This window comes from Stenotrophomonas terrae (assembly GCF_039674165.1).
In the GTDB taxonomy this organism is placed as follows: Bacteria; Pseudomonadota; Gammaproteobacteria; order Xanthomonadales; family Xanthomonadaceae; genus Stenotrophomonas; species Stenotrophomonas terrae_A.
This window is the reverse complement of the sequence record NZ_JBDJMY010000031.1, coordinates 1-50,531: the sequence shown is the minus strand read 5'-3', so window position 1 is coordinate 50,531 and position 50,531 is coordinate 1. Positions and strand designations below refer to the sequence as shown.

Sequence of the window (50,531 nt, the reverse complement as noted above, 5' to 3'; positions counted from 1 at the left end):
ACGTAGCGTTTGGATCGCTGGTAAAGCTCCTGCCGAGCATGGCTCGGCACTACAGATGCTTTGCACGTAGCGTTTGGAACGCCGGTAAAGCTTTTGCCGAGCATGGCTCGGCACTACAGAGGCGTTCCACATAGCGTTTGGAACGCTGGTAAAGCTTCTGCCGAGCATGGCTCGGCACTACCTTGTGCAGTTACATTGTCTACTACGCGGCGCAGGCCGCCCCCACAACAACAGGGCCTTGCCTTGAACGATCTGTTTGCCAGCACCGCGCATGCACCCGGCGTCCACATCGGCATCGGCGGCTGGACCTATGTGCCCTGGCGCGGCGGCACCTTCTACCCGGTCGGGCTGGTGCAGCGCCGTGAGCTGGAGTTCGCCAGCCAGCAGCTGACCAGCATCGAGATCAACGGCACCTATTACGGTGCGCAGAAACCGCATATCTACACCGCTTGGCGCGATGCCACGCCCGAAGGCTTCGTGTTTTCGGCCAAGGCGCCCAAGCGCATTGTCACTGCGCGCAAGCTGGCTGGTACCGGCGGGCAGATCGACGACTTCATCGATGGCATCGGCCATCTCGGCGACCGGCTGGGGCCGCTGGTCTGGCAGTTCGAAACCGGGCGCACGCTGGACCGCGACGATCTCGCCGAGTTCCTGCAGTTGCTGCCGCAGCAGGTCAACGGCCGCCGCCAACGGCATGCGCTGGAAGTCCGCGACCCCAACTGCTTTGATGCCGAACTGATTGCGCTGATCCGCCAGCATGGCATCGCGCTGGTCTATACGGATTCCACCGACCATCCCAATGCCGCCGACCTGTCCGCTGACTTCGTCTATGCGCGGCTGATGGGCAGCCGCGATGAACATGCCAGCGGCTACCCGGCCACTGAACTGCGGCAGTGGGCCAAGCATGTGCACAGCTGGCGGGCGGGCAAGGACGTGGCCGAGCTACCGCACCTGACCGCACCGCTGGCGCCGGCCAAGCCGCGCGAGGTCTTCCTCTACTTCATCAGCGCCGCCAAGCACCGCAACCCGGCGGCGGCACGCGCACTGCAGGCCTTGGTCGACAAAAACTGAAGCCCGCGCTGCAGCGATTGCCCCCGGCATCAGCGACAATAGCGCGATGCCGACCAACGACAACCGCAAAGCCTTGTTGCAGATCCATTTCTGCGTCCTGTTATGGGGTGTCACTGCCATCCTCGGCAAGCTGATCACCCTGCCGGCACTGCCGCTGGTGTGGTGGCGCATGCTGCTGGTGGTGGCGATGCTGGCGCTGCTGCCGCGCGTGTGGCGCGGCCTGTCCAGCCTCAACCTGCGGCTGGCGCTGGGCTACGCCGGCATCGGTGCGCTGGTCGCGCTGCACTGGCTGACCTTCTATGGCGCGGTGAAGCTGGCCAACGCCTCGGTGGCGGCAACCTGCATCGCGCTGGCACCGGTATTCACCGCCATCATCGAACCATGGATCGCGCGACGCCCGTTCCAGATGCGTGAGTTGGCGCTGGGCGTGGTGGTCTTGCCCGGCGTGGCCCTGGTGGTGGGTGGTGTACCCGATGGCATGCGTCTGGGCGTGGCGGTAGGTGCCGCATCTGCATTGCTGGTTGCCCTCTTCGGTTCGCTCAACAAGCGCATGGTCGGGCATGCCGATCCGCTGACCGTCACTGCCGTGGAATTGGGCGCAGGCACCTTGACGCTGACCCTGTTGGCTCCGGTACTGCCGTTCCTGCTGCCAGCCTTGGCCAGCGACCTGTGGGTGCTGCCCAACCTGCACGACGGCCTGCTACTGCTGGCCCTGTCCGGGTTGTGCACGCTGCTGCCGTTTGCGTTGGCGCTGGTGGCGCTCAAGCACCTGAGTGCTTACACGGTGCAGTTGGTCACCAACCTGGAACCGGTCTACGCGATCCTGCTGGCGATGCTGTTCCTCAGCGAGCAGCACGAGCTGACGCCGCAGTTCTATCTGGGCGTGGCGATCATCCTTGGCGGCGTGTTCCTGCACCCCCTGCTCAATCGCCTGCGCCCGGCAGCGGCAAGTACCGGCTCGATCTGATCGGTTGGTCGGCCGTGGTAGCCCGGGTAAGCGCAGCGCACCCGGCGGTTGCTTCAGGCATGAGCCAAGGTGATTCGGCCAGGTAGTCTCACGCGCACAACGTGATGTCTGCGCCACCGTGTGTTCCCGGGTGCGCTGCGCCTACCCGGGCTACGAAGACCGGTTACGCAATGCTACTCAGCTCGCCACGACCACCCGGTCGCGGCCTTGGGCCTTGGCCTGATACAGCGCGGCATCGGCACGGCGCAGGGTTTCACCCGGGGCTTCGCCAGCGCGGTGCACGGCCAGGCCGATGCTGACCGTGATCGGCAGGCCAATCGGCAGCAGGCTGACTGATTCGCGCAGGTATTCGCATTGCAGCTCGGCCTGTTGCAGCGGCGTATCCGGCATCAGGATCACGAACTCCTCGCCGCCATAGCGGGCAGCCATGCCGCGCGCGGAGAATTGCGACTTGAGCACGGCGGCCAGTTCGGTCAGTACCTGGTCGCCTTCGCCGTGCCCGTGAATATCGTTGACCATCTTGAAGTGATCGATATCGACGATTGCCACCGCCGGTGCAGCCTCGCCGGTACGCCCGATGGCTTCAGTGAGCGCGGCGGCCAAGGCTCGCCGGTTGGGCAAGCCGGTCAGCGGGTCGGTCCGGGTCTGCTCGGACAGCTCCATGTTGGCCTGTTCAAGCTGCTGGTAGTACTCGATCAAGCGTGCCTCGTACCAGTCGTGCTCGTCCTGGTGATGGTCGATTTCCAGCCGTAAAAGGCGCATTTCCATCATCCGGCTGACCTGCCGCGACAGCGCGCGCAGGGCATCGGCCTGCGGGGCGCCGAGATCGGACGGCACCGAGTCGAACACGCACAGCGAACCCAGCGCATAGCCATCACTGCTCAGCAGCGGCGCGCCGGCGTAGAAACGGATATGCGGGTCACCCAGGACCGACGGATTGCCGCTGAAACGATGGTCCTGGCGGGCGTCGGCCACCACCATCAGCTCTTCCGGCTTGAGAATGGTGTGGGCGCAGAACGCATCTTCGCGCGGGGTCTGTTCCGCATCCAGGCCCTGCAGTGCCTTGAACCATTGGCGGTCACGGTCGATCAAGGTCACCGCGCCCATCGGCGTGCCGCAGATGGTGCGGGCGATGGTCACCAGATCATCGAATTCCTGTTCGCGTGCGGTGTCCAGCACGCGATAGCGTTGCAGCGCGGCAAGACGTTCAGCTTCATTGGCAGGCAATGCGGGCTTGATCATGCACGAGTCCAAAGCGGCAGGATGGTGAGCGCTGCAGAGTCTAGCGGCTCACCACGCAAGGCGCGGTGAGCGCGTCACACTTCACCACTGCTGCTGTTGCGGCAGCAGGCCGTGCAGTTCCTGTTCGCTCAGGTTGCGCCACTGGCCCGGCTTCAAGGCACCGATCTTCACGTTGTCGATGCGCACGCGGCGCAGCTGATTGACGCGGTAGCCGAACTCGGACGCCATCAAGCGGATCTGCCGGTTCAAGCCCTGCTCCAGGATGATGCGGAAGCCGTACTTGCCGATGCGGCTGGTACGGCAAGGCAGCGTGGTCTCGTTGCGGATGCGTACGCCACGGGCCATGCCACGCAGGAACTCATCGGTGACCGGCTTGTTGACCGCGACCAGGTATTCCTTCTGGTGGCCGTTCTCGGCGCGCAGGATCTGGTTGACGATATCGCCATTGCTGGTCAACAGGATCAGCCCTTCGGAATCCTTGTCCAGGCGGCCGATCGGGAAGATGCGCTGCTCATGGCCGACGAACTCGACGATGTTGTCCTTGACCGCGCTCTCGGTGGTGCAGGTGATGCCCACCGGCTTGTTCAGCACGATATAGACGTGGCGGCGGCCGGTGCTCTTCTGCACCGCACGGGCGCGCAACGGCTGGCCGTCAACCTTGACCTCGTCGCCCTCGCCCACCACGGCGCCAGTGCCGGCGACGATGCCGTTGACGGTGACGCGACGGGCGGCGAGCAGGCGGTCGGCCTCGCGGCGCGAACAGAAGCCGGTTTCGGCAATGTGCTTGTTGATTCGGATTGTCATCGGCGAATTATCCGCCATCGCCCGCAGCGGGAACAGCGGGCACAGACGCTGCGTTCAGGCCACTTCCTGGATATCGCGTGCGTCCACCACCTGGTCACGGCCGCTGCGCTTGGCCCGGTACATGGCGTTGTCGGCACGCCGCAGCAGCCCGGCCACGTCGCTGTCGCGGTATTGCAGCTCGGCCAGGCCGATGCTGGCCGTGACTACCAGGCCTTCGTGCTTGAGCCCACGCGCCTGGGCGGTCACTTTTTCGCGCAACTGCTCCAGCCGCGGCCGCGCAGCATCAGCGCCAATGCCCGGCAACAGAATCAGGAACTCCTCGCCGCCCATGCGGATCACGTCGCTGCGGCTGCGCACGCCGGTCAACAAGGTTCCCGCCACCGACACCAGCACCTCGTCGCCGCCATCGTGGCCGTAGTGGTCATTGATCTGCTTGAACAGATCGATATCCAGGAAGCCGATCGACAGCGGCTGCCCGGCGGCCTTGGCCTGGGCCATATAGTGTTCCAGTTGGCGCAGGCCGGCGCGGCGGTTGGGCAGGCCGGTCAGGGTGTCGGTATCGGCCAGCTCACGCATTTCATCGCGCTGCCGGCGCAACTGGCTGAGGCTGCGGTTGAGCGAGTACGCCGACATCATCAGGAACCAGGTGACCGAGACCTGGATGGCCTCCACCCTGAACTCCACCAGCAGGCGGCTGTCCATCAGGTCGGCCAGCGCCATCACCAGCAGCGGAATCACCGCCACCAGGCCATCCAGCGCCTGGAAGTAGCCTCGCCGCAACGCGACGATGGCGATACCCACGGACACCATGCAGATCAGCGTGAACAGGTCGTCCAGCGCCACCCCCATCCACGCCAGCACCGGCCATGTCATCAGCGGTGCCGCCAACGCCACCAGCCCCAACACGATCATCAGCCCCTGCATCCAGCGACGCGAACCGCGCAGCACCCAGCGCCCGCCACACATGCGCCACAGCACCCAGCCCATCACCGCATAGCTGAGCGCGGACACCGCGACCATCCATACCGGCGCATGCCGGCCCACCGGCAGCCATGGCTCGGGATAGCCGCTGAGCCCGCTCAACACGGCCTGCCAGACCACCAGCAGCGCACAAACCAGGGTGTAGGTCAGAAAATCGCGCCCGCGCGTGGTGGCAAACCCCATCAACGCCGACAACGCCAATGCCAATGCGATGGCCACGCAGGCGGTGCGGACCACCAGCCGCAAGGTGTCCTGCTGTTGCAGCGGACTGGGCGCACCCAGATGCACGGTAGGGATCCAGCGCGGCTTCAGCGGTGACTCCCAGGCCACCCGGATAGGTTCCACCGTGCCGCGCTTGGGCACCACCACCAGGCCGACGCCGGCGCGGAAACGGGAGTCGCGGGTACGCGCATCCTGCATGTCGCCGCAGACCTGGCGGTCACCATGGAAAATCATCACCTCGCCGGCAAAGACGTTGAAAACGCCCACGCCCTGTGGCGCACCCGACCAGCCCCCAGGGGGCGCGGCGATTTCAATCGCCGGCCGCATCCGCGCCAAGGCTTCGGCACTGCAGGCACGCAGCGGCGCCTGTTCGGAGGTTGCGGCACCGGCTATCAGGTAATCACGGTCAACCTGCAGCGGTTGCGCTGCGCCCAGCACTGGCCAGACCGTGAGGCACAGCGCCAGCAGAACGAGCACGGTCCATCCACGCCTGAGCCTGCCAGCAACCGCCCCTCCCGCTTCTTCCATGACCTTCCCTTTCGCGTTCCCCGACGCGGATACGCCGCATTATCGCAATAACCCGGCGCAAGCAGTACGTGAAGGCGGTCGCGGCTTGAACTTGTTGCCCCGGCCTGTCCTGGCAGCCCGGCAAACGGCCAAAACAGACAACCCCGGCAGCGCCGGGGTTGTCTGTTGATGCATTGGACTGACTGGATCAGTAGTTGCGCGGGCCACGCGGCTTGAAGCCACCCGGACGCGAACCACCCGGGCCACCTGGGCCGCCCGGACGCGGGCCGCGCGGGCCACCCGGACGCGGGCCACCCGGCTTGCCGTCACCCTTGTCGAAGCGCGGCTTGAACGGCGTCGCGGCGCCGCCCTGGTCTTCGCCCGCCTCAAGCTTGCGCATCTGCAGCTGCTGGCCGGAGACCCACACCTTCTTCAGGTGCTGCAGGACGTCGGTCGGCATGTCTGCCGGCAGATCCAGCACCGAGTGACCGTCATGGATGTCGATGCGGCCGATGAAACGGCTTTCCAGGCCGGCTTCGTTGGCAATCGCGCCAACGATGTTGGCCGGCTTCACGCCATGGGTGTGACCCACTTCAATGCGGTAGCTCTCCATGCCGAACTCCGGCGCGCTGCGCGGCGGCATTTCGCGGCGCGGACGCGACTCGAAGTCACCTTCGCCACGCGGCGGACGCGGTGCGCGCTCGCCGTCATCCTGGCGCGGGGCACGTTCGAAACGCGGCTCGAAACGGGCCGGGCGCTCGCCACGGTCAGCGTTGCGGTCATCACGGCGGTGGAAGCCACCGTCACGCGACGGACGCTCATTGCGCTCGTTGCGCTCATTACGCTCGAACGACGGTGCGCTGCGCTCACGCGACGGCGGGGTCAGCAGGAACGGCGAATCACCCTGCAGCAGCTTGGCCAGTGCAGCGGCGATATCGATGGCCGGCACGTTCTGCTCGGCCTCGAAGCGCTGCAGCAGGTCACGGTAGAACTCAATGCCACCGGCAGCCACGGTCTGGCTGATGCGGTCCATGAACTTGGTCACACGGTGGTCGTTGACCGCATCCACGCTCGGCAGCTGCATTTCTTCGATCGGCTGACGGGTAGCGCGCTCGATCTGGCGCAGCATGCCCTTCTCGCGCGGGGTCACGAACAGGATCGCGTCGCCGCTGCGGCCGGCACGGCCGGTACGGCCAATACGGTGCACGTAGCTTTCGGTGTCGTACGGGATGTCGTAGTTCAACACGTGGCTGATGCGCTCCACGTCCAGACCACGGGCAGCCACGTCGGTGGCAACCAAGATGTCGAGCTTGCCTTCCTTCAGCATGGCGATGGTGCGCTCACGCTGCGCCTGCTGCATGTCGCCATTGATGGCGGCTGCCGCCAGGCCACGCGCCTGCAGCTTGCTGGCAAGCTCCTCGGTACCGGCCTTGGTGCGCGCGAAGATGATCATCGCGTCGAAGGTTTCCACTTCCAGGATGCGGGTCAGCGCGTCGAGCTTGTGCATGCCGGCAACCCACCAGTAACGCTGGCGGATATTGGCCGACGTGGTGGTCTTGGACTGGATGGTCACTTCCACCGGATCACGCAGGTAGGTCTGCGCGATGCGACGGATCTGCTGCGGCATGGTGGCCGAGAACAGCGCGACCTGACGGGTTTCCGGCAGCTTCTTCAGCACGGCTTCGACGTCGTCGATGAAGCCCATGCGCAGCATTTCGTCGGCTTCGTCCAGCACCAGCGTCTTCAGCTCGGACAGGTCCAGGGTGCCGCGATCGAGGTGATCGATCACGCGGCCCGGGGTACCGACCACGACGTGCACGCCGCGGCGCAGGGCCGACAGCTGCTGGCCGTAAGGCTGGCCGCCGTACACCGGCAGCACGCGGAAGCCCGGCATCGATGCCGAATAGGTCTGGAACGCCTCGGCGACCTGAATGGCCAGCTCGCGGGTCGGCGCCAGCACCAGCACCTGCGGCTTGGTGGCGGAAAGATTGATGTTGGACAGCACTGGCAGCGCGAAGGCGCCGGTCTTGCCGGTGCCGGTCTGCGCCTGGCCGAGCACGTCACGGCCTTCCAGCATGGCTGGAATGGTGGCAGCCTGGATCGGTGACGGGGTCTCGTAACCGACTTCGGCCACTGCCTTCATCACAGGCTCGGACAGGCCGAGATCTGCAAACAGCAGCGGCGCGGGGGTATCTTGGGACATGGGTAACTCCGGGGGCACCGCCGCGAACGGGCGGGCGAAAAGACGTGTATTGTGCGCTCTAAAGCGCCCTGCTGTCGCGGGGGGCGTGATTTCCGTTCAGCTGGCGAACACAGCAACGGCTGCGCCCAGCGGCCATACGCCCCCGGGCGGCCACTGTTTAGCGCACAATAGTGCCCGTTTTTACCGGCAATCACCATGCAAACCATCGATTTCGAACTTGACCGCGACTATGTGGAACTGAAGCAGTTGCTGAAGCTGACCGATCTGGTCACCAGCGGCGGCGAGGCCAAAATGATCATCAGCGAGGGCCAGGTCACGGTCGATGGCGTGGTCGAACTGCGCAAGGCCTGCAAAGTCCGTGGCGGCCAGCAGGTCGTACTGGGCGATATCCGCATCAACGTGCTTGCCGACCCGGACCCGGATGGCCACCACGATGATGAGGAAGACGAAGACGAGTAATGCCGGCGCGGCGCGGAGTGGCCCCAGGCCATGAATCGCGAAGCTGGTTTTACTTCAAAAGCCTCAAAAGCTACCCCTCCCCAACCCTCCCCTTCGCTGCGCGAAAGGGAGGGAGCGTAGTGCCCAGCCATGCGGAGCGTAGTGCCGAGCCATGCTCGGCAGGGGACCTCCCTCGCCCCATCAGCAGGCAGGACCGGCAGGAATAGGGATTGTGGGAGCGGCGTCAGCCGCGAAGCCGACATCTCCCAAAGCCTCAGAAGCTACCCCTCCCCAACCCTCCCCTTCGCTGCGCGAAAGGGAGGGAGCTTAGATTCGCTACGCCCGGGCCTGGGTCAGGTGCCCGGCAATCAACTTTCTGAACGGGACCACGCCATGCGCGGCCCGCAGCGCCGCCCCGCGCAGCAGTCGCGCCGGCAGACGGCTGTCGTTGTAGAGGCCGGCAATGGCGTTGGTCGCCTCATACAGGGGCCGCGTCGCCAAGCGGTGACCGCGCTGGTAACTGGCCAGCAGGCTGTCCGCGCCGATATCGCCACCGCCGCGGGCCGCGTCCAGCAGCAGCCGCGCCAACCGTTGCTGGCTTTGCAGGCCGAAATTGAAACCGTGCGCGGTGACCGGATGCATGCCCACCGCCGCATCGCCGATCAGCGCATAGCGCTTGCCGACAAAGCGGTGCGCATACACCCCCACCAGCGGATAGGCATGGCGCGTACCGACCGGCGTCATCGCTCCCAGCCTCCGTTCGAAATAGCCACTGACGGTGCGGCCGAAGTCAGCATCATCCAGTGCCAGCAGATGCTGCAGCTGCTGCTGCGGCATGGTGATCACCGCCGAGGCCTGGTTATCCGGCAGCGGCAACATCGCCAGCGTGCGCTCGTAACCGAACCATTCCCAGGCGGCGTGTTCATGCGGCCGCTCGCATTGCATCCGGCAGACCAGCATCGATTTGCCGAAGTCGCGCATCTGCGCCCCGATCCCCATCATCCGCCGGGTCGCCGAGAAGCGGCTGTCGGCCGCCACCACCAACCGCGCCCCCAACGAACTGCCGTCGCTCAGGGTCACCGTGCTGTACGCATCCCCGGCGTCGATCGCAGTTACCGAACGGCCGTCGATCAGTTCCAGCCCGGCCTGCTCCTGCACCGCCTCCCAGGCCGCGCGCCGGATCAGGTGATTGGGAATCAACCAGCCCAGCTCATCGACGCCCTCGCCCTGCGCGGCAAACCCCAGCGCAAACGGCGAACTGCCGTTCATGACCTTGGCGCTGCGCAATGGCGATATCTGCGCCGGATCAATGCGCTGCCACAGGCCCATGCTGCGCATGATCTGCCGCGAGGCATGGGTCAAGGCGATCTCACGGCCGTCGAAGGCCGGCTCGGCCAACGCCGCCAGCGGCTGCGGCTCGACCAGGGCCAGCGACAGACCGCTGCCGGCCAGACTGCGGGCCAGACTCAAACCCGCCGGGCCAGCCCCCACCACCACTACATCCAGCTTGCGCATGTCCTGCTCCGTTATGCCTACCACCGGCAGCGTAAGCAGACTGAAGTAAGGATTCATTGATCCAGATCAGGTACACGGCAACAACCCATCACTACGGCCACAACACGACGGGCGCCTCGCGGCGCCCGTGTGCACTACCTCTACATGTATTCAGTTGGCCAAGACCGCCCGCAATTACGCTCGGTTGACCGAAGTCGCCCGCAGTCGCGCTCAGTTGGCCGAGGCCGCGCGCACGCTATAGCCCGACGCCCGCCACACCTTGTCCTCATCCAGACGGAACGACACCAGCTCGCGAACCGGCTGCGCGTTGTTGGCGAAACGGGTGGGGAAACTGACATTCAAATAGATGCCTTCCGGCACCGAGGCACCGGCCGGATACTGCACGCGGGTGATCGAGGGCTTGCCGCGCGATACCAGCGCGCCAAGCTTGCCGCGGTCGGCATTGACGTTGTTGGCGAACACATCGCGGGTCACCGCCTTGCGCGCGACAGCAGACGCCCCGTCCCACACCGAAGCGGCCTGCTGGTTGTCCACCAGCTGCGCCACGCGCTGTGCGGCAGCGGTCATCTCCGCGTCCTGCTTGGCCACCTGCGCCTGCTGCGCCGCGTTCAGCGCCGGTGCCGGCCGTGCTGCAGCCGAGACCGCCGCCGGTGCTGCTGGCCGCGTCGGTGCGGCGGCGGGGGCAGGCGCCGCTGCCGGGGCCTGCGCGAAAGCGCCTGCTGCAGGCAGGGCCAAGGACAACGCCATCAACAAACAACTGGATCGCATAGCTCTCTCCATGACGCTTTCAGTTGAACGGAATGCCAATCCAATCACGGTTTACTGCCGCCCGCATCAACCCATTCATTCATTTTCGTGCGCCGGGGCCGCCCAAAGGCGCGGCCGTTGCCGTCGGGACTGCGGCAGCCGGCACCGATACCGCCGCAGCGCCGGTCGGGATGGTGGTCGGCATCGGCTCCAGCATCGCCGTATCGATTTCCGACAACGGGCTCTCCTCCGGGCAGATCTCATCAGGGAAGCCGAACTGCTCCTTCAAGGCCTGGCCACAGCGGTTGACGGTTTCCAGGTCCGCGCCTTCCGCCTTGCATTCACGGTCGAAGGCAATCAGGAAGGAGTCCTTGCGGCGGACGAAATCATCGCCGCACTTGCGCATCTGCTTGATCCGCTCCAGGTCGTCCTGCACCGCATTGGTGCCGTCCAGCCCGTACTGCTTGAGCTCGTCGCTGGTCAGCACGCGCAGGCTGCGGTTGGGCACGGTCATCATCAGATCGGCCACGCCCACCGCCACGCCGTTGCGCTGCAGGTAATCCTTCACGTTGTCGTAGACCTCGTGCAGCTCCTTGTTCAACTCCGCGCGCGAGGTTGCGGTGGAGCTGATCCGCATCATGCGGTGGATGCCGACCTTGCCGGAGATCAGCCGGTTGTCGCCAGCGGCCAGCACGAACACGCAGGCACTGTGGCAGACCGAGCCTTCGCGCACCCAGATGGTCCAACCCGACTCGCCGATGCTGTCACCGGCGACGATGGCCGCTTCCACCTGGCCGCCGCTGGAATCCAGGTCAAGGATCCGCTTGCTGATCTCCATCGCGTCGGCCACCACCGCCAGGCGGGTCACCAGCGCGGCAAAGGAAGGATTGATCTTCCCCGCGTAGCGCACCCGCAGCAGGCCGCGCTCCTTGCAGGGCGCCAGCGCCGCATCCAGGCCGGCACGGTCCAGACCGGTCAGCTCGGTGCCATCACCGTTCTCGCCGGCGTAATCGGTGCCGCAACTGACCCAGGCCTTGCCGTTCTCCAGCACCAGCTCCGGCCACGGCCTGTCCTTGGCCGGCAACACCGGCGCCGGCGGATTGGGTGCATCGGCCGCGTTGATCGACACCATGTGGTCGCCATCGGCAGCCAACGCGGCGACTTGATCGGCAACGGGCTTCTTATCGCCGGCCTGCGGATTGCAGGCCAACAGCCCGATGCACAACAACGGCGACCACCAGAACTTGGGCAACATGGAGAGCAATCAGGTCCGTACTGCGGCGCTGCGGCGCCAGGAAGGTGAACAGTCTAGTGCGCAACGCCCACCCTGCTGCAACGCCCGGTGAATCAACACAGTGTCGCGCGCATTGATGTCCGAAAATGGCCAGTCCCGGTCCGCGTCCGGGCCTAGACTGGGTCCATGCAAACTTTCCTGATGCCCGCACACGTTCAATGCGAACAGGCCCGCCTGGCCCGCGATGCGCGCTTTGACGGCCTGTTCTATACCGCCGTGCGCAGTACCGGCATCTATTGCCGCCCGGTGTGCCCGGCACCACCACCGAAGCCCGAGAACGTCAGCTATTACCCGACCGCCGCTGCAGCCAGTGCCGCCGGTTACCGCCCCTGCCTGCGCTGCCGCCCCGAGCTGTCCCCGGACGACGCCAATCTGCTGCAGGACCAGACCCTGCATCAGGCATTGGTCCTGCTCAACGAAGGCATTCTGCAGGAACAGCCGGCCGCCGCCCTGGCCCAGGCCATGGGTGTCAGCGCGCGTCAGTTGCAGCGTCTGTTCGTCGCCAAGCTGGGCGCCACACCGGCCCAGCTGCACACCACCCGGCGCCTGTTGCTGGCCAAGCAGTTGCTGACCGAAACCGCCCTGCCGGTGACCCAGATCGCCTTGGCGGCCGGCTTCAACAGCCTGCGCCGCTTCAACAGCGCCTTCCTGGACGGCTGCGGCATGCCGCCAAGCGCGCTGCGCAAGCAGCACGGCGCGGTCGCCGGCGGCGAACCGGTGCTGCGCCTGGCTTACCGCCCGCCACTGGATTTCAGCGCGATGCTGGGCTTCCTGCGGCGGCGCTCGTTGCCCGGCATCGAATGCATCGATGACAGCAGCTACCAGCGCGTGGTGGTCGCCAATGGCGTTGCCAGCCTGATCCGGGTCACCGCCGATCCCAAACGCCCGGAACTGCGCCTGCAGCTGGGCACCACCGATCCGCGCGCCATTCCGGCCATCGTCGCCAAAGTGCGGCGGGTATTCGACCTGGATGCCGACCTGCATACGGTGCATGCCTGCCTGCAACAGGAGCCGCTGCTGGCACGCGGCATCGCCGAACGGCCTGGGCTGCGCATCCCCGGCGGCTGGGATGGATTCGAAGTTGCCGCGCGCGCCGTGCTCGGCCAACAGGTCAGCGTTGCTGCCGCCACCACGCTGGCGCGGCGCCTGGTCGACCGTTTCGGCGAGCACCTGCCCGGCATGCCGGAAGGCCTGGACCGGCAGTTCCCTGCCCCCGCCGCACTGGTCGAGGCCCCGCTGGAAAGCATCGGCCTGCCACGCACCCGTGCCGCCACCCTGCGCGCCATCGCCCGCGCCTGCGCCGACCAGCGGTTGGATTTCAGCCGCGCGCAGACCCTGGAAAGTTTCGTGCACAAGGCCACCGCCCTGCCCGGCATCGGCCCATGGACCGCGCACTACATGGCGCTGCGCGCTATGGGCATGCCCGACGCATTTCCCGCTGGCGATCTTGTCCTGCAGCAGGTACTGGGCGAAGGCCAGCGCCTGAGCGAGCGCGAGACCGAGCGCCGCTCACAACTCTGGCGGCCATGGCGTGCCTACGCCGTGCTGCACCTCTGGCACCTGGCAGTGCCGGCGCAAAAGAAGAATCCCAAGACCGCAACGGAGGCCAGCGCATGAACACTCTGTACTACGACCGCTTTGACAGCCCCATCGGCGCGCTGACCGTCGCCGTCGACGATGTCGGTGTGCGCCATATTCTTTTTGCCGAAAACCGCCACGACGCCAAGGGCCGCGAGCACTGGCAGCGTGACCCCGATGCGGTGGCCGAGCCACGCCGGCAGCTGCTGGAATACCTGCGCGGCGAACGCCAGGATTTCCAGCTGGAGCTGGCACCCGTCGGCACCGAATTCCAGCTGCAGGTCTGGCACATGCTGGCGAAGATTCCGTTTGGCGCCACCTGGAGCTACCGGCAGCTTGCCGAACACATCGGCCGCCCTACCGCGACGCGTGCCGTAGGTGCCGCCAATGGCCGCAATCCGCTGCCCATCGTGCTGCCTTGCCATCGCGTGATCGGCAACAACGGCACGCTCACCGGCTTCGGCGGCGGGCTGCCGACCAAGGCGGCGCTGTTGAAACTGGAAGGCGTGCCCTGCGAGCACGAGCGGCTGGCGGATCTGTTTGGCTGAGCGTGCGGGCTCCCCGGTTGCGCTTTGCTTGCGCGGGCTACAGGGTCGATCAGCCGGAGACAACATGCCGAAGGTTGTATTTGTACGGTCACCGGTGCGGCCTATCATGGCGGCATGACTTTTCTACGTATTTCGACCAGCGTGCTGGCCTGCGCGTTGCTTGCCGCCTGCGCCAGCACGCCTTCCCCGGTCGCCGCACCGGCGGTTCCGCCCACTGTATTGATGATCTCCATCGACGGCCTGCGCGCGGACAAACTCAGCGAAGCGGACAGCCCCAACCTGATGCGTTTGGCGCGCGAAGGCGTGCGCAGCGTCGGCATGCGTCCTTCCTACCCCTCGCTCACCTTCCCCAATCACTACACCCTGGTCACCGGCCTGCGTCCGGACCACCACGGCCTGGTACACAACGCGATGAGCGCCGATGCACTTGGCGAGTTCAAGGTCAGCGACCGCGCCGCCGTGCAGAATGCCGCCTGGTGGGATGGCGGCGAGCCTATCTGGGTCAGCGTGCGCAAGGCCGGCCTGAAGAGCGCCACCTGGTCGTGGCCGGGCAGCGAAGCACCGGTGCGCGGCCTGCACGCCAACCAGTGGCGCATGTATGACGAAAGCGTGCCGCTGCCCGAGCGCATGAACCAGGTACTGGCGTGGCTGCACGGCGAACCGGATGCGATCAAGCCGCGCTTTGTCGCCACCTACATGGAACAGGTGGACAAGGCCGGGCACGCGCACGGCCCGGATTCAATCGAGTACAAGACCGCATTGCAGCAGGTCGATGCCGCCATCGGTCAACTGATGGATGGCATGCGCCGCGATGGGCTGCTCGATGCCACCAATGTGATCGTGGTTTCCGATCACGGCATGGCAACAGTCAAGTTCGGCAATGCTGTTGCAATCGAAGACATGGTGTCGCCGGCTGTCGCCAAGGTGGTATCGGTGGGGCAATCGGTGGGTTTCGCGCCGCTACCAGGCAAGCAGGCTGATGCGAAAAAAGCATTGCTCGGCGAACACCCGCACTACCAATGCTGGAACAAAGCGCAGTTGCCGGCGCGCTGGCATTACGGCAGCAACCCGCGCATCCCGGCCATCGTCTGCCAGATGCAGGAAGGCTGGGACGCCATCACCCGCGACAGCATTGCCAAGCGCCAGCCGGGGGATCGCGGGTCGCACGGCTATGACCCGGCGCTGCCGTCGATGCAGGCGGTATTCGTCGCGCGCGGCCCGGCATTTGCACAAGGCAAGCAGCTCAGCGCCTTCGACAACGTCGACGTCTATCCGCTGCTGACCCAGCTGATCGGTATCCCGGCCCAGCCCAACGATGGCGACCCGCAGGCCCTGCAGCAGGCATTACGCCAATCGAAGTGAGCTAGCCCGGGTAAGCGAAGCCCACCCGGGGAAACCCACCAAGGCGATCCGCGATCCGGATCAGGCACAAAAAAAGCGGCGCAATGCGCCGCTTTTCTGTAACCACTGCCTGGCTGGATCAGCCGGCCTTGGCGACGGTCTTCTTGGCAACAGCCTTCTTGGCAGCAGCCTTGGCGACAGTCTTCTTGGCAACCGGCGCAGCTGCGCCCACGGCCACCTTGCTCACGTGCGAACGCGAAATGCCATAGCTGGCGTTGAAGCGCTTGCCCTTGGCGGTCTTACGGTCACCCTTACCCATGTCGTCAACTCCTTAGTGTGTAATCAGTTACCCCGTGCGTGCACGGGTTTGGCGAGGCCACAACAAGCGCCCTCGCGCATGGACGAGAAGCCTACCATGCGCCCCTCAATGTGCGCAGCTGGCGTCATGTATATGAACGTGATTCAAGCGCAGGTTGACCACATGCGCCAAGCCCACCAGCACCCCGCCCAGCGTCATCACCACGGCGTGCGGAACCTGCGAATGATGTAGCTCCGGGTGCAGCAGGCCAGCCCACAGCAATAGCAATCCCGGCACCAGCAACAGCAGCGCCATCAGCGCGCGATGCCGCAGATAGCCCCAGATCAGGCTGAACAGACCCAGCACGGTCACGAAGATGACGATGCTGGCTTCGACGCCATCGCTGAGCCAGAACGACAAGCCCAGTGCCGGCGCCGCCGCCAGCAAGGCCGGCAACAGCGCGCAATGCACCGCACAGATCAAGGATCCGGTCGCACCAAAGCGATCGAGGAATTTGCGTAATCCGGTAGGTGCAGTCGGCATGACTTCCAGCAGGGGCGACGGAACGTTATGGAATAATATAACATAATCGTCCTCCCCGCCCTAACCGCCTGCGCCAAGCCCTTGCCGCTCGCGGTTCAGCCTGCAACCCAAGTGATACAAAGTAACAGAGAGATCATCATGCCCTTCCCACGCCGCACCCAGCACCACCTGCTGTTCCTCGCCCTGGCCGCCGCCCTTCCCGCCGTTGCCAGTGCCGCCGATGACGATGCCGGGCAGAGCCATCATCTGACCGAGCTGAGCGCAGTGAAGGTCACCGCGTCGCCGTTGCAGGGCTCGGCCGAGTCTTTGGCGCGGCCCGTTGATGTTCTGGCCGGTGCCGACCTGGATGAGCACAAGTCCGGCACCTTGGGCGATACCGTGTCCAAACTGCCCGGCGTGCAGAGCACCTTCTTCGGCCCCGGCGTCGGTCGCCCGATCATCCGTGGTCAGGAAGGCCCGCGCGTAGCGGTCGTGTCCAATGGCGTCGGCAACATGGACGCCTCCACCGTCAGCGCCGACCACGCGTCCAGCATCGAGCCGTTCCTGGCCGACCAGATCGAAGTGCTGAAAGGCCCGGCCACCTTGCTGTTTGGCAGCGGCGCGATCGGCGGCGCGGTCAACGTTGTCGATGGCCGCATCGCCAGCGAAGTACCGGACCGCCCGCTCAGCGGCCGTGCCGAACTGCGCGGCAACTCGGTCAATGAGGAACGCAGCGGCATGTTCCGATTGGACGGGGTCAGCGGCGACAACCTGGTCCTGCATGTCGATGGCCTGATCCGCAACGGCGATGACTACCGCATCCCGGGTTATGCGATCGACCCGCATGCACTGGACGCCGATGGCCATGGCGACCATGCCGCCGACAGCGACGAGCTCGGCCCCCGTGGCCGCCTGGAGAACAGTTCGGTGCGTACCCGCGCCGGTGGCGTCGGTGCGACCTGGTTCGGTGAAAACGGCTACCTTGGCGCCTCGCTGGGAACCTACCGCAGCAACTACGGCATCCCCAATGGCGCGCATGTGCATGCCGACGATGATCACGGCCATGACCACGATGACCACGACCATGACCACGGCGATGCCGAGGAAGGCGACGAGCACGATGTACGTATCGACATGGTGCAGAACCGCTTCGACCTGAAGGGCGGCCTGTACAACCCGACCTCGTTCCTGAAGAGCGTGACCCTGCGCGGCGGCTACACCGACTACGAGCACACCGAGCTGGAAGCCGGCACGCCTTCCACCCGCTTCACCAACAAGGGTTTTGAAGGCCGCCTGGAAGCCGTGCAGCAGCCGCTGGCCGGCTGGGATGGTGCTTTCGGCCTGCAGTTCGGCAGCAGCGACTTTGGCGCCATCGGCGAAGAAGCCTTCGTGCCGGGCACCACCACCGACACGCTGGGCGCATTCGTGCTGCAGGAAAAACAGTTCGGCCCGTTCAAGCTGGAACTGGGCGCCCGCCACGACCGGGTCAAGCTGGAGACCGACGACGCCCAGCGCAACCGCAGCTTCGGCGCGACCAACCTGTCGGCGTCCGGCATCTGGGCCTTGAACGACACCTTCGACCTGCGCTTCGGCGTGGATGCCTCCGAGCGTGCACCGACCAATGAAGAGCTGTACGCGGCCGGCGCGCATATCGCCACGCGCTCGCTGGAAATCGGCAACGCCAACATGGACACCGAACGCGGCCAGCGCGTCGAACTGGGCCTGCATGCGCACAGCGAGCGCATCGACGTGCAGGCGGCGATCTACCAGACCAAGTTCAAGGACTTCATCTACCTGGCCGATACCGGCGTGGCGGAAGGCGGCCTGCCGGTACGCGCCTGGACGCAGAACGACGCCACCTTCAAGGGCGCCGAAGCCGAGGCAACCTGGCACATGATCGAAGGCCTGTCCGGTGACTGGGACCTGCGCGTATTTGGCGACTACGTGAAGGCCGAACTGGATGGCAGCGGCACCCGCAACGCCGATATCGCCGTACCGCACGGTGATCACGCACATCATTACAACGTCGAGCTGGCCAATGGCGGCTACCTGCCGCGCATCGCCCCCGCCCGCGTGGGTGCCGACCTGCATTGGTCATTGGGCGGCTGGCGCGCCTCGCTGGGTGCAGTGCGTTATGGCAGCCAGAAGGATGTGGCCGTGAACGAAGAAGCCAGTACCGGTTACACGCTGGTGGATGCCCACGTGGCCTATCGCTGGGACCGCAATGGCAGCAACAGCTACGAAGTATTCCTTGATGGCAGCAACCTGACTGATCGTGAGGCACGCCCGCACACCTCGTTGCTGCGGGATTACTCGCCGCTGCCGGGACGTGGTGTGGCATTTGGTATCCGCGCCTGGTTCTAAACGTTTGGCGCGCATTGGATTGAGCTGTTGCTTTGAGCTGTTGCTTTGAGCTGTTGCTTTGAGCTTCAGCTCTAGCTTTGGCCCCTGCTTTCCCCTCTCCCGCCTGCGGGAGAGGGGTAGGGGTGAGGGCAAGCTTCTGCTCTTGCTTCTGCTCTTGCTTCTGCTCTTGCTTCTGCTCTTGCTTCTGCTCTTGCTTCTGCTCTTGCTTCTGCTCTTGCTTCTGCTCTTGCTCGTGATTCTGCTCTTGCCCTCTGCTTTTGCTTCGGCCGCCCTCTCACAGCTCAAGCTCACTTGAAACCACCGCAAGGTGGTTTCTTTCTTCGCGCTGACCAATTTGTGTAGAACCATTTTCAAGAACCGCCAAAGCCAGATCAAAAGCCCCCCCATCTGCCCTCCGGGCACCTTCCCCCGCAGGCGGGAGAAGGGAAAGCAGCGGCCCTTGCTCCTGCGGCCTGCCCAAGCCTCAAGCGCAGAGCCAGAACCACAGCCACAGCCACAGCCACAGCCACAGCCAGAGCCAGAGCCAGAGCCAGAGCCAGAGCCACAGCCACAGCCACAGCCAGAGCCAGAGCCAGAGCCAGAGCAATAGCCAAAGCCCGAGCCAGAACCAGAACCAGGGCCCAAGCCAAAACCCAAACCCAAACCCAAATACCCAACTCTCGCAATTACGTGCATATGCACCTAAACTCCAACCCATCGCCCCGCCGACACTGCCGATGGACGCCCACAGCCCCTGTACCTGCTTCCAACTGCGCCGCGCCGCGCGCCGCGTCTCCCAGGTCTACGACCGCCATCTGGCCGCCGCTGATCTGAGCCTCAACGCCTATTCCATCCTGCGCCGCTCAAGCCAACCTCGCCCCCTCGGCGAGCTTGCCGAGGCGCTTGGCATGGACCGCACCACCCTTACCCGCAACCTCAAGCCTCTGCTTGATGTCGGGCTGCTCAGCGCCGTGCCCGGCGAGGACTCCCGCCAACGCCAGGTGCAGATCAGCGCCGCCGGTAAACGGCGCCTGCAGAAAGCCTTCCCGCTCTGGCAACACGCGCAACAGGAAGTCGAAACGCTGTTCGGCAGCGCGCGCACAACCACGCTCAACCAACAGCTGGAAGCCCTTTCCCAGGCCCTGGACCAAGGACGAGCTGCATGAACACCCAAGCCCCGCCCCGCACGCCCTGGCTCCTGTTGCTGGCCGCCTCCGCCATCCTGATGGTGACCATGGGCGTGCGCCAGACCAGCGGGCTGCTGATCGACCCCATCCATGTTTCCACCGGGCTGGGCGTCGCCCAGATCAGCTTCTCGCTGGCGATCGGCCAGTTTGTCTGGGGTGCGGTGCAACCCTTCTTCGGTGCGATGGCCGACAAGCGCGGCCCCTTGCCGGTGTTGGTCGGCGGCGGCGTGCTGCTGGCCATCGGCCTGGTTGCAGCCCCACTGCTACCTGGCGCTTGGGGCCTCAATCTCAGCTTCGGGCTGTTGCTGGCCGCCGGCGCTGGTGCTGGTAGTTTCTCGGTGCTGATCGGTGCAACCGCCTGGCGCATTCCCGCACAGAAACGCTCTATGGCGGCAGGCATCATCAACGCCGGTGGTTCGCTGGGGCAGTTCCTGTTCGCGCCGCTGGTGCAGTTGCTGCTCAGTGCCTTCGGCTGGATCAAGGCCTTGTATGCGCTGGCCTTCATCGTGCTGCTGTCACTGCCCTTGGCCTGGCCACTGCGCAAGCGCGCACCGCGCGTGCAAGGCGCTGCCGACGGTGAAGAACTGCGACCACAGCTGCAGCGTGCACTGCGCGACCGCAGCTACTGGTGCCTGCATCTGGGCTTCTTCACCTGCGGCGTGCATATCGCTTTTCTGGTCACTCACCTTCCGGGCGAAATCGCGCTGTGCGGGCTCTCGTCCAATGTGGCCTCGGTCTCGATCGCGCTGATCGGCCTGTTCAACGTCGCCGGCAGCTTGATCATCGGCGCGCTCGGTGAGCGCTTCCGCATGAAGTGGCTGCTGTTCTGGATGTACCTCAGCCGCGCGGTGCTGATTGCGGTCTACCTGGCCTCGCCGCCGACGCCGATGACCTTCTACGTATTCGCCGCAGCACTTGGTTTTACCTGGTTGGCGACCGTGCCACCGACCGCTGGCCTGGTCGGCAAGCTGTTCGGCCCGCGGCACATGGGCACCCTGTTCGGGCTGACCCTGTTCTCGCACCAGATCGGCGCGTTCTTCGGCGCTTGGTTGGGCGGCGTGGCACTGGAATACGGCGGCGATTTCAGCTGGATGTGGTACGCCGACATGGCGCTGGCGGTTGCTGCGGCATTGGTGAACCTGCCGATCCGCGAAGCGCGCCTGCGCCCACAGGCCGCCGCGAGCTGAACAAAAGGGAAGCTGCGACGGCGCGTTTACGCGCTGCCCATTGAAACCGGACAATTTTGTCCGGATCATGGACAGCATGACTTCCATACGTTCCGATGCCGCCGCGCGTCGTGCATTGCTATTGGACGCGGCTGACGCCGTGTTCGGCGAGCACGGCATCACCGCCCCGCTTGACCTTGTGGTGGAGCGTGCCGGCGTGGGCCGGGCAACGCTCTACCGCAACTTCCCCGACCGCACCGCGCTGATCCAAGCGCTGCTGCAACGGACCGTGGAAAAGATCGAAGCCCACCTGCAGGAACTGGGCGAGCGTGACGATGCCTTGTTCGAGTTGATCGTCGGCATGGCCAAGCGCATCGTGCACTCGCCGGCACTGGCTGATTACTGGCGCGCGGTGGACCCGGACCACCCCGCCATCAAGGCCGCACGCGAGCACATCCTCAACCTGTCAGCACCGGCTCTGCAGCGCGCGAAGGCCGCGGGCCTGTGCCGGCGGGATCTGGAATTAGCCGATATTTCGCTGATCTCCAGCATGCTGGGCGCGGCCCTGCGCGGGCGCACCGCCGAAGATCGCGCCACCCTCGCACGGCGTGCGCTTGAATTGCTGCGCCCCGGCCTCGCCGCGCCGCTCGCACCGGAAGCCAAATGAAGCCGCTCAAACCCATTCCCGATTGGGAGGAGCACGAAAAGCCCACCCTGCCCGGTTCGGCGTCGATGCCCTGGCACCCGCCGTATCGGCGCGCGGCCTATGCCGCCGTGGCGGTGCTGGTGGCCATCACCGGCGGCCTGGGCAATGCGCTTATCAGCGCCAACCTGCCTTTGATTACCGGCCAGATGGGGCTGCAGGCGAGCGAGGCGAACTGGCTGGTTGCCGCCTATCTGATGGTCAACGTCAGTGCCAACCTGCTGGTGTTCAAGTTCCGCCAGGAATACGGCATCCGCCTGTTCGCCGAGATTGGCCTGGGCACCTATGCCGCACTGGCAGTGCTGCACCTGTTTGTCGGCACCACCACCACCACGGTGCTGGTGCGTGCCGCCAGCGGCTTTGCCGGCGCCGCCTGTACTACCCTCGGCACGCTGTACATGCTGCAGGCGCTGCCGCGCAAATACGTGGGCAACCTGCTGGTGATCGGCATGGGCCTGTCGCAGCTGGCAGTGCCGCTGGCGTGGCTGTTGTCGCCCAGTCTGCTGGACCACGGCGAGTGGCAGAACCTGTATCTGTTCGAGGCCGGGCTGGCGCTCTGTTCGTTCGCCGCCGTGGTGGTGCTGAAGCTGCCGCCCGGCATCCAGATCAAGGTATTCGAACGCAAGGACTTCCTCACCTTCGCCCTGCTCGCCCCCGGCCTGGCGCTGCTGGTGGTGGTGCTGAGCCAAGGCTATCTGCACTGGTGGTTCGATTCACCGTGGCTGGGTTGGGCGCTGGCGGCCGCGGTGGTGTTGATCACCGCTGGCCTGTGCATCGAACACCAGCGCCGCAATCCGCTGCTGCAGGTGCGCTGGCTGATGGGCCCGGTGATGCTGCGCTTCATCGCCGGCGCCTTCCTGATCCGCTTCCTCACCAACGAGCAGTCCTACGGGATGATCACGATGATGCGCACGCTGGGCATGGGGCCGGACCAGATGGCGCCCTTGTTCGGGGTGATCCTGATCGGCGTGCTGCTCGGCATCGCCGCCGGCGCGCTGACCTTCGGGCCGAAGGCGCTGATTCCGCAGTTGCTGGTCTCGATCATCCTGCTTGGCAGCGCCGCCTTCCTCGACCAGCACCGCACCAGCATGGACCGGCCGATGGACTTCGCCCTCAGCCAATTCCTTGCGGCGGTGGGCAGTGGCATGTTCATGGGCCCGCTGATGTTGATGGGCATACGCCAGGCGATGGCGCGCGGACTGGACCACATCGTGTCCTTCATCGTGATTTTGTCGCTGACCCAGAGCTTCGGCAGCCTGGCCGGTTCGGCCTTCCTGAGCAGCTTCCAGTTGCACCGCGAGCACATCTATTCCACCGCACTGGTCAGCCAGCTCAACCCCGCCGACCCGCAGGTGGCGCGGCGACTGCAACTACAGCAGCAAGCCTACGCCCGCATCATCACCGACCCGGTACAACTCAAGGCACAGGCCAGCGCTGCACTGGCGGCCACCGCCAAGCGCGAGGCCAATGTGCGTGCGTTCAACGATGTATTCGCCTTCAGCGGCTGGGTAGCGATCTGTTTCCTGACTTGGCTGCTGCTGGAAGTGACGCTACGCAACCCACGTGTGAAGCAGGTAATCGGCCGTGACCGCGCCGGCACCCAGAACAAACGAGCAGAAACATGAGCAACAAAACCGAAAAGACCGCTTCAACCCCGCCTCCCGCAGCGGTGTCCAAGTACAACCGGCCCAGCCGCACCAGCGTGGTGGTGATGATCGTCGTCGCCATGATCGGGCTGACCCTGATCCTGCGCGCCTGGCAGCTGTGGCCATTCAACAGCCCGCGCATGCACACCGACGATGCCTATGTGCGCGGCCAGGTGACGGTGCTTGCACCACAGGTCAATGGCTATGTCACCGAAGTGCTGGTCAGCGACTTCGATCATGTGAAGCAGGGCCAGCCACTGCTGCGCATCGATCAGCGCATCTACCAGCAGAAGGTGGACCAGGCCCAGGCTTCGCTCGACGATGCACGCGCGCAGCTGGCCAACTCCGACCAGAGCCAGGCGCAGAACCGCGCGCAGATCAGCTCGGCACGGGCAAACCATTCGGCCGAGCAGGCTGAGCAGCAACGCAGCCGCACCGAACTGCAGCGCTACGAGCAGTTGGCGGCACAGCAGCTGGTGTCCAACAGCGACCGCGACAAACTGCGCTCCTCGGCACAGGTGGCAACGGCCGGCGTCGCCCAGTCGCAGGCGGCCATCAATATCGCCGAGCAGACCCTCACCTCCACCCAGGTGGCGCGCAAGGGGCTGGAAGCCAAGGTCGCCATGGCCGAAGCGGCGCTGGAGCTGGCCCGCATCGATCTGGACAACACCGTGATCAAGGCCCCGCGCGACGGTCAGGTATCGGAAGCGACCGTGCGCCTGGGCCAGTACGTCACCGCCGGCAGCCAGTTGCTGTTCCTGGTGCCGGACACGCTGTGGGTGGTGGCCAACTACAAGGAAGGCCAGACCTGGAACATGGCCATCGGCCAGCCGGCGACCTTCAGTGTGGATGCCTTCCAGGGCAAGAAGCTGACCGGCCGCATCGAGCAGATTGCCCCCGCTACCGGTTCGGAGTTCTCGGTGCTCAAGCCCGACAACGCCAGCGGCAATTTCACCAAGGTGGTGCAGCGCCTGCCGATCCGCATCGCCATCGACCCCGACCAGCCGCTGGCCGCCCGCCTGCGCCCCGGCATGTCGGTGGTGGTGGAAGTGGATACGGCCGCAACGCCCACCGCCACCCGGTAGTGCGGAGCCACGCTCGGCAGGGGCATTACCAGCGAAAGCTGCCCTCACCCCAACCCCTCTCCCGCAAGCGGGAGAGGGGCTAGAGCGGTAGTGCCGAGCCATGCTCGGCAGGGGTTTGCCCGGTGAACGCGCACGAGCAGCACAAGCCAAAGCACCCCTCCCCAACCCTCCCCTTTGCTACGCAAAAGGGAGGGAGCGTGTAGTGCCGAGCCATGCTCGGCAGGGGCTTTCCCAATGAACCCTGCAAACCACCCGCGCATCCATCGCCGTAACAACCCGCCACGCGACGCAAGAACGGCCCAGAATCAACCGCATCCAAGCCAACTCCCGCTTCAAAACAGACCGCGCCGCTCCTTCAACACAACGGTAAGGACTAAAGCGCTAGGCTGTACCCCTGTCTCCAGCCGGGCGAACCCTTGATGAAACTGATTCTGGCCGCTTCCATCTTGGCTGCACTCACGGCCCCGGCCGCCAACGCCGCCGACACGCTGTATTCCGGCGGCCCCATCATCACCGTCAATGACAAACAGCCCGATGCCGAAGCCATCGTCGTGCGCGACGGCCGCATCGCCTTTGTCGGCACCCGCAAGGCGGCGCAGCGCTTCAGCCCGCAGGCGCAGCAGGTGGATCTGCAGGGCCACACCCTGACGCCGGGTTTCATCGATGCGCACGGCCATGTTTCCGGCGTCGGCCTGCAGGCGCTGTCGGCGAACCTGCTGCCTGCACCCGATGGCGAAGGCAACTCGATCCCGGCGCTGCAGAAGATCATGCGCGAGTTCCGCGCGCACCCCACCACGCCCGAGGGCTACAAGGTGCTGATCGGCTTCGGCTACGACGATTCGCAGCTGGTCGAACAGCGGCACCCGACCCGCCAGGACCTGGATGCGATCGCCACCGATATCCCGGTCATCCTGATGCATCAATCCGGCCACCTCGGTGCCTACAACAGCAAGGCGCTGGAGTTGGCCGGCATCACTGCCGACACGCCCAACCCGCCGGGCGGCGTGATCCGCCGCGAACCCGGCAGCAACGTACCCGACGGCGTGCTTGAGGAAAGCGCGCACAACATCGCCCTGGCCAAGCTGATGCCGGCGATGACCGCCGAGCAGTCACTGGCCATGCTCGAAGCCGGCCAGGCGCTGTATATGAAATACGGCTACACCACCGCGCAGGACGGCAAAACCGACGCTGGCACCCTGCAGCTGCTGCCGATGGCCGCCAAGGCCGGCAAGCTCAAGATCGACGTGGTGTCCTATCCCGATATTGAAGTGGCCTTGCAGAACCCGGCCATGCAGGGCCCGTTCTATGGCCTGAACTACACCGACCACTTCCGCATCGGCGGGGTGAAGATCAGCCTGGATGGCTCGCCGCAAGGCAAGACAGCATGGCTGACCAAGCCTTACTACAAGGTTCCCGAAGGCGAGAAGCCCGACTATGCCGGTTACCCCGCGTTTCCAACCGCCAAGGTCGATGACCTGATCACCCAGGCCTGGGGCCATGGCTGGCAGGTACTGGCGCATGCCAATGGCGACGCCGCCATCGACCAGCTGATCCACGCCGTTGCCACCGCCGAGGCGAAGTACCCGGACAAGCATCTGGTCCCGGTGCTGATCCACGGCCAGACCCTGCGCAAGGACCAGGTTGGCGAACTGCGCCGTCTGGGCATCTTCCCCTCGCTGTTCCCGATGCACACCTATTACTGGGGTGATTGGCACCGCGACTCGGTACTGGGGCCGGAACGCGCCGAGAACATTTCGCCCACGCAGTGGGTACTGGATGCCGGCATGGTGTTCACTTCGCACCATGATGCGCCGGTGGTGTTCCCGGATTCGATGCGGGTGCTGGATGCGACGGTCAACCGCGTAACCCGCAGTGGCCGTGTGCTGGGACCTGACCAGCGTGTCTCACCGGCGATCGCGCTGAAGGCGATCACGTTGTGGGCAGCGCGGCAGTATGGCGAGGAGAGCAGCAAGGGCTCGATCGAAGTCGGCAAGCGCGCGGATCTGGCCCTGCTGTCGGACAACCCGCTGAGCATCGAACGCAGCCAGCTGCACACCATCAAGGTGTTGCAGACCATCAAGGATGGCAACGTGGTCTACGAAGCAACACCGAAGCCGTAAGCACGGCCGGCTGTTGTAGGAGCGGCATTAGCCGCGAAGCCACTACGACATCCGAAGCCGATAGCGCATTGACCGCACCAACGTGATGGGGCGGTCGGAGCCTATTGGCTTCGCGGCTTATGCCGCTTCCACAAAAGAACAGAGGGCTACGAGATTTCAGCCTTGTTGGAGCGGCACCTTACCCTCACCCCAACCCCTCTACCGCCGGGAGAGGGGCTTTGAGCTTCACCCTGCGCAGTTCGCGCAAAGGCCATGTACTTCCAGCGTCTGTGCCTGCGGCTTGAAACCCAGCTCCTTGGCGCGGGCTTCCAGCTGGCGGACGATGTCGCGATCCTCCAGCTCCACCGCGCTATGGCAACGGTCGCAGATCAGGAACGGCACCGAATGCTGGTTGCTGCTCGGGTGATGGCAGGCGACAAACGAGTTGACCGATGACAGCTTGTGCACGAAGCCATTGGCCATCAGGAAATCCAGCGCGCGGTACACGGTGGGTGGCGCATCGGCGCCGACACCCTTGCCTTCGCGCACCCATTCCAGCAGTTCGTAAGCCTTGACCGGCTTGCCCGCCTCGGCGATGAGGCGCAGCACGTTGGCGCGGATCGGCGTCAGCCGCAAACCGCGCTCACGGCACACCCGTTCGACCACCGCAACAAAATCCGCCGCGTCTTCAACGTGGTGATGCGGGGCGGTACAGGAGTGTGCGTCGGTCATGGCTACCTCGTCCGAATCAGGCCGTCGGGATCTTGATGAGTGCGGCGTCGATGCGTTTCAAGGCCTCGTCGCGGCCGGCAAGGTACACCGTATGGGAAATATCCGGGCTCACCTGGGTGCCGGTGATGGCCACGCGCAGCGGCTGGGCTACCTTGCCCATGCCGATTTCCAGCTGTGCGGCCACCTCGTGCAGGGCCGCCGACACGCCTTCGGCAGTCCATTCAGCCGCGGCCAGCAGCTCGCGGGCCTTGCCCAGCGGAACCTCGGCGCCAGCCTTGAAGTGCTTGGCCACCGCGGCTTCGTCGTACTCGTTCAGCGGGGTGTACCAGACCACGGCCTTCTCGGCCATTTCCTTCAGGGTCTGCACGCGCTCGCGCAGGGCGATGACCACGTCAACCGGCGCCGGGCCGTTGCCCAGGTCCAGACCCAGCTTTTCCAACTGGTAGACCAGGTGCGGCGCAATGGATTCAGGCGTTTCGGTCTTCAGGAAGTGCTGGTTGACCCAGCCCAGCTTGGCCATGTCCAGGCGCGCGGCCTTGGAATTGCAGTTGGTGACGTCGAAAAGATCAATCAGTTCCTGGCGGGTGAAGATCTCCTGGTCACCGTGCGACCAGCCCAGGCGGGCCAGGTAGCTCAGCAAGGCCTCGGGCAGGTAGCCGGCGTCCTTGTACTGCATCACGTCGGCCGCGCCGGTGCGCTTGGACAGCTTGGCGCCCTGCTCGTCCAGGATCATCGGCATATGGCCGAACTTGGGCACCGGCGCGCCGATGGCTTGGTACAGGTTGATCTGGCGCGGGGTGTTGTTGATGTGGTCATCACCGCGGATGACTTCATTGATCTTCATGTCCCAATCGTCGACCACCACCGCGAAGTTGTAGGTGGGGTAGCCGTCCGGGCGGAAGATGACCATGTCATCGAGCTCGCTGTTGGCGATTTCGATGTTGCCCTTGATCAGGTCATCGAACAGCACCGTGCCTTCAAGCGGGTTCTTGAAGCGGATGACGCGGTTCGGGTCGTCCTTGTAGGCCAGCTTGAGCTCGCGGGCGGCCCCGTTGTAACGCGGCTTCTCCTGCTTGGCCATGGCGGCTTCGCGCATGGCGTCGAGCTCTTCCTTGGTCTCGTAGGCGTAATAGGCCTTGCCGTCGGCGATCAGCTGCTCGGCCACTTCCTTGTAACGGGCGACGCGCTCGGTCTGGTAGATCGGGCCTTCGTCATAGCCCAGGCCCAACCAGTCCATCGCCTCGAGGATGGCGTCGATGGCGGCCTGGGTTGAGCGCTCACGGTCAGTATCTTCAATGCGCAGCACGAACTCACCGCCACGGTGGCGCGCTTCCAGCCAGCAATACAGCGCGGTGCGGGCGCCACCAATATGCAGGTAGCCGGTGGGACTGGGGGCAAAGCGGGTACGGACGGTCATGACGGGCGCAGAAGTGGGAATCGGGGCATTTTACCTCTTCCCCCCTGCCGGTGCTTCGAACCCGCTTCAACCGCCAAGCAGCGCCCCGGCTTTAGCCCCTCTCCCGCCTGCGGGAGAGGGGTTGGGGTGAGGGCCGCTCTAACTCTAGCTTTAGCTCTAGCTCTGGCTCTGGCTTCAGCTCTGGCTTCAGCTCTGGCTTCGGCCCTTGCCGCTGCTCCAGCCTTTGCCTTACCGGGCCCCTTCCGCAGCGACGGAGCTGGCAGACAAGACCCCGCATGGGGCGACGCACAGGGATGTGCGTCGTTTTTCGACGAGACAGGGATGTCTCGTCGAAAAATCCTGCCAGCGCAGTGGACCCGCGCTGCGTAGCTGCGTGGGCGCGGAGGCAGGGTGTGCTTTCTTTTGGTTACTTCTTCTTTGCACAAGCAAAGAAAAGTGACTCGTTCCCGTAGGGGAGCGAAAGCTCTTGATCTTGATCTTGATCTTGCTTGTCAACGAGACAACAAAGCGCCAGCAACAACAAGAGCCAAAGCTCCCCCCATCCGCCCTTCGGGCACCTTCCCCCGCAAGCGGGAGAAGGGAGACATCGAGCATTGCTTGCTCTGCCCCAAAAGCAGAAGGGCCGCAAAGCGGCCCTTCCCAAATCAGCACTACGCGCCAGCTGCCAGACTCACTTCTCCAACAACGGCTTGCGCGGGAACCGCTCCTCGCGCATCGCAGCGTTGTAAACGAACGACGCCACAATCGCCGCCGCCTGCTTCAGATCCTCCGCCTCGGCGTGATCCCAGGTATCCAGATGGCTGTGATGCACATTGCTGAAGTAATCCAGACGATCCTGGATGAACTGGAAGCCCGGCAGACCCACCCGGTCATAACTGATGTGATCGGTGCTGCCGGTATTGCGCGTGGCCACCGTGGTCGCACCCACATCATTGAACGGCTTCAACCATGCCTCGAAGATCGGCATCGCCGCCATGTTTTCCTGCGCATAGATGCCACGGAACCGGCCCGAACCATTGTCCATGTTGAAGTAGACCTGGAACTTGTCGTAATCACGCAGCTTCTGCAGCGGACCGGTCGGCTCACGCAATGACGCCGGCAGCGCCTTCTGCACCGCATCGGTCGGCTCCGGGTAACGCGCGAAATGCTGCGCCACATATGCCTGCGAACCAATCAGGCCCTGCTCCTCACCACTCCACAGACCCACGCGGATGGTGCGTTTGGGCTTGGCGCCCACCGCCTTGAGGATGCGCATCGCTTCCATCATCACCGCCACGCCCGCAGCGTTGTCAGCGGCGCCGGTGCCGGTGTGCCAGGAGTCCATATGCGCGCCCAGCATCACGATCTCGTCGGCCTTGCTGCTGCCACGGATCTCGGCCAGCGTGTTGTGACCTGGCTGATTGGTGTCGTCGGTGAAGCGCGCATCCACGTTGACCCGCAGCGTTACCGTCTGCTTGTCCTTGAGTGCCCGCACCAGCGGATTGAAATGCTCGGCGATCATTGCCAGTTCCGGAATGCCCACCGACTCGCCAGCCTTGCGCGAACCACCGCCGGCCACACGGATGATGCCGTTGTCCCAACCGCTGATGCTGATCGACGCCAGCGCGCCTTCTTCGATGAAGAACGCATTGACCGCCTTGGTCAGCTCCTGCCGCTCGTTGAACTCCTTGAGCCGCTTTGCGCGGTCCTCTTCCGCCGTCTTGGGAATGGTGAAGGCCTGCAGGCCTTCCAGCGAGGTTGCATCGTGACGGTGCGAATCGGACTCGGTGCCGCGCTTGTATTCGCGCGCATCACCCAGCAGCAGGATCTTGCCACGCAGCTTGCCCTTGTACTTCTCAAGGTCGGCCAGCTTCTTGATATCGACCTGGATCAGCTCACCTTCCACCGCGCCATTGGTGCCCGGCGTCCACGCCTTGGGCAGGGCATGCAGCGGCTGGACGCGCTGGCCCAGCATCTCGACACTGGCCGAGGTGAACTCCCAGCCACGGCCGAAGTCCTCGAAGGCCTCGTCGTGCACATTGACCAGGCCCCACTCGTTGAACTTGCCACGGCTCCAGGCATTGGCCTGGGTCATGGCCGGCGAATTACTCAGGCGCGGGCCGATGGTTTCGGTCAGATGGCTGAAGGTATCCATCACCTGCGAACGATGGAAAGCTTCCTGGCGGATCTTGCTGACCATGTCCAGATCCACCTGCTCAGCCGCCTGCGCCGTAGCGCTCACCGCCAAACCCATGCACAACGCCAACAATCCCCGCTTGATCATGCTTTCCCCGGCCTAAGGCCCAATTGCCAACAAAGCGTCGAGTCTAGCCAGTGAACTGCAGCTGCCGAGTCGGCCAATGGTCATGGTTCAGCTATAACGGCGCGATTCAGTCCGCAGGGTCGCCAGCACTTGCGCCAGCGCTGGCTGCACCCGACTTTGCCGATCACGGCCATTGCTCTGACTGTTGCTGCTCTCGCTGCTGCTGTTGCTGTTGCTGCTGCTCTTGCTGCCGCTCTTGCTGCGACTCTTGCTGTTGCTCTTGCTGTTGCCTTTGCTGTTGCTCCCGCCTTTGACTTACCGGGCCCCTTCCGCAGCGACGGAGCTGGCGGACAAGACCCCGCACGGGGCGACGTGCAGGACGCACGTCGTTTTTCGACGATACAGGGATGTATCGTCGAAAAATCCTGCCAGCGGAGTGGACCCGCGTCGCGTAGCGGCGTGGGCGCGGAGGCAGGGTGTGCTTTCTTTTGGTTACTTCTTCTTTGCACAAGCAAAGAAAAGTAACTCGCTCCCCGCAGGGGAGTGAAAGCTCCCGCTCCGGCTCCGGCTCCACCTCGACTATAGCCAGCAGCAACACCAAAGCTAAAAGCTCCCCTCATCCGCCCTCCGGGCACCTTCTCCCGCAAGCGGGAGAAGGGAAGCGTCATGCAGCCCCACTTGCTGAAGCGTCATTCCGCCCTCCGCGCACCTTCTCCCGCAAGCAGGAGAAGGGAAGCGTCATGCAGCCCCACTTGCTGAAGGGTCATTCCGCCCATCGGGCACCTTCTCCCGCAAGCAGGAGAAGGGAATCGTTATGCAGCCCGGCTTGCTGCCGCCAACCGCCCCTCACTCCCACCACCCGTAAACCACCATCCGCTCCACCGGCAGCACCACAAACCATGAGCGGCCATCTTGAGCAACAGCCGAATACCCAGCCCCATGCGTCTTCGGCAGCGCGTCCATAGCCACTGTCGTCCCGCACACATCGTCATCAATATCCAGCGAACAACCCGCCGCAAACGCCGAATACACCCAATCCCCAGCCTCGAAATACCGCAGCCCCTTGCGCCGGATCGCCAACGCCGTCGACAACGACAAGCGCAGCGCCACAACCCCCTGCGCCTGCTCACTTGCAAACACACTGCCCAGCAACACCCGCTCCACCTGCCCTGGTGCCATGCCGAAGTGCAACAAGCCGCAGGTCTCGATACCCGCCGGCAACAAACGCTGCGCACGGCGATGGATCAATGCACGATTCATGTCATTCCTCCTTACGAAAGAGGCGGGATGGCCAATGCCACCCCGCCCCGTCATCGCAACCGTCCAATCAAGCCTGCTTGTTCACCGCACGATTGCTCAGCTCGTACCAATCCACCTTGCGGGTGATCCACATGATCGCCGCCAGGATGCCGAACAGCAGCAGCGAGCCCATCAGCAACGCGTTGTTCTCCGAGACCAGCAGCACATACAGCACGCCGTACAACATCGTCAGCATCGTCGCGAAGCCGACACCGCGCTTCCAGCTATGCAATACGCCGCTCAGATAGAAACCCTGCAGGCCTATACAGGCCGCCGCCGCGATCAGATACGCCTGCCAGAACGCAATCTGCTCGGACAGGCTCAACAGCAGCAGGAAGAAGATCGCCAACGCCAGGCCCACCAGCAGGTACTGCAGCGGGTGGATCTTCAACTGCTTGATCAGCTCGAACAACGCAAAGCCAACGAAGGTCAGCAACACGAACAGGATGCCGTACTTGCTGGCCCGGTCCACCTGCGTATAGGTGTCCACCGGGTCCACCAGGGCCACGTTGAGGACCTCGACATTGCTGCCGTCACTGCGAATGGCCTGAGCCAGCTGCGACTGCGCCGCCGACGCCAGCGAAGACACCGCCCACTCCGCCTTGAAACCGCTGGTATCGATGCTGCGCTCGTTGGGCAGGAAGCTGCCGCCGAACAACGGGTGCTGCCAGGTCGAAGACAAGGAAACCCGGGTATCGTCACCCACCGGCGCAATCGCCAACGAACGGGTGCCGCCAAGCACGAATTCCAGTTCCACCTTGCTGCCCTCGCGCAACACGCCCTGCATCGAGTCCGGCAGTGGCGACAGCGTTGCATGCAGGCCCTTGGAAGTTCCCTCCAATACCCCGGCGCCCGGCTTCAACTGGATCGCTCGGCCGTCGACGCGCAGGTTCGGCGTGCCAACAAGACCGCGTACGTCGGAGATGCCCATGGCCAGATACGGGTTGCCATAGGTCCGCCCCGGCACCGCGACATAGCTGGTTTCGGCGAACTCAGCCTGCAGCTTGGCCTGCCAGTTGTAGACCGGCACCTTGAACAGCCCCACGGTGCGCTCATCGGTGCGCATATTGCCCTGCACGTTCAAGCGCGTCGGCATCTGCAGGTCATAGCCGCCTTCAACACGCAGCTCGGTCCGGCGCGGCTTGTCTCCTTCGGCGGGAATTTCAACTTCGCGCTGCTGGGTCCACGGCAGCACCCGTACCGGGCCAATCAACGACTGCTCGCCGGCCCAGCTCTGCGACACCCGTTCGACCGCCTCGTCGCGGTAACGCTCACGCTCGTTGATGGTGCTGCGGATCAGCACCAGGGGAATCAGCAGCAACAACACCAGCCCGCCGACAATGGCGAAGCGCAACAGCAGTTTCAGGGAAGTCATGTCCCGTCCTCGTGTGGAAACGGGACCAGCTTGGACGCGACCGGTGAACGGGGTTTGTGCCGAGTTTGAAGCGAATGTGAAGTCAGCCCGCCGGTAGCAGCAGGCTGGCCTCGGCGCCGCCTTCCGGGTGGTTGCACAGCGCCGCGACGCCGCCATGCAGGCGCGCCACCTCGGCCACGAACGGCAGGCCCAGGCCGGAACTGCGCTGCCCGCTGCCCGGCCGCGCCAGTGAGTAGAAACGCTCGAACACGCGGTCCTGCGCGTATTCCGGCACGCCCGGTCCGCTGTCGCGTACCGCGATGCGCCAGTTCGGCCCTTGCCGCTGCAGGCCCACCACAATGCGGCCGCCGGGCGCGGAGAACGCGATCGCGTTGTCCAGCAGATTGGACAGCGCCTGCCGCAGCAGGAAGGCATCGCCCTGCACCAGCGCCTGCTCCGGCAACGCTGCATCCAGCTCGATCTGCCCTGCCTGCAGGCGTGGCGCCGCGTCCTCGGCCAGCGCGCGGCAGACCGCTACCAGATCCACCGCGCTGCGCCGTTGCAGCCATCCGTGCTGCTCCACTTCGGCAAGCCGCAGCAGCTGGTCGATGGTTTCAGTGAGGCGCCGTTCCTGCTGCACGATATTGGCGGCGAAACGCTGACGATCGGCTTCCGGCAAGGGCTCCTGCAGCAGCTCGGCGGCACCGCGTATCGCCGCCAGCGGGCTCTTCATTTCGTGCGTGAGCGACTGCACGTACTGCTCGACGTAGGCCTTGCCTTCCAGCTTGCGGCGCATGGTTTCCAGCGCTTGGCCAAGGTCGCCTATCTCATCGCGGCGGCGCTTGGGTGGCGGCACCGGTTCACCGGCGCTCACCGCCTTGGCATAGCGGCTGAGCCCGCCGATGCCGCGCGACAGCCACCAGGTCATCAGCAGGCCGATCAACGCCGACAAGCCGATCAACCACGCGCCGCGCGCGATTATGGCGCGCTGGCTGGCAACGATGAAGGGATCGATGGTGTCATTGGGCTGCGACAGCGTCAGCACGCCGATCAGGGTGCGGCCGTCGGCCGGGTCGTACATCGGCGCCGCCACATGCATCACGGTATTGATTTCTTCGCCCGGAATTTCCGGGCTGGAGCGCGCGCCATACTCACCGCGCAAGGTCTTGTAGACATCATTCCAGCGTGAGTTGTCGCGGCCCACGTCCTGCCCGCGCGAGTCGTAAACCACTATTCCCTGCGCATTGGTCACCGTCACCCGGTAGTCGATGCTGCGCTTGGGGAAGCGCCACACCATCGCCTTGGGATCGCGGCGCTGGGCAGTGGCCAGGCGCGCGGCGAAGTCACCATCGCCGATATGCCCGGCTTTGAGATCCGGTGCCGCCATCACCGCCAGCACATTGGCCGCATCCACCAGGGTGGATTCCATGGCCTGGCGCACGCCGGGCTTCACCTCATTGACGAACACCCGCATCACGAAGAACGCGGCGATGCCGACAATCAGGAAGAATCCCAAAAATATCTTCAGCCCCAGCCGCATCAGTCACACATCCAGCGCGTAGCCGACGCCACGATGGGTGCGAATCGGCTCGCCCTGTGCACCGGCCGCACGCAGCTTGGCGCGCAGGGTTTTGACGTGGGTATCGACCGTGCGGTCGGTACTGTCGCTGGTGTGGTCCCAGCCGCGTTCCATCAGCTGCGCCCGGCTCAGGATGGCCCCGGGCCGCTGCAGCAGCGCCGCCAGCAAGGCGTATTCGTAGCGGGTCAGGTCCAGCAATACTTCCTCGTAGCGGATGCGCCGGCCTTCCTGGTCAATGCCGAAGCGGCCCAGCTGCTTCCAGCCACCCGGCTCGGCCGCGACCGGCGCAGCGGGGGCGGCACGGCGCAGGCGCGCACGCACCCGTGCCACCATCTCGCGCGGCGAGAAGGGCTTGGTCACATAGTCATCGGCGCCCAGTTCCAGCCCCAGTACGCGGTCGAACTCATCGTTGCGGGCGGTCAGGAAGATCACCGGCACCTGGCTGAAAGTGCGCAGTTCACGGCAGACCTCGAAGCCGCCCAGGTCGGGCAGGCCGACATCCAGGACCACCACATCGGCCCCGTCCTGGCGCAGCAGCGCCAGGGCCTCACGGCCCAACGCACAATGGCTGGCGCTGTAGCCCTCGCTGCGCAGCGCATAAAGCAGGGTGTCGGCGATGGCGGCCTCGTCTTCGACGACGAGTACCCGGGCAGGTTGGCTGGACATTGCATCAGCATAGCCGCCCTTGCCGCAGACACCAGCCCTGCCCTGGCGGTGGCGGTGGACAGGCGCCTGAAACCCCCGCCAGCGGGCAGCCGGTCACCCGCCACGGCAATCAAAACGCGCACGCAACGCTGCAGCCCGTAAACTTCGCCGATGAATTATCGCCACGCCTTCCACGCCGGTAACCACGCCGACGTTCTCAAGCACATCGTCATGTTGGCGATGATCGACGCACTCAAGCACAAGGACTCGCCGTTCTTCGTGCTGGACACGCATGCCGGCCGCGGCCGCTACCTGCTGTCGGCCGAGGAAAGCCGCAAAACCGCCGAGATCGATGACGGCGTGCTGCGGCTGATGACCACCCCGTCCCTGCCGGAAGTGGTGGAGCAGTACCTGCGGGCCGTGCAGGCCGACAACCCGGTCGGTGCGCTGATTTCCTACCCCGGCTCGCCGCTGCTGGCCGCCCGCGCCCTGCGCGAACAGGACCGCATGGCCGCCTGTGAGCTGCAGAAGGACGAAGTCGCTGCGCTCAAGCAGCTGTTTGCCCACGACCGCCGGGTACAGGTGCACGCTGGCAATGGCTACGAGGCCATCCGCGCCTTCATCCCGCCCAAAAGCGGCGAAACCAAGATTGGCCGGGCATTGGTGCTGATCGACCCGCCGTACGAAGTGCAGGATGCCGAGTATCCGCAAATCATCTCAACGCTGCGTGAGATTTTGACGCGCATGCCGCAGGCACAGTGCGCGGTCTGGTATCCGATCAAACAACGCCGCACCCTGCAGCCGTTTTTCCGCAAGGCGGCCTCGCTGCCGGCCAAGTCGGCGCTGATCACCGAGCTGATGGTGCGGCCCGATGACTCTCCCTTGCGTCTGAATGGTAGCGGGATGCTGCTGCTGAACCCGCCATGGCAGTTTGAGAAGGTGCTGGCCCCGGCATTGCCCGTCCTGAAGCAGTATCTGGGCGAAACCGGCGCATCGACTCGGATGGAGTGGCTCAAGACGCCCGAATGACGGGCGTCCCCGGCAGTCTGCACCTGCTTTTGACCGCGTTCACAGTACATAGCACCCGCGGTGACAGAATCAGGCGACTTTGGAGGAAACGTAGTCATGGCCACTCGCAATCGCATGCCCCCGTGGCATGAAAATTTCAAGGCACCCAGCGGCCGTGAGCTGCTGATCCGGCCGATACGCCCCGAAGACGGTGCACCGCTGCAGGGCGCATTTGCCCTGTTCGGGCCGGAAGAGGTGCGCGACAAGTTTCTGCAGTCGGTCGAATCGCTATCCGATGAGACGGCCCAGCGCTTGACCCACCCCAATCCAAAGACCGAAATCGCATTGGTGGCGGCCGAGCCGCTGCCTCCGGGCGAGGCATTGGTAGGCGCTGTCGCCCGCGCCTCCATCATTCCCGGCACCCGCGATGCCGAGTACGCCATCCTGGTCAGCCGCTTCCTGGCCGGCCAGGGCCTGGGCCGCCAGCTGATGCGCAAGCTGGTCAAATGGGCACGCGGCAAGTATTTGGACCGCCTGTACGGCGACATTGCCCAGGACAACGAGCCAATGCTGCAACTGGCCGCATCGCTGGGCTTCAAGCAGGTCCCCCACCCCGCAGCCGCCCCCGGGCTGGTGCGGATGGTGCTGGAACTGGCCAACTAGCCCCGGGCTTCACGCTTGCACGACAGGCGCCGGCAAGGCGCCTGTCGGCTTTCCGGCCGGCCCTGCGGGCGGCCGACGCGCATAAGCCAGACCACGCTCAACGAGGCGACAAGGTCGCATCTGGTAAAATTCGCGGTTCATGTCGTCTATCACCTACCCCATTCCGCCGCTGCCCCGTTCGGGCCAGCTCCGCGCCTGGTGGCGCGCTCCGGCTTCCAGCAGCGCGCTGGCCTGGCATGTCGCCTGCGCTGCGCAGGCGCATGACAAGCCGTTGCTGTTGGTTACCCGCGACAACCACAGCGCGCATCAGCTGGTGGCTGACCTGCAGACGCTGCTGGGGGCAAACAGCCCGCTGCCGGTGGTGCCGTTCCCGGATTGGGAAACGCTGCCCTATGACCAGTTCAGCCCGCACCCGGACATCATTTCGCAGCGCCTTGCCGCCCTGCACCGCTTGCCGACGCTGAAACAAGGCATCGTGGTTGTGCCGGTACAGACCCTGCTGCAACGTCTGGCCCCGCTGAGCTACATCGTTGGCGGCAGTTTCGACCTGAAGGTCGGCCAGCGCCTGGACATGGACGCTGAAAAGCGCCGCCTGGAAAGCGCCGGCTACCGCAACGTCGCGCAGGTGATGGACCCGGGTGATTTCGCGGTGCGTGGCGGCCTGCTCGATGTCTATCCAATGGGCGCCGATGCGCCGTTGCGCATCGAACTGCTGGACGAGGACATCGACTCCATCCGCGAGTTCGACCCGGAATCGCAGCGCTCGCTGGAAAAAGTGACTGCGGTGAAGATGCTGCCCGGTCGCGAAGTGCCGATGGACGAGGCCAGCCTCAACAAGGTGCTGGCCACGCTGCGCGAACGCTTCGACGTGGATACCCGGCGCAGCCCGCTGTACCAGGATCTGAAAGCCGGCCTGCTGCCTTCGGGCATCGAATACATGCTGCCGCTGTTCTTCAACCAGACCGCGACCTTGTTCGACTACCTGCCGGACGGTTTCATGACCGTGCTTGGCGTCGGTGTGGGTGAGTCGTCCGCTGCGTTCTGGCTGCAGACCAACAGCCGTTACGAGCAGCGCCGCCACGATATCGAACGGCCGCTGCTGCCGCCGGAAGAGATCTACCAGTCGCCGGACAGCCTGCGCGAGCAGCTCAACAAGCTGCCGCGCGTGGAAGTGTGGGCGGCCGATCATCCGCGCATCGCCGAGGCGCAGGCCCTGGGCGACCAGCCGCTGCCGCCGTTGCCGGTAGCCGCCAAGGATGCGCCGGCTGGGCAGGCGCTGAAATCCTTCATCGAACACTACCCTGGCCGGGTGCTGATCGCGGCCGATTCGCCGGGACGGCGTGAGGCGTTGTTGGAAGTGCTGCAGGCGGCTGATCTGCGGCCTGAGGTTGTGGCGAGCTTCAACGACTTTCTTCCTTCCCCCATCGGGGGGAACAACGGGCCTGCCCCCGCGAAGACGGGGGTGGCTGAAGGATCGGATGGCGAAAAACAAAGCAAGAACAAGAGCGCCCTCACCCCAACCCCTCTCCCGCAGGCGGGAGAGGGGCTTAAGAGCAAAGCGGGGCTCAGCAGGTTCGCCATTACCGTTGCGCCGCTGGATGACGGTTTCGCGCTCAGCGAGCCGGCACTTGCCGTGCTTACCGAGCGCCAGCTGTTCCCCGAACGTGCTGGCCAGGCGCGGCGTACGCGACGGGCCGGGCGTGAGCCCGAGGCGATCATCCGTGACCTGGGTGAGCTGACCGAAGGCGCGCCCATCGTCCATGAGGATCATGGTGTCGGCCGCTACCGTGGTTTGATCGCGATGGACGTGGGCGGCATGCCCGGCGAATTCCTCGAGATCGAATACGCCAAGGGCGACCGCCTGTATGTGCCGGTCGCTCAGCTGCACCTGATCAGCCGCTACTCCGGTGCCTCGCCGGAAACCGCGCCGCTGCATTCGCTCGGTGGCGAGCAATGGGCCAAGGCCAAGCGCAAGGCCGCCGAAAAAGTCCGCGACGTTGCCGCCGAATTGCTGGAAATCCAGGCCCGTCGCCGCGCCCGCGCCGGCCTGGCGCTGGATATCGACCGTTCCATGTACGAACCGTTCGCGGCCGGCTTCCCGTTCGAGGAAACCCCCGACCAGCAGGCCGCGATCGAAGCCACGCTGCGCGATCTGCAGTCCAGCCAGCCGATGGACCGCGTGGTCTGCGGCGACGTCGGCTTCGGCAAGACCGAGGTTGCACTGCGCGCCGCGTTCGCTGCGGCCAGTGGCGGCAAGCAGGTCGCGGTACTGGTGCCGACCACGCTGCTGGCCGAACAGCACTACCGCAACTTCCGCGACCGTTTCGCCGATTACCCGCTGCGGGTGGAAGTGCTGTCGCGCTTCAAGAGCACCAAGGAAATCAAGGCCGAACTGGACAAGGTCGCCGCCGGCACCATCGATGTGATCATCGGTACGCACCGGCTGTTGCAGCCGGACGTTAAGTTCAAGGACCTGGGCCTGGTCATCGTCGATGAAGAGCAGCGCTTCGGTGTGCGCCAGAAGGAAGCACTCAAGGCGATGCGTGCCAACGTGCATCTGCTGACGCTCACCGCAACGCCGATCCCGCGCACCTTGAACATGGCCATGGCCGGGCTGCGTGATCTGTCCATCATCGCCACCCCGCCGCCGAACCGTCTTGCGGTCAAGACCTTCATCACCGCCTGGGACAACGCGCAGCTGCGGGAAGCCTTCCAACGTGAGTTGTCGCGTGGCGGCCAGCTGTACTTCCTGCACAACGATGTGGAAAGCATGGGCCGCATGCAGCGCGAGCTGTCCGAGCTGGTGCCCGAAGCCCGCATCGGCATGGCGCATGGGCAGATGCCCGAGCGCGAGCTGGAGCGGGTGATGCTGGATTTCCAGAAGCAGCGTTTCAACGTGCTGCTGGCCAGTACCATCATCGAGTCGGGTATCGACATCCCCAACGCCAACACCATCATCATCAACCGAGCCGACCGCTTCGGCCTTGCGCAGCTGCACCAGCTGCGTGGCCGCGTTGGTCGTTCGCATCACCGCGCCTATGCCTACCTGCTGGTGCCGGACAAGCGCTCGATCACCCCCGACGCGCAGAAGCGCCTGGATGCCATCGCCTCGATGGACGAGCTGGGTGCCGGCTTCACCTTGGCCACCCACGATCTGGAAATCCGCGGTGCCGGCGAGTTGCTAGGCGAGGACCAGAGCGGGCAGATGGCCGAGATCGGCTTCAGCCTGTACACCGAGCTGCTGGAACGTGCGGTGCGCTCGATCAAATCCGGCAAGCTGCCCGATCTGGATGCCGGCGAAGAACCGCGCGGCGCCGAAGTCGAGCTGCATGTACCGGCATTGATTCCGGAAGACTATCTGCCCGACGTGCACACCCGCCTGACCTTGTACAAGCGCATCAGCTCGGCACGCGACAGCGAACGCCTGCGCGAGCTGCAGGTGGAAATGATCGATCGCTTCGGCCTGTTGCCGGATCCGGTCAAGCACCTGTTCGCCATCGCCGAGCTCAAGCTGCAGGCCAACGAACTGGGCATCCGCAAGCTGGAGCTGGGCGAGAACGGTGGCCGCATCGTGTTCGAGAGCAAGCCCAACATCGATCCGATGGTGGTGATCCAGCTAATCCAGAGGCAACCCAAGCTCTACCAAATGGATGGCCCCGACAAACTGCGCATCAAGCATCCGTTGCCGGAAAGTGCCGACCGTTTCAACGCCGCACGCGCGTTGCTGACCACGCTGCACCCCGGGCGCGCCTGAACGAAAAATCTCGTGAAGATTGCGTGAAAATGGAAGGGCGTTGAAAATAACGCCCCCCCATTTACGCTCGCAGCCGTCCCCCCCGGCTCCGTTCCCATGTCTCCCATCACCACGCCTGTGGGCCTGTCGCTTCCACCCGAGGACAGCTCTTGTGCCATCGACGTATTGGCAGCTGCGCTGGATCAGCGCGACAGCTATACCGACCACCATTGCGATCGCGTCTCCCAGCTTGCCCAGGCCATGGGCAAACGCTGCGAATTGTCCGAGGAACGCATCGGCCATCTCGTGCTCGCCGCGCGCTTCCACGATGTCGGCAAGATCGGCATCCGTGACGACGTGCTGCTCTATCCGGGCAAGCTGGACGACGACAAGAAGTCCGCCATGCGCTCGCATCCGGAACGCGGCGCGCGGCTGTTCGCCGCCACCGGCCGCAGTGATGCCAAGGCTGTGGCCACCTTGATCCGCCACCATCACGAAGCCTGGGATGGCAGCGGCTATCCGCATGGCCTGCAGGGCGAAGACATCCCACTGGAATCACGCATCCTGACCATCGTCGATGGCTTCGATGCGATGACCTCACATCGCCCCTATCGCGATGCGATGGCTACCCAGCGTGCAGTCGAGATCCTCGCCAATGATCGCGGCCGGTTGATCGATCGCCGCTTGTTCGGCGAGTTCATGGGACTGCTGCGCGGCGATCCTGCACCGGCGGCCTGAGCAGCCGCATCACAGTACCGACGACATCCAGGCCTTCGCGTTCGGCAGATCGGCATGGATGCCGCGGCAGCTTCAGAGCCGCGCCCAGGGTATCTGCGCCAAGGCGGTCCTGAGCAGATCCAGCAAGGCCTGCGACTGCTGCAGCCGCTGTTCGCCGATGGCCGCCAACGGCCAGATACCCGAGGCATTGAACGCCACCGCGCCACTGAACCGCGACAGGTCCGACAGCCGTACTTCAAGCGGCAACTGCGGCTGCTCCAGCACGCCCAAACCATCCATCAGCAAACGCTCGGCACTGCCACGCAGCGCCTGGGCCTGCGGCCAATACACCTGCGCTCCGTCCCAGAACGCCAGGTTCCAGGTTGTGCCCTCGCTGATGCGTCCCTGCGCGTCGACAAACAACGCATCGTCGAAACCCTGCTGCAAGGCCTGCCGGCGCAGTTGGAACAACGGGAACGTGCCCACGTGCTTGATATGCGCCAGGTCACGCTGATACGGCACTGGCAACACCGTGCGCGCCTGCGGCGAGACCTGTGCCGGCGCGCCGATGCCGATCAGCACATCTACCGGCACCGTGCGCAGCGGATGGCGGAAATCGAACTGTCGCGAGAACACGGTGATGCGTACCGAGGCATCGCCTGCATCCAGCTGCAGCAACGCCTGCCGCAACCACGTCAGTACCTGGGGGGCGTCGAATTCAACAGCAAACAGCTCCTGCGTGCCCTGTTGCAGACGGGCCTGATGCAGCGCCCAACCCTGCGCCGCATGGTCGCGAACCTGCAGGGAGGTGAAGTGGCCGTAATTGACCAGCGCGGCGCTCAGTGCCCCGGCATCGGCGAGTTGACCGTTGCAGAACAGCACCGTCATGGCAGCGTCTGCGCCTGTGCCCACATCGAACGCAGTATCTGCGCGGCTGGCGCGCGCTTGGCCATCCATGCCGATTGCCCTGCCCAGGCCTGCATTGCTTCCAGCGTGTTGCCGGTATTGGCCTGGCGGCGCATGCCGGCGGTGAGGCCACGCTGCACTGGATACGGCTGTGGAGGCGGCGCACCCGGAGCTTCCGCTGCGCGCACATAGGCGGTTTCCAACGCCCGACCGAGCCGGCCACTGAAGGCGCGGGTAGCACGGGTGGCTTCCGGTTCCGCCAACGCCAGCGCCTGCTTCCAGGCGGCGGGAATATCGGATTCTTCGGCAGCCAGAAACGCGGTACCCACCTGCACCGCGCTGGCACCGAGCATCAACGCTGCGGCAACGCCGCGTCCATCGGCAATGCCACCGGCGGCAATCACCGGTATCTGCAGGCGGTCGACCAGACGTGGCAGCAGCGCGAACAGACCGATGGTCTGCCGTTCGGCCTGCGCTGCGTCGAACGCGCCACGGTGGCCACCGGCCTCCATGCCCTGCGCAACCACCGCATCGGCGCCGGCGGCCTGCGCCTGCAGCGCCTCATCCAGGGTGGTGACGCAGGCGAACCAGGCAATGCCAGCCGCATGCAGGCTGTCCACCTGTGCAGGCGAGAACAGGCCCATGATGGTCGAGGCCACCGCCGGGCGTGCGGCAATCAGCGCGTCGAGCTGGGCCTGGAAATCCGCCGGGCCGGCATCGCCGGCGGCCAGCGGCACCGGCGGCCCCCACTGTGCAAGAAAATCGCGGGTCGCCGCTTCAGCAGCGGGATCACGCCGTGGCGCCGGATCCGGCACCCATAGATTCACCTGCGCCGGGCCCTGCGACTGCTGGGCGAAGGCATCCATCCATTGGCTGATCTGTTCGGGCGTGGACAGCACCGCGCCCATCGCGCCCATGCTGCCGGCATTGGCGACAGCGACCGACAACGGCAGCGGACAGGCGCCAGCCATCGGTGCCAACAGGATCGGTAGTTCAAGACCAAAACGCTGACAGAACGCCTCGGTGCGGGCGGAGATGATCGCGTTGTGCATGGCGGTGACTGTGCCGCCGGGGCCGGCCCCAACTCAAGCAAACGAGAGGGCGTAGGGACGCACCAGCTGGCAGTCCATCTCTTGGTTGATAGTGGAGTTCACATACTGGCCGTCATCGGCGGTGAAATCCACCTGAAAAAGCGAGCGGCCGATGCCGGCACCCGCTTCGTCCACTGCAGGCGCCATTGCGGCGCCCGAGCGAGTGAGGTTGCCGCAGATCGCACACGCGGCGTTCTGCAGCAACCAGCGCGCTTCAACCAAGCGCGCTCAACGGAACGGCAGGCCGCCCTTGCCACCCATGGCGCCGAGCATGCCCTTCATGTTGCGCATCATGCCCTTCATGCCGCCACCGGCCAGCTTGCCCATCATCTTTTCCATCTGCATGTACTGCTTCATCAGCTTGTTGACGTCGGCCGGCTGGGTGCCGGAGCCGCGCGCGATGCGGGCACGACGCGAACCATTGAGCAGGCCCGGGTTGCGACGCTCCTTCTTGGTCATCGAGCCGATGATGGCGATCATGCGCGGCACTTCCTTGCTCTGGCTGACCTGCGCCTTGAGGTGCTCGGGGATCTGGCCCAGGCCCGGCAGCTTGTCCATCAGGCCGCCAATGCCGCCCATGTTCTGCATCTGCTCCAGCTGGTCGCGCATGTCGTTCAGATCGAACTTCTTGCCCTTGGCGACCTTCTCGGCCAGCTTCTGCGCCTTGTCCTTGTCGACCTGCTGCTCAACCTGCTCCACCAGCGACAGCACGTCGCCCATGTCCAGGATGCGGCTGGCCACGCGCTCCGGGTGGAACACGTCCAGGCCGTCGACCTTTTCACCGGTGCCGGTGAACTTGATCGGCTTGCCGGTGATGTAGCGCACGCTCAGCGCGGCGCCGCCACGGGCATCACCGTCGGTCTTGGTCAGCACCACGCCGGTCAGCGGCAGCGCCTCACCAAAGGCCTTGGCGGTGTTGGCCGCGTCCTGGCCGGTCATGGCATCGACCACGAACAGTGTTTCGGCCGGGTTGACCGCAGCGTGCAGGGCCTTGATCTCGGCCATCATCGCTTCGTCGATGGCCAAGCGGCCGGCGGTATCGACCAACAGCACGTCGACGAACGACTTGCGTGCGTCATCGATGGCGGCGCGCACGATGTCCACCGGCTTCTGGTCCGGGCTGGACGGGAAGAACAGCACATCGACCTGCTCGGCCAGGGTCTTCAACTGCTCGATGGCGGCCGGACGGTAAACGTCGGCGGAAACCACCATCACCTTCTTCTTGCGCTTTTCCTTCAGGTGCTTGGCCAGCTTGCCCACCGTGGTGGTCTTGCCCGCACCCTGCAGGCCTGCCATCAGGATGATGGCCGGCGCCGGCACATTGAGGTTCAGGTCGGTGGCCTGCGAGCCCATGACGGCGGTCAGCTCGTCGCGCACGACCTTGATCAGGGCCTGGCCCGGGGTCAGCGATTTGAGGACTTCCTGGCCGACCGCGCGGACCTTGATCTTTTCGATCAACGCCTGCACCACCGGCAGGGCCACGTCAGCCTCAAGCAGGGCGATGCGCACCTCGCGGGTGGCCTCGCGGATGTTTTCCTCAGTCAGGCGGCCGCGGCCGCGCAGGCGCTCGATGGTGCCGGAAAGGCGCTGGGTCAGTGACTCGAACATGCGGCGGAACCTGCGGAAATCGTGGAAACAGAGACAGCAAGTATAGCGGCCAGTCGCCATCGCCGCCGGTTCACGTCGCCAGCGGCGGGCCTGTATGCGAAACTGCATCGATGACAATCGTTCTCATCGCCGCCCTGCTCTATCTGGTGTCCACCGCCCTGCTGGTCCGTGGGCTGGCCGGGGACGGCAGCCCACCGCCGCGCAACTGGCTGCCAACGGCCATCGGCGCGGTGCTGCTGCACGCCGGCTACCACCTGATGGTGGCGCTGAAAACCGCCGGCGGCCCGGACATGCACTTCTTCGCGGCACTGTCGCTGGTCGGGCTGGGCATGGCGGCCTTGACCGCCGTGGTCGGCGCACGCGGGCGGATGTCCGCGCTGGGCGTGGTGGTATTCCCGATGGCGGCGATCCTGCTACTGGCCTACCACGGCTACGGCCATGCGCCGAGCAAGCTGCTCGGCTGGCGCCTGGCTACCCACGCCTGGCTTGCGCTGCTGGCCTACGCCACGCTGAGCGTGGCGGCCCTGCTCGCGATCATGCTGTGGCTGCAGGAGCGGGCGCTGCGCCGCCGCGACTTCCGCCCGTGGCTGCGCGCCCTGCCGCCGCTGGCCGACCTGGAGACCCTGTTGTTCCGCACGATCACGGTCGGTTTCTGCCTGCTGACCCTGACCCTGCTGACCGGCGTGCTGTTCGTCGACAACCTGTTGGCGCAGAAGCTGGTGCACAAGACCGTGCTCAGCGTGCTGTCGTGGATCGTTTTCGGCACCTTGCTGATTGGCCGCCGCCGTTACGGCTGGCGCGGCAGCAAGGCCGTGCACTGGACCCTGACCGCGATGGCGCTGCTGTTGCTTGCCTTCTTCGGCAGCCAGTTCGTGATCGAGCTGGTACTGGGCCGCGGCTGAGACCTGACTTGTAGTGCCGAGCCATGCTCGGCAGAGGCCTTCCCAGCAAAGCATCGGCCCACCTGCATCTTGTGGGAGCGGCGTAAGCCGCGAAGCTGGCAGCAATGAAATTACAGGCACCTTTGGATCGGATCGACCATCAGCTTCGCGGCTTACGCCGCTCCCACAAGCTGGATCGTTGGTAAGGCCCCTGCCGAGCATGGCTCGGCACTACAGTCGCTGCTCATTCCATCGCGGCTTCCAGCGCCTGCGACAGCCGCTCCACCGCGATCACTTCCATGCCCTTCACCGCACCGGCCTTGGGTGCATTGGCCTTGGGCACGATCGCGCGCTTGAAACCATGCGTTGCGGCCTCACGCAGGCGATCCTCGCCGTTCGGCACCGGCCGGATCTCACCGGACAAACCCACTTCCCCAAAGGCAATGGTCTTCTCCGCCAAGGGCCGGTCCTGCAGCGAGGACAGCACCGCCAGCAGCACCGGCAGATCCACCGCGGTTTCCTGCACGCGGATGCCGCCGACCACATTGACGAATACGTCCTGATCGCCGACCAGCACGCCACCATGGCGATGCAGCACCGCCAACAGCATCGCCAAGCGGTTCTGCTCCAGGCCCACCGCCACGCGCCGTGGATTGGACAGCGGCGAGGAATCAACCAGCGCCTGCACTTCCACCAACAACGGCCGGGTGCCCTCGCGGGTCACCATCACGCAGCTGCCGGGCTGGCGGGTGCTGCCACCGGACAGGAAGATTGCCGACGGATTGGGGACTTCCTTGAGCCCCTTCTCGCCCATCGCAAACACGCCCAGCTCATTGACCGCGCCGAAGCGGTTCTTGAAAGCGCGCAGGATGCGGAAGCGGCTGCCGCTTTCACCTTCGAAATACAGCACCGCATCGACCATGTGCTCCAGCACACGCGGGCCAGCGATGCCGCCTTCCTTGGTGACGTGGCCGACCAGGAACACGGCGGTGCCGGTTTCCTTGGCAAAACGCACCAGCCGTGCCGCACTCTCGCGCACTTGGCTGACCGAGCCGGGCGCGGCGGTCAGCGCCTCGGTCCACAGCGTCTGCACGGAGTCGGCGACGATCAACTTGGGCTTTGACTTCATCGCATGCTGCAGGATGCTTTCGACGCCGGTTTCGGCCAGCGCGTTGATGCCTTCCAGCGGCAGATCCAGGCGCACCGCGCGGCCGGCCACCTGCGAAAGCGATTCCTCACCGGTGACGTACAGCACCGGCAGCGTGCCCGCCATCTTGGCCACGGCCTGCAGCAGCAGCGTGGATTTGCCGATACCCGGATCACCGCCCACCAGCACCACCGCGCCTTCCACCAGGCCGCCGCCCAGCACCCGGTCAAACTCGCCGATGCCGGTGGACACGCGCAGATGTTCGGTCTGCTGCACGTCTTTCAGCGCGGTGATCTTGGGCGCTTCCACCTTGCCGGCCCAACCGCTGCGGCGCGACGCCGGTGCCTTGGCGGCGGCCGCGGTTTCCAGCACGATCTCGCTGAGCACGTTCCAAACGCCGCACTCGGTGCACTGGCCCTGCCACTTGCTGTACTCGGCGCCGCATTCACTGCAGACGTAGGCGCTGCGGGTCTTGGCCATGGAAATTCCTATCTGCGTTAGCGACGCAGGATAGCCCACCGATGTCGCAAAGGCTGCGACAACTAAAGTCCCTGCCGATGCTGCCGCTATGCAAGCGGGGCTTTGCCCCGTCTCGACGTTCCAGGAATTCGCATGATCGGCAGTTACAACCAGAGCCTCGTTGTCGTCTCGTTGCTGGTGGCGATACTTGCCGCCTACACCGCTCTGGACATGTCCGCGCGCGTGGCCAACAGTCAGAGCCGGCGGGCGGCGCGCATCTGGCTGGTGGGCGGCGCAGCAGCAATGGGGCTGGGCATCTGGTCGATGCACTTCATCGGCATGCTCGCCTTCAAGCTGCCCATCCCGGTGGGCTACGACCTGCTGCTCACCGGCTGTTCGCTGGCGGCCTCGGTCGCTGCATCCATGTATGCGCTGTGGCTGGTCTCGCGGCAGCGGCTGTCGGCCGCGCGCCTGCTGGCTGGCGCGGTGCTGATGGGCCTGGGCATCGCCGCCATGCACTACATCGGCATGGCGGCAATGCGGATGCAGCCGGGCATCGACTACGACCCGTGGTGGTTCAGCGCCTCGCTGCTGATCGCCATCGGCGCTTCGGCTGCCGCCTTGTGGATCGCCCAGCGCCTGCGCCATCAGCAGAAACGGCTGCTGCCGATGCGCCTGCTGGCGTCGCTGGTGATGGGCGTGGCCATCGTCGGCATGCATTACACCGGCATGGCTGCCGCGCGGTTCCCAGCCGGCGCCATGTGCGGTGCCATCAGTGATGGCGGGCTGGATACCCACCTGCTTGCCGGGCTGGTCATCGTCACCACCATCGCCACGCTGACGGTCGCGCTGCTGGCCTCGGTTTTCGACGGACAGATGCGCCTGCGCACCGGCCTGTTGGCCCACTCATTGGCAAACGCCAACGAAAAACTGGTGCAGGCCGCCCTGCACGATCCGCTGACCCAGCTGCCCAACCGCGTCCTCCTGCAGGACCGTATCGAGCGTGCCATCGAAAAGGCCGCGCGCCGTGAATTCGGCCTGGCGCTGATGTTCTGCGACCTGGACGGCTTCAAGAACGTCAACGATGCCTACGGACACCAGCTCGGCGACCGCCTGTTGGTGCAGTTCAGCAAACGGGTCAGCACGCTGCTGCGCAACCAGGACACCTTTGCCCGGCTCGGCGGCGACGAATTCGTGATCGTGATGGCCATCGACTCACCCGATGACGCGGCCTTGATGGCCGAGCAGATCAGCACCGCCATCAACGAACCGTTCCTGATCGACAACGCCGAGCTGCTGGTCAGCACCAGCATCGGCATCGCCCTGTACCCGGAGGATGCCAGCAGCGAACGCGAGCTGATGGCGCATGCCGACGCGGCGATGTACCACGTCAAGCAGAGTGGGCGAAACGGCCATGCGTTCTTCACCTCGACCATGCAGGCCGGCACCCGCCAGCGTCTGCGCCTGCTGCAGGACCTGCGCCGCGCCATCGCCCGCAACGAACTGCTGCTGCACTACCAACCCAAGTTCCCCGCCGGCGGCAGCCGTGCCAACGGTGCTGAAGCGCTGCTGCGCTGGAACCACCCGGAGCTGGGCATGCTGTCACCGGACGTGTTCATTCCCATCGCCGAGCGCAGCGGCCTGATCATTCCCATCGGCGAATGGGTGCTGGATGCCGCGTGTGCGCAGTTGCGTACCTGGCATGACGCCGGCAATGCGGACTGGTCGATGGCGGTCAATCTGTCGCCGCTGCAGTTCGCCTCACCTACGCTGGTGGAGACCGTGCGCGCTGCACTGCAGCGGCACGCCCTGGACCCCCGCCAGCTGACCCTGGAAGTGACCGAAAGCACCGCGATGAAGGACGTGGACGCCAGCCTGCAGATGCTCGAAGCCCTGACCGCGATGGGCGTGCGCATTGCCATCGATGACTTCGGCACCGGTTATTCCAGCCTGCTCTATCTCAAGCGCATGCCGGCCGCCGAGTTGAAGATAGATCGCGCCTTTGTACGTGATCTTGAACACAACGCCGAAGATGCGGCGATTGTGTCTTCGATCATAGCGCTGGGGCGTTCGCTGCAATTGCAGGTGGTTGCCGAAGGTGTGGAAACTGAGGCGCAACGCGAGTTCCTCGGCGCGCTGGGTTGCGACGTACTGCAGGGCTACCACCTCGGCCGGCCGATGGCAGCAGCCGAGTTCATCAGCAGCAACAGCTGAAGCGGCTTTTCTTCTTTGTGGGAGTGGCATAAGCCGCGAAGCTCGAAGACCATCAGCGCAGAGCCCCTCCCCTACGCCCTCGGCACAAGCAACGAAACGGTAGTGCCGAGCCATGCTCGGCAGAGGCTTTCCTAAAATTTCGTCAGCAGTTGTAGGAGCGGCGTAAGCCGCGAAGCTGATGGGTCAGCAGATCCCAGAGGAAACGATCACGTAACGGACGTCAGCTTCGCGGCGTACGCCGCTCCAACAAACGCCTGCAGGCCAAAGCTTTGTCGGGAAGGCATCTGCCGAGCATGGATCGTCACGAAACAAAAACAAAAAACACAATG

40 protein-coding genes are annotated in these 50,531 nt (G+C 65.0%); 19 read left to right on the top strand and 21 right to left on the bottom strand.

Features of this window, described 5'->3' with window-relative positions:
- The first annotated feature begins 243 nt into the window (after positions 1–243).
- Positions 244–1,071 carry a DUF72 domain-containing protein gene (locus ABE493_RS13555; protein ID WP_346499442.1) on the top strand — a complete coding sequence of 276 codons (828 nt, stop codon included), beginning with the start codon at positions 244–246 and terminating at the stop codon, positions 1,069–1,071.
- A 46-nt stretch (positions 1,072–1,117) separates the two neighbouring features.
- Entirely contained in the window at positions 1,118–2,038 is a 921-nt protein-coding gene (locus ABE493_RS13550) for a DMT family transporter (RefSeq protein WP_346499441.1), read from the top strand.
- Between the two features lie 177 nt (positions 2,039–2,215).
- On the opposite strand, the gene ABE493_RS13545 is transcribed toward ABE493_RS13550, so the two are convergent.
- From ABE493_RS13545 to ABE493_RS13530, 4 genes are all read right to left on the bottom strand, one after another.
- Positions 2,216–3,280: a GGDEF domain-containing protein gene (locus tag ABE493_RS13545; RefSeq protein WP_346499440.1), complete on the bottom strand. Its 1,065-nt coding sequence runs from the start codon at positions 3,278–3,280 to the stop codon at positions 2,216–2,218.
- A gap of 81 nt (positions 3,281–3,361) precedes the next feature.
- A complete protein-coding gene (locus ABE493_RS13540; RefSeq protein ID WP_346499439.1) occupies positions 3,362–4,084 on the bottom strand; it encodes a pseudouridine synthase in 723 nt (240 codons plus the stop codon).
- A 54-nt stretch (positions 4,085–4,138) separates the two neighbouring features.
- Complete coding sequence (locus tag ABE493_RS13535; protein WP_346499438.1) at positions 4,139–5,764, bottom strand: GGDEF domain-containing protein; 1,626 nt, start codon at positions 5,762–5,764, stop codon at positions 4,139–4,141.
- A 238-nt stretch (positions 5,765–6,002) separates the two neighbouring features.
- The gene (locus tag ABE493_RS13530; RefSeq protein WP_346499437.1) at positions 6,003–7,997 is read right to left on the bottom strand and encodes a DEAD/DEAH box helicase; all 1,995 of its coding nucleotides are present in this window, start codon (positions 7,995–7,997) and stop codon (positions 6,003–6,005) included.
- Between the two features lie 195 nt (positions 7,998–8,192).
- Here ABE493_RS13530 and ABE493_RS13525 point away from each other — a divergent pair, with 195 nt between their 5' ends.
- The gene (locus ABE493_RS13525; RefSeq protein WP_346499436.1) at positions 8,193–8,456 is read left to right on the top strand and encodes an RNA-binding S4 domain-containing protein; all 264 of its coding nucleotides are present in this window, start codon (positions 8,193–8,195) and stop codon (positions 8,454–8,456) included.
- Between the two features lie 315 nt (positions 8,457–8,771).
- Here the strand turns inward: ABE493_RS13525 and ubiM are convergent, their stop codons facing one another.
- From ubiM to ABE493_RS13510, 3 genes are all read right to left on the bottom strand, one after another.
- Positions 8,772–9,950, bottom strand: coding sequence for a 5-demethoxyubiquinol-8 5-hydroxylase UbiM (gene ubiM / locus ABE493_RS13520; protein WP_346499435.1), 1,179 nt, complete (start codon positions 9,948–9,950; stop codon positions 8,772–8,774).
- Positions 9,951–10,160: 210 nt separating this feature from the next.
- A complete protein-coding gene (locus ABE493_RS13515) occupies positions 10,161–10,718 on the bottom strand; it encodes a DUF4019 domain-containing protein (RefSeq protein WP_346499434.1) in 558 nt (185 codons plus the stop codon).
- Positions 10,719–10,797: 79 nt separating this feature from the next.
- Positions 10,798–11,952 carry a hypothetical protein gene (locus tag ABE493_RS13510; protein ID WP_346499433.1) on the bottom strand — a complete coding sequence of 385 codons (1,155 nt, stop codon included), beginning with the start codon at positions 11,950–11,952 and terminating at the stop codon, positions 10,798–10,800.
- Positions 11,953–12,117: 165 nt separating this feature from the next.
- Here ABE493_RS13510 and ABE493_RS13505 point away from each other — a divergent pair, with 165 nt between their 5' ends.
- From ABE493_RS13505 to ABE493_RS13495, 3 genes are all read left to right on the top strand, one after another.
- The gene (locus ABE493_RS13505) at positions 12,118–13,608 is read left to right on the top strand and encodes an AlkA N-terminal domain-containing protein (protein WP_430980782.1); all 1,491 of its coding nucleotides are present in this window, start codon (positions 12,118–12,120) and stop codon (positions 13,606–13,608) included.
- Positions 13,605–14,117 carry a methylated-DNA--[protein]-cysteine S-methyltransferase gene (locus ABE493_RS13500; RefSeq protein WP_346499431.1) on the top strand — a complete coding sequence of 171 codons (513 nt, stop codon included), beginning with the start codon at positions 13,605–13,607 and terminating at the stop codon, positions 14,115–14,117. Before ABE493_RS13505 ends, ABE493_RS13500 begins: the two co-directional genes overlap by 4 nt.
- A 114-nt stretch (positions 14,118–14,231) precedes the next feature.
- A complete protein-coding gene (locus tag ABE493_RS13495) occupies positions 14,232–15,479 on the top strand; it encodes an ectonucleotide pyrophosphatase/phosphodiesterase (RefSeq protein ID WP_346499430.1) in 1,248 nt (415 codons plus the stop codon).
- 118 nt (positions 15,480–15,597) lie between these two features.
- Here ABE493_RS13495 and ABE493_RS13490 read toward each other — a convergent pair whose 3' ends face one another.
- Both ABE493_RS13490 and ABE493_RS13485 read right to left on the bottom strand, forming a co-directional pair.
- Entirely contained in the window at positions 15,598–15,777 is a 180-nt protein-coding gene (locus ABE493_RS13490) for a 30S ribosomal protein THX (protein WP_057630568.1), read from the bottom strand.
- A 105-nt stretch (positions 15,778–15,882) separates the two neighbouring features.
- Positions 15,883–16,299 (bottom strand): MerC domain-containing protein, encoded by a 417-nt coding sequence (locus ABE493_RS13485; protein ID WP_346499429.1) that lies wholly within the window; start codon positions 16,297–16,299, stop codon positions 15,883–15,885.
- Positions 16,300–16,437: 138 nt separating this feature from the next.
- Here ABE493_RS13485 and ABE493_RS13480 point away from each other — a divergent pair, with 138 nt between their 5' ends.
- The 7 genes from ABE493_RS13480 (at position 16,438) to ABE493_RS13450 (ending at position 26,528) form a co-directional block, all read left to right on the top strand.
- The gene (locus ABE493_RS13480; protein WP_346499428.1) at positions 16,438–18,642 is read left to right on the top strand and encodes a TonB-dependent receptor; all 2,205 of its coding nucleotides are present in this window, start codon (positions 16,438–16,440) and stop codon (positions 18,640–18,642) included.
- Positions 18,643–19,358: 716 nt separating this feature from the next.
- The gene (locus tag ABE493_RS13475; RefSeq protein WP_346499427.1) at positions 19,359–19,787 is read left to right on the top strand and encodes a MarR family winged helix-turn-helix transcriptional regulator; all 429 of its coding nucleotides are present in this window, start codon (positions 19,359–19,361) and stop codon (positions 19,785–19,787) included.
- Positions 19,784–20,995, top strand: a complete 1,212-nt coding sequence (locus tag ABE493_RS13470) for an MFS transporter (RefSeq protein ID WP_346499426.1) — start codon at positions 19,784–19,786, stop codon at positions 20,993–20,995. The genes ABE493_RS13475 and ABE493_RS13470 overlap by 4 nt, the downstream gene beginning before the upstream one ends.
- 76 nt (positions 20,996–21,071) lie before the next feature.
- Positions 21,072–21,641, top strand: coding sequence for a TetR/AcrR family transcriptional regulator (locus ABE493_RS13465; RefSeq protein ID WP_346499425.1), 570 nt, complete (start codon positions 21,072–21,074; stop codon positions 21,639–21,641).
- Entirely contained in the window at positions 21,638–23,302 is a 1,665-nt protein-coding gene (locus ABE493_RS13460; RefSeq protein ID WP_346499424.1) for an MFS transporter, read from the top strand. Before ABE493_RS13465 ends, ABE493_RS13460 begins: the two co-directional genes overlap by 4 nt.
- Positions 23,299–24,408 carry an HlyD family secretion protein gene (locus tag ABE493_RS13455; RefSeq protein WP_346499423.1) on the top strand — a complete coding sequence of 370 codons (1,110 nt, stop codon included), beginning with the start codon at positions 23,299–23,301 and terminating at the stop codon, positions 24,406–24,408. Before ABE493_RS13460 ends, ABE493_RS13455 begins: the two co-directional genes overlap by 4 nt.
- Positions 24,409–24,827: 419 nt before the next feature.
- Positions 24,828–26,528, top strand: coding sequence for an amidohydrolase (locus ABE493_RS13450; RefSeq protein WP_346499422.1), 1,701 nt, complete (start codon positions 24,828–24,830; stop codon positions 26,526–26,528).
- A gap of 225 nt (positions 26,529–26,753) precedes the next feature.
- Here ABE493_RS13450 and ABE493_RS13445 read toward each other — a convergent pair whose 3' ends face one another.
- The 7 genes from ABE493_RS13445 to creB form a co-directional block, all read right to left on the bottom strand.
- Entirely contained in the window at positions 26,754–27,239 is a 486-nt protein-coding gene (locus tag ABE493_RS13445; RefSeq protein WP_346499421.1) for a Fur family transcriptional regulator, read from the bottom strand.
- Positions 27,240–27,255: 16 nt separating this feature from the next.
- A complete protein-coding gene (gene gltX / locus ABE493_RS13440) occupies positions 27,256–28,656 on the bottom strand; it encodes a glutamate--tRNA ligase (protein WP_346499420.1) in 1,401 nt (466 codons plus the stop codon).
- Between the two features lie 670 nt (positions 28,657–29,326).
- Positions 29,327–30,919, bottom strand: a complete 1,593-nt coding sequence (locus ABE493_RS13435; RefSeq protein ID WP_346499419.1) for a M20/M25/M40 family metallo-hydrolase — start codon at positions 30,917–30,919, stop codon at positions 29,327–29,329.
- An 825-nt stretch (positions 30,920–31,744) separates the two neighbouring features.
- Entirely contained in the window at positions 31,745–32,158 is a 414-nt protein-coding gene (locus tag ABE493_RS13430) for a hypothetical protein (protein ID WP_346499418.1), read from the bottom strand.
- Positions 32,159–32,225: 67 nt separating this feature from the next.
- On the bottom strand, positions 32,226–33,572 hold the full coding sequence (gene creD, locus ABE493_RS13425; RefSeq protein WP_346499417.1) for a cell envelope integrity protein CreD: 1,347 nt from the start codon (positions 33,570–33,572) through the stop codon (positions 32,226–32,228).
- Between the two features lie 82 nt (positions 33,573–33,654).
- Positions 33,655–35,091 carry a two-component system sensor histidine kinase CreC gene (creC, locus tag ABE493_RS13420; protein WP_346499416.1) on the bottom strand — a complete coding sequence of 479 codons (1,437 nt, stop codon included), beginning with the start codon at positions 35,089–35,091 and terminating at the stop codon, positions 33,655–33,657.
- 3 nt (positions 35,092–35,094) lie between these two features.
- Positions 35,095–35,796 (bottom strand): two-component system response regulator CreB, encoded by a 702-nt coding sequence (gene creB / locus ABE493_RS13415; RefSeq protein WP_346499415.1) that lies wholly within the window; start codon positions 35,794–35,796, stop codon positions 35,095–35,097.
- 150 nt (positions 35,797–35,946) lie between these two features.
- Between creB and ABE493_RS13410 the strand changes: the two genes are divergently transcribed.
- From ABE493_RS13410 to ABE493_RS13395, 4 genes are all read left to right on the top strand, one after another.
- Complete coding sequence (locus tag ABE493_RS13410; protein WP_346499414.1) at positions 35,947–36,804, top strand: 23S rRNA (adenine(2030)-N(6))-methyltransferase RlmJ; 858 nt, start codon at positions 35,947–35,949, stop codon at positions 36,802–36,804.
- A gap of 96 nt (positions 36,805–36,900) precedes the next feature.
- Entirely contained in the window at positions 36,901–37,446 is a 546-nt protein-coding gene (locus tag ABE493_RS13405) for a GNAT family N-acetyltransferase (protein WP_346499413.1), read from the top strand.
- A 139-nt stretch (positions 37,447–37,585) separates the two neighbouring features.
- Positions 37,586–41,200: a transcription-repair coupling factor gene (gene mfd / locus ABE493_RS13400; RefSeq protein ID WP_346499412.1), complete on the top strand. Its 3,615-nt coding sequence runs from the start codon at positions 37,586–37,588 to the stop codon at positions 41,198–41,200.
- Positions 41,201–41,296: 96 nt separating this feature from the next.
- Entirely contained in the window at positions 41,297–41,917 is a 621-nt protein-coding gene (locus ABE493_RS13395; RefSeq protein ID WP_346499411.1) for an HD-GYP domain-containing protein, read from the top strand.
- A gap of 72 nt (positions 41,918–41,989) precedes the next feature.
- Here ABE493_RS13395 and ABE493_RS13390 read toward each other — a convergent pair whose 3' ends face one another.
- The 4 genes from ABE493_RS13390 to ffh are packed head-to-tail and all read right to left on the bottom strand — an operon-like array spanning position 41,990 to position 45,501.
- On the bottom strand, positions 41,990–42,784 hold the full coding sequence (locus ABE493_RS13390) for an aminotransferase class IV (RefSeq protein ID WP_346499410.1): 795 nt from the start codon (positions 42,782–42,784) through the stop codon (positions 41,990–41,992).
- Positions 42,781–43,854 (bottom strand): NAD(P)H-dependent flavin oxidoreductase, encoded by a 1,074-nt coding sequence (locus ABE493_RS13385; RefSeq protein WP_346499409.1) that lies wholly within the window; start codon positions 43,852–43,854, stop codon positions 42,781–42,783. The genes ABE493_RS13390 and ABE493_RS13385 overlap by 4 nt, the downstream gene beginning before the upstream one ends.
- Positions 43,855–43,887: 33 nt before the next feature.
- The gene (locus tag ABE493_RS13380; protein WP_346499408.1) at positions 43,888–44,115 is read right to left on the bottom strand and encodes a hypothetical protein; all 228 of its coding nucleotides are present in this window, start codon (positions 44,113–44,115) and stop codon (positions 43,888–43,890) included.
- Between the two features lie 6 nt (positions 44,116–44,121).
- Positions 44,122–45,501, bottom strand: a complete 1,380-nt coding sequence (gene ffh / locus ABE493_RS13375) for a signal recognition particle protein (RefSeq protein ID WP_346499407.1) — start codon at positions 45,499–45,501, stop codon at positions 44,122–44,124.
- 110 nt (positions 45,502–45,611) lie between these two features.
- On the opposite strand from ffh, the gene ABE493_RS13370 reads away from it, so the two are divergent.
- The gene (locus tag ABE493_RS13370; protein ID WP_346499406.1) at positions 45,612–46,403 is read left to right on the top strand and encodes a cytochrome C assembly family protein; all 792 of its coding nucleotides are present in this window, start codon (positions 45,612–45,614) and stop codon (positions 46,401–46,403) included.
- A 223-nt stretch (positions 46,404–46,626) separates the two neighbouring features.
- On the opposite strand, the gene radA is transcribed toward ABE493_RS13370, so the two are convergent.
- Positions 46,627–48,009, bottom strand: coding sequence for a DNA repair protein RadA (radA, locus tag ABE493_RS13365; protein ID WP_346499405.1), 1,383 nt, complete (start codon positions 48,007–48,009; stop codon positions 46,627–46,629).
- A gap of 132 nt (positions 48,010–48,141) precedes the next feature.
- Here radA and ABE493_RS13360 point away from each other — a divergent pair, with 132 nt between their 5' ends.
- Positions 48,142–50,202, top strand: a complete 2,061-nt coding sequence (locus ABE493_RS13360) for a putative bifunctional diguanylate cyclase/phosphodiesterase (protein ID WP_346499404.1) — start codon at positions 48,142–48,144, stop codon at positions 50,200–50,202.
- Positions 50,203–50,531 lie beyond the last annotated feature (329 nt).

Excerpts from the sequence above, each read along its gene's own strand:
- ABE493_RS13550 (WP_346499441.1), top strand. The coding sequence starts at position 1,118 with ATGCCGACCAACGACAACCGCAAAGCCTTGTTGCAGATCCATTTCTGC.
- ABE493_RS13545 (WP_346499440.1), bottom strand. The coding sequence starts at position 3,280 with ATGATCAAGCCCGCATTGCCTGCCAATGAAGCTGAACGTCTTGCCGCG.
- ABE493_RS13540 (WP_346499439.1), bottom strand. The coding sequence starts at position 4,084 with ATGACAATCCGAATCAACAAGCACATTGCCGAAACCGGCTTCTGTTCG.
- ABE493_RS13530 (WP_346499437.1), bottom strand. The coding sequence starts at position 7,997 with ATGTCCCAAGATACCCCCGCGCCGCTGCTGTTTGCAGATCTCGGCCTG.
- ABE493_RS13525 (WP_346499436.1), top strand. The coding sequence starts at position 8,193 with ATGCAAACCATCGATTTCGAACTTGACCGCGACTATGTGGAACTGAAG.
- ubiM (WP_346499435.1), bottom strand. The coding sequence starts at position 9,950 with ATGCGCAAGCTGGATGTAGTGGTGGTGGGGGCTGGCCCGGCGGGTTTG.
- ABE493_RS13515 (WP_346499434.1), bottom strand. The coding sequence starts at position 10,718 with ATGCGATCCAGTTGTTTGTTGATGGCGTTGTCCTTGGCCCTGCCTGCA.
- ABE493_RS13510 (WP_346499433.1), bottom strand. The coding sequence starts at position 11,952 with ATGTTGCCCAAGTTCTGGTGGTCGCCGTTGTTGTGCATCGGGCTGTTG.
- ABE493_RS13505 (WP_430980782.1), top strand. The coding sequence starts at position 12,118 with ATGCAAACTTTCCTGATGCCCGCACACGTTCAATGCGAACAGGCCCGC.
- ABE493_RS13500 (WP_346499431.1), top strand. The coding sequence starts at position 13,605 with ATGAACACTCTGTACTACGACCGCTTTGACAGCCCCATCGGCGCGCTG.
- ABE493_RS13495 (WP_346499430.1), top strand. The coding sequence starts at position 14,232 with ATGACTTTTCTACGTATTTCGACCAGCGTGCTGGCCTGCGCGTTGCTT.
- ABE493_RS13490 (WP_057630568.1), bottom strand. The coding sequence starts at position 15,777 with ATGGGTAAGGGTGACCGTAAGACCGCCAAGGGCAAGCGCTTCAACGCC.
- ABE493_RS13485 (WP_346499429.1), bottom strand. The coding sequence starts at position 16,299 with ATGCCGACTGCACCTACCGGATTACGCAAATTCCTCGATCGCTTTGGT.
- ABE493_RS13480 (WP_346499428.1), top strand. The coding sequence starts at position 16,438 with ATGCCCTTCCCACGCCGCACCCAGCACCACCTGCTGTTCCTCGCCCTG.
- ABE493_RS13475 (WP_346499427.1), top strand. The coding sequence starts at position 19,359 with ATGGACGCCCACAGCCCCTGTACCTGCTTCCAACTGCGCCGCGCCGCG.
- ABE493_RS13470 (WP_346499426.1), top strand. The coding sequence starts at position 19,784 with ATGAACACCCAAGCCCCGCCCCGCACGCCCTGGCTCCTGTTGCTGGCC.
- ABE493_RS13465 (WP_346499425.1), top strand. The coding sequence starts at position 21,072 with ATGACTTCCATACGTTCCGATGCCGCCGCGCGTCGTGCATTGCTATTG.
- ABE493_RS13460 (WP_346499424.1), top strand. The coding sequence starts at position 21,638 with ATGAAGCCGCTCAAACCCATTCCCGATTGGGAGGAGCACGAAAAGCCC.
- ABE493_RS13455 (WP_346499423.1), top strand. The coding sequence starts at position 23,299 with ATGAGCAACAAAACCGAAAAGACCGCTTCAACCCCGCCTCCCGCAGCG.
- ABE493_RS13450 (WP_346499422.1), top strand. The coding sequence starts at position 24,828 with ATGAAACTGATTCTGGCCGCTTCCATCTTGGCTGCACTCACGGCCCCG.
- ABE493_RS13445 (WP_346499421.1), bottom strand. The coding sequence starts at position 27,239 with ATGACCGACGCACACTCCTGTACCGCCCCGCATCACCACGTTGAAGAC.
- gltX (WP_346499420.1), bottom strand. The coding sequence starts at position 28,656 with ATGACCGTCCGTACCCGCTTTGCCCCCAGTCCCACCGGCTACCTGCAT.
- ABE493_RS13435 (WP_346499419.1), bottom strand. The coding sequence starts at position 30,919 with ATGATCAAGCGGGGATTGTTGGCGTTGTGCATGGGTTTGGCGGTGAGC.
- ABE493_RS13430 (WP_346499418.1), bottom strand. The coding sequence starts at position 32,158 with ATGAATCGTGCATTGATCCATCGCCGTGCGCAGCGTTTGTTGCCGGCG.
- creD (WP_346499417.1), bottom strand. The coding sequence starts at position 33,572 with ATGACTTCCCTGAAACTGCTGTTGCGCTTCGCCATTGTCGGCGGGCTG.
- creC (WP_346499416.1), bottom strand. The coding sequence starts at position 35,091 with ATGCGGCTGGGGCTGAAGATATTTTTGGGATTCTTCCTGATTGTCGGC.
- creB (WP_346499415.1), bottom strand. The coding sequence starts at position 35,796 with ATGTCCAGCCAACCTGCCCGGGTACTCGTCGTCGAAGACGAGGCCGCC.
- ABE493_RS13410 (WP_346499414.1), top strand. The coding sequence starts at position 35,947 with ATGAATTATCGCCACGCCTTCCACGCCGGTAACCACGCCGACGTTCTC.
- ABE493_RS13405 (WP_346499413.1), top strand. The coding sequence starts at position 36,901 with ATGGCCACTCGCAATCGCATGCCCCCGTGGCATGAAAATTTCAAGGCA.
- mfd (WP_346499412.1), top strand. The coding sequence starts at position 37,586 with ATGTCGTCTATCACCTACCCCATTCCGCCGCTGCCCCGTTCGGGCCAG.
- ABE493_RS13395 (WP_346499411.1), top strand. The coding sequence starts at position 41,297 with ATGTCTCCCATCACCACGCCTGTGGGCCTGTCGCTTCCACCCGAGGAC.
- ABE493_RS13390 (WP_346499410.1), bottom strand. The coding sequence starts at position 42,784 with ATGACGGTGCTGTTCTGCAACGGTCAACTCGCCGATGCCGGGGCACTG.
- ABE493_RS13385 (WP_346499409.1), bottom strand. The coding sequence starts at position 43,854 with ATGCACAACGCGATCATCTCCGCCCGCACCGAGGCGTTCTGTCAGCGT.
- ffh (WP_346499407.1), bottom strand. The coding sequence starts at position 45,501 with ATGTTCGAGTCACTGACCCAGCGCCTTTCCGGCACCATCGAGCGCCTG.
- ABE493_RS13370 (WP_346499406.1), top strand. The coding sequence starts at position 45,612 with ATGACAATCGTTCTCATCGCCGCCCTGCTCTATCTGGTGTCCACCGCC.
- radA (WP_346499405.1), bottom strand. The coding sequence starts at position 48,009 with ATGGCCAAGACCCGCAGCGCCTACGTCTGCAGTGAATGCGGCGCCGAG.
- ABE493_RS13360 (WP_346499404.1), top strand. The coding sequence starts at position 48,142 with ATGATCGGCAGTTACAACCAGAGCCTCGTTGTCGTCTCGTTGCTGGTG.